54 protein-coding genes and 2 pseudogenes (2 of these 56 running past the window's edge) are annotated in these 55,726 nt (G+C 71.2%); 39 read left to right on the plus strand and 17 right to left on the minus strand.

Annotated elements, in window-relative coordinates; genetic code table 11:
- From infC to ACIBN2_RS24170, 10 genes and pseudogenes are all read left to right on the plus strand, one after another.
- Positions 1-235: pseudogene (gene infC, locus ACIBN2_RS24125) on the plus strand (translation initiation factor IF-3) (it extends 462 nt beyond the left edge of the window).
- 112 nt (positions 236-347) lie between these two features.
- On the plus strand, positions 348-542 hold the full coding sequence (gene rpmI / locus ACIBN2_RS24130) for a 50S ribosomal protein L35 (RefSeq protein ID WP_007829094.1): 195 nt from the start codon (positions 348-350) through the stop codon (positions 540-542).
- A 100-nt stretch (positions 543-642) separates the two neighbouring features.
- A complete protein-coding gene (gene rplT, locus ACIBN2_RS24135; RefSeq protein ID WP_004933571.1) occupies positions 643-1,026 on the plus strand; it encodes a 50S ribosomal protein L20 in 384 nt (127 codons plus the stop codon).
- Between the two features lie 95 nt (positions 1,027-1,121).
- Entirely contained in the window at positions 1,122-1,970 is an 849-nt protein-coding gene (locus tag ACIBN2_RS24140; protein WP_399137097.1) for a TrmH family RNA methyltransferase, read from the plus strand.
- 54 nt (positions 1,971-2,024) lie between these two features.
- Positions 2,025-3,152 (plus strand): ATP-binding protein, encoded by a 1,128-nt coding sequence (locus ACIBN2_RS24145; RefSeq protein WP_399137099.1) that lies wholly within the window; start codon positions 2,025-2,027, stop codon positions 3,150-3,152.
- A gap of 135 nt (positions 3,153-3,287) precedes the next feature.
- Entirely contained in the window at positions 3,288-4,412 is a 1,125-nt protein-coding gene (pheS, locus tag ACIBN2_RS24150; protein WP_399137101.1) for a phenylalanine--tRNA ligase subunit alpha, read from the plus strand.
- Complete coding sequence (gene pheT / locus ACIBN2_RS24155; RefSeq protein WP_399137103.1) at positions 4,412-6,925, plus strand: phenylalanine--tRNA ligase subunit beta; 2,514 nt, start codon at positions 4,412-4,414, stop codon at positions 6,923-6,925. The genes pheS and pheT overlap by 1 nt, the downstream gene beginning before the upstream one ends.
- Positions 6,926-7,193: 268 nt before the next feature.
- On the plus strand, positions 7,194-8,288 hold the full coding sequence (locus tag ACIBN2_RS24160) for a PP2C family protein-serine/threonine phosphatase (protein WP_399137105.1): 1,095 nt from the start codon (positions 7,194-7,196) through the stop codon (positions 8,286-8,288).
- 279 nt (positions 8,289-8,567) lie between these two features.
- Positions 8,568-9,908 carry a transcriptional regulator gene (locus tag ACIBN2_RS24165; RefSeq protein WP_399137106.1) on the plus strand — a complete coding sequence of 447 codons (1,341 nt, stop codon included), beginning with the start codon at positions 8,568-8,570 and terminating at the stop codon, positions 9,906-9,908.
- Positions 9,909-9,983: 75 nt separating this feature from the next.
- The gene (locus ACIBN2_RS24170) at positions 9,984-10,529 is read left to right on the plus strand and encodes an NUDIX hydrolase (RefSeq protein ID WP_399137108.1); all 546 of its coding nucleotides are present in this window, start codon (positions 9,984-9,986) and stop codon (positions 10,527-10,529) included.
- Positions 10,530-10,552: 23 nt separating this feature from the next.
- Here the strand turns inward: ACIBN2_RS24170 and ACIBN2_RS24175 are convergent, their stop codons facing one another.
- Both ACIBN2_RS24175 and ACIBN2_RS24180 read right to left on the minus strand, forming a co-directional pair.
- On the minus strand, positions 10,553-10,810 hold the full coding sequence (locus ACIBN2_RS24175; RefSeq protein ID WP_393865123.1) for a hypothetical protein: 258 nt from the start codon (positions 10,808-10,810) through the stop codon (positions 10,553-10,555).
- A 228-nt stretch (positions 10,811-11,038) separates the two neighbouring features.
- Positions 11,039-11,914, minus strand: coding sequence for a 3-hydroxybutyryl-CoA dehydrogenase (locus tag ACIBN2_RS24180; RefSeq protein ID WP_399137110.1), 876 nt, complete (start codon positions 11,912-11,914; stop codon positions 11,039-11,041).
- A gap of 175 nt (positions 11,915-12,089) precedes the next feature.
- Here ACIBN2_RS24180 and ACIBN2_RS24185 point away from each other — a divergent pair, with 175 nt between their 5' ends.
- A complete protein-coding gene (locus ACIBN2_RS24185; protein ID WP_399137112.1) occupies positions 12,090-13,313 on the plus strand; it encodes a glycoside hydrolase family 10 protein in 1,224 nt (407 codons plus the stop codon).
- Between the two features lies 1 nt (position 13,314).
- On the opposite strand, the gene ACIBN2_RS24190 is transcribed toward ACIBN2_RS24185, so the two are convergent.
- Positions 13,315-13,509, minus strand: a complete 195-nt coding sequence (locus tag ACIBN2_RS24190; RefSeq protein WP_393865126.1) for a DUF1918 domain-containing protein — start codon at positions 13,507-13,509, stop codon at positions 13,315-13,317.
- Between the two features lie 92 nt (positions 13,510-13,601).
- Positions 13,602-14,540: a DMT family transporter gene (locus ACIBN2_RS24195; protein ID WP_399137113.1), complete on the minus strand. Its 939-nt coding sequence runs from the start codon at positions 14,538-14,540 to the stop codon at positions 13,602-13,604.
- Between ACIBN2_RS24195 and ACIBN2_RS24200 the strand changes: the two genes are divergently transcribed.
- The 3 genes from ACIBN2_RS24200 (at position 14,539) to ACIBN2_RS24210 (ending at position 17,388) form a co-directional block, all read left to right on the plus strand.
- The gene (locus tag ACIBN2_RS24200) at positions 14,539-15,975 is read left to right on the plus strand and encodes a PLP-dependent aminotransferase family protein (protein WP_399137114.1); all 1,437 of its coding nucleotides are present in this window, start codon (positions 14,539-14,541) and stop codon (positions 15,973-15,975) included. The two genes, ACIBN2_RS24195 and ACIBN2_RS24200, sit on opposite strands and share 2 nt — an antisense overlap.
- Before the next feature lie 264 nt (positions 15,976-16,239).
- Positions 16,240-16,674: a GNAT family N-acetyltransferase gene (locus ACIBN2_RS24205; protein ID WP_399137116.1), complete on the plus strand. Its 435-nt coding sequence runs from the start codon at positions 16,240-16,242 to the stop codon at positions 16,672-16,674.
- Positions 16,675-16,794: 120 nt separating this feature from the next.
- Positions 16,795-17,388 (plus strand): histidine phosphatase family protein, encoded by a 594-nt coding sequence (locus tag ACIBN2_RS24210; RefSeq protein WP_399137118.1) that lies wholly within the window; start codon positions 16,795-16,797, stop codon positions 17,386-17,388.
- 3 nt (positions 17,389-17,391) lie between these two features.
- Here ACIBN2_RS24210 and ACIBN2_RS24215 read toward each other — a convergent pair whose 3' ends face one another.
- Both ACIBN2_RS24215 and ACIBN2_RS24220 read right to left on the minus strand, forming a co-directional pair.
- The gene (locus ACIBN2_RS24215) at positions 17,392-17,880 is read right to left on the minus strand and encodes a DUF6314 family protein (RefSeq protein WP_399137120.1); all 489 of its coding nucleotides are present in this window, start codon (positions 17,878-17,880) and stop codon (positions 17,392-17,394) included.
- A 2-nt stretch (positions 17,881-17,882) separates the two neighbouring features.
- On the minus strand, positions 17,883-18,134 hold the full coding sequence (locus tag ACIBN2_RS24220) for a hypothetical protein (RefSeq protein WP_399137121.1): 252 nt from the start codon (positions 18,132-18,134) through the stop codon (positions 17,883-17,885).
- Positions 18,135-18,271: 137 nt separating this feature from the next.
- On the opposite strand from ACIBN2_RS24220, the gene ACIBN2_RS24225 reads away from it, so the two are divergent.
- The 9 genes from ACIBN2_RS24225 (at position 18,272) to ACIBN2_RS24265 (ending at position 29,912) form a co-directional block, all read left to right on the plus strand.
- Entirely contained in the window at positions 18,272-20,779 is a 2,508-nt protein-coding gene (locus ACIBN2_RS24225; RefSeq protein ID WP_399137123.1) for an alpha-L-arabinofuranosidase C-terminal domain-containing protein, read from the plus strand.
- A 224-nt stretch (positions 20,780-21,003) separates the two neighbouring features.
- Positions 21,004-23,664: a YfhO family protein gene (locus ACIBN2_RS24230; protein ID WP_399137125.1), complete on the plus strand. Its 2,661-nt coding sequence runs from the start codon at positions 21,004-21,006 to the stop codon at positions 23,662-23,664.
- 24 nt (positions 23,665-23,688) lie between these two features.
- Positions 23,689-24,639, plus strand: a complete 951-nt coding sequence (locus tag ACIBN2_RS24235) for a glycosyltransferase family 2 protein (protein WP_399137127.1) — start codon at positions 23,689-23,691, stop codon at positions 24,637-24,639.
- Positions 24,639-25,034 (plus strand): GtrA family protein, encoded by a 396-nt coding sequence (locus ACIBN2_RS24240; RefSeq protein ID WP_399137129.1) that lies wholly within the window; start codon positions 24,639-24,641, stop codon positions 25,032-25,034. The genes ACIBN2_RS24235 and ACIBN2_RS24240 overlap by 1 nt, the downstream gene beginning before the upstream one ends.
- A 44-nt stretch (positions 25,035-25,078) precedes the next feature.
- Positions 25,079-26,119, plus strand: coding sequence for an N-acetyl-gamma-glutamyl-phosphate reductase (gene argC / locus ACIBN2_RS24245; protein ID WP_399137130.1), 1,041 nt, complete (start codon positions 25,079-25,081; stop codon positions 26,117-26,119).
- Positions 26,116-27,267 (plus strand): bifunctional glutamate N-acetyltransferase/amino-acid acetyltransferase ArgJ, encoded by a 1,152-nt coding sequence (gene argJ / locus ACIBN2_RS24250; RefSeq protein WP_399137132.1) that lies wholly within the window; start codon positions 26,116-26,118, stop codon positions 27,265-27,267. The genes argC and argJ overlap by 4 nt, the downstream gene beginning before the upstream one ends.
- Positions 27,264-28,172, plus strand: coding sequence for an acetylglutamate kinase (gene argB, locus ACIBN2_RS24255; protein WP_399137134.1), 909 nt, complete (start codon positions 27,264-27,266; stop codon positions 28,170-28,172). The genes argJ and argB overlap by 4 nt, the downstream gene beginning before the upstream one ends.
- Positions 28,169-29,365, plus strand: coding sequence for an acetylornithine transaminase (locus tag ACIBN2_RS24260; RefSeq protein ID WP_399137136.1), 1,197 nt, complete (start codon positions 28,169-28,171; stop codon positions 29,363-29,365). Before argB ends, ACIBN2_RS24260 begins: the two co-directional genes overlap by 4 nt.
- 7 nt (positions 29,366-29,372) lie before the next feature.
- Positions 29,373-29,912: an arginine repressor gene (locus ACIBN2_RS24265; protein ID WP_393865141.1), complete on the plus strand. Its 540-nt coding sequence runs from the start codon at positions 29,373-29,375 to the stop codon at positions 29,910-29,912.
- A gap of 102 nt (positions 29,913-30,014) precedes the next feature.
- Here the strand turns inward: ACIBN2_RS24265 and ACIBN2_RS24270 are convergent, their stop codons facing one another.
- From ACIBN2_RS24270 to ACIBN2_RS24290, 5 genes are all read right to left on the minus strand, one after another.
- Positions 30,015-30,755, minus strand: a complete 741-nt coding sequence (locus ACIBN2_RS24270; RefSeq protein WP_399137462.1) for an FAD:protein FMN transferase — start codon at positions 30,753-30,755, stop codon at positions 30,015-30,017.
- Between the two features lie 55 nt (positions 30,756-30,810).
- Positions 30,811-31,656 (minus strand): FMN-binding protein, encoded by an 846-nt coding sequence (locus ACIBN2_RS24275; RefSeq protein ID WP_399137138.1) that lies wholly within the window; start codon positions 31,654-31,656, stop codon positions 30,811-30,813.
- A 29-nt stretch (positions 31,657-31,685) separates the two neighbouring features.
- Positions 31,686-33,068 (minus strand): ferric reductase-like transmembrane domain-containing protein, encoded by a 1,383-nt coding sequence (locus ACIBN2_RS24280; RefSeq protein WP_399137139.1) that lies wholly within the window; start codon positions 33,066-33,068, stop codon positions 31,686-31,688.
- A 76-nt stretch (positions 33,069-33,144) separates the two neighbouring features.
- Complete coding sequence (locus tag ACIBN2_RS24285; protein WP_399137141.1) at positions 33,145-33,606, minus strand: FMN-binding protein; 462 nt, start codon at positions 33,604-33,606, stop codon at positions 33,145-33,147.
- A gap of 19 nt (positions 33,607-33,625) precedes the next feature.
- Entirely contained in the window at positions 33,626-34,978 is a 1,353-nt protein-coding gene (locus ACIBN2_RS24290; RefSeq protein WP_399137143.1) for a ferric reductase-like transmembrane domain-containing protein, read from the minus strand.
- 149 nt (positions 34,979-35,127) lie between these two features.
- Here ACIBN2_RS24290 and ACIBN2_RS24295 point away from each other — a divergent pair, with 149 nt between their 5' ends.
- Both ACIBN2_RS24295 and ACIBN2_RS24300 read left to right on the plus strand, forming a co-directional pair.
- Positions 35,128-35,868, plus strand: a complete 741-nt coding sequence (locus ACIBN2_RS24295) for a response regulator transcription factor (RefSeq protein WP_399137145.1) — start codon at positions 35,128-35,130, stop codon at positions 35,866-35,868.
- A complete protein-coding gene (locus ACIBN2_RS24300) occupies positions 35,865-37,325 on the plus strand; it encodes a sensor histidine kinase (protein WP_399137146.1) in 1,461 nt (486 codons plus the stop codon). Before ACIBN2_RS24295 ends, ACIBN2_RS24300 begins: the two co-directional genes overlap by 4 nt.
- Here ACIBN2_RS24300 and ACIBN2_RS24305 read toward each other — a convergent pair.
- The 3 genes from ACIBN2_RS24305 to ACIBN2_RS24315 all read right to left on the minus strand — a co-directional run bounded on the left by ACIBN2_RS24305 (position 37,312) and on the right by ACIBN2_RS24315 (position 39,622).
- Positions 37,312-38,031 carry a L,D-transpeptidase gene (locus ACIBN2_RS24305; protein WP_399137147.1) on the minus strand — a complete coding sequence of 240 codons (720 nt, stop codon included), beginning with the start codon at positions 38,029-38,031 and terminating at the stop codon, positions 37,312-37,314. The genes ACIBN2_RS24300 and ACIBN2_RS24305 overlap by 14 nt on opposite strands.
- Before the next feature lie 3 nt (positions 38,032-38,034).
- Entirely contained in the window at positions 38,035-38,622 is a 588-nt protein-coding gene (locus ACIBN2_RS24310) for a pyridoxamine 5'-phosphate oxidase family protein (RefSeq protein WP_399137149.1), read from the minus strand.
- 121 nt (positions 38,623-38,743) lie between these two features.
- Positions 38,744-39,622: a hypothetical protein gene (locus ACIBN2_RS24315; RefSeq protein WP_399137151.1), complete on the minus strand. Its 879-nt coding sequence runs from the start codon at positions 39,620-39,622 to the stop codon at positions 38,744-38,746.
- Between the two features lie 191 nt (positions 39,623-39,813).
- Between ACIBN2_RS24315 and ACIBN2_RS24320 the strand changes: the two genes are divergently transcribed.
- The 5 genes from ACIBN2_RS24320 (at position 39,814) to ACIBN2_RS24340 (ending at position 45,800) form a co-directional block, all read left to right on the plus strand.
- The gene (locus ACIBN2_RS24320) at positions 39,814-41,043 is read left to right on the plus strand and encodes an argininosuccinate synthase (RefSeq protein WP_399137153.1); all 1,230 of its coding nucleotides are present in this window, start codon (positions 39,814-39,816) and stop codon (positions 41,041-41,043) included.
- 43 nt (positions 41,044-41,086) lie between these two features.
- Positions 41,087-42,517, plus strand: coding sequence for an argininosuccinate lyase (gene argH / locus ACIBN2_RS24325; protein WP_399137155.1), 1,431 nt, complete (start codon positions 41,087-41,089; stop codon positions 42,515-42,517).
- Positions 42,518-42,688: 171 nt separating this feature from the next.
- Positions 42,689-43,660: an aldo/keto reductase gene (locus ACIBN2_RS24330; RefSeq protein WP_399137156.1), complete on the plus strand. Its 972-nt coding sequence runs from the start codon at positions 42,689-42,691 to the stop codon at positions 43,658-43,660.
- An 80-nt stretch (positions 43,661-43,740) separates the two neighbouring features.
- Positions 43,741-44,292: a TetR/AcrR family transcriptional regulator gene (locus tag ACIBN2_RS24335; RefSeq protein WP_399137158.1), complete on the plus strand. Its 552-nt coding sequence runs from the start codon at positions 43,741-43,743 to the stop codon at positions 44,290-44,292.
- On the plus strand, positions 44,289-45,800 hold the full coding sequence (locus ACIBN2_RS24340) for an MFS transporter (protein WP_399137160.1): 1,512 nt from the start codon (positions 44,289-44,291) through the stop codon (positions 45,798-45,800). Before ACIBN2_RS24335 ends, ACIBN2_RS24340 begins: the two co-directional genes overlap by 4 nt.
- 84 nt (positions 45,801-45,884) lie before the next feature.
- On the opposite strand, the gene ACIBN2_RS24345 is transcribed toward ACIBN2_RS24340, so the two are convergent.
- Entirely contained in the window at positions 45,885-46,556 is a 672-nt protein-coding gene (locus ACIBN2_RS24345; protein ID WP_399137162.1) for a lysophospholipid acyltransferase family protein, read from the minus strand.
- 325 nt (positions 46,557-46,881) lie between these two features.
- Here ACIBN2_RS24345 and ACIBN2_RS24350 point away from each other — a divergent pair, with 325 nt between their 5' ends.
- The 3 genes from ACIBN2_RS24350 (at position 46,882) to ACIBN2_RS24360 (ending at position 49,162) form a co-directional block, all read left to right on the plus strand.
- Positions 46,882-48,039, plus strand: coding sequence for a glycerophosphodiester phosphodiesterase (locus ACIBN2_RS24350; RefSeq protein WP_399137163.1), 1,158 nt, complete (start codon positions 46,882-46,884; stop codon positions 48,037-48,039).
- 74 nt (positions 48,040-48,113) lie between these two features.
- Positions 48,114-48,620: an RNA polymerase sigma factor gene (locus tag ACIBN2_RS24355; protein ID WP_399137165.1), complete on the plus strand. Its 507-nt coding sequence runs from the start codon at positions 48,114-48,116 to the stop codon at positions 48,618-48,620.
- Between the two features lie 44 nt (positions 48,621-48,664).
- On the plus strand, positions 48,665-49,162 hold the full coding sequence (locus ACIBN2_RS24360) for a GNAT family N-acetyltransferase (protein ID WP_399137167.1): 498 nt from the start codon (positions 48,665-48,667) through the stop codon (positions 49,160-49,162).
- Here the strand turns inward: ACIBN2_RS24360 and ACIBN2_RS24365 are convergent.
- A complete protein-coding gene (locus ACIBN2_RS24365; protein WP_399137169.1) occupies positions 49,152-49,604 on the minus strand; it encodes a hypothetical protein in 453 nt (150 codons plus the stop codon). The two genes, ACIBN2_RS24360 and ACIBN2_RS24365, sit on opposite strands and share 11 nt — an antisense overlap.
- Complete coding sequence (locus ACIBN2_RS24370) at positions 49,585-49,944, minus strand: hypothetical protein (RefSeq protein WP_399137171.1); 360 nt, start codon at positions 49,942-49,944, stop codon at positions 49,585-49,587. Before ACIBN2_RS24370 ends, ACIBN2_RS24365 begins: the two co-directional genes overlap by 20 nt.
- A gap of 69 nt (positions 49,945-50,013) precedes the next feature.
- Between ACIBN2_RS24370 and ACIBN2_RS24375 the strand changes: the two are divergent.
- The 6 genes and pseudogenes from ACIBN2_RS24375 to cbiE all read left to right on the plus strand — a co-directional run.
- Positions 50,014-50,693: pseudogene (locus ACIBN2_RS24375) on the plus strand (HAD-IA family hydrolase).
- Between the two features lie 318 nt (positions 50,694-51,011).
- Positions 51,012-52,055 (plus strand): methionine ABC transporter ATP-binding protein, encoded by a 1,044-nt coding sequence (locus ACIBN2_RS24380; protein ID WP_399137173.1) that lies wholly within the window; start codon positions 51,012-51,014, stop codon positions 52,053-52,055.
- A 20-nt stretch (positions 52,056-52,075) separates the two neighbouring features.
- Complete coding sequence (locus tag ACIBN2_RS24385) at positions 52,076-52,798, plus strand: methionine ABC transporter permease (RefSeq protein ID WP_399137464.1); 723 nt, start codon at positions 52,076-52,078, stop codon at positions 52,796-52,798.
- Between the two features lie 77 nt (positions 52,799-52,875).
- Positions 52,876-53,712: a MetQ/NlpA family ABC transporter substrate-binding protein gene (locus ACIBN2_RS24390; RefSeq protein WP_399137175.1), complete on the plus strand. Its 837-nt coding sequence runs from the start codon at positions 52,876-52,878 to the stop codon at positions 53,710-53,712.
- 162 nt (positions 53,713-53,874) lie between these two features.
- A complete protein-coding gene (locus ACIBN2_RS24395; protein WP_399137177.1) occupies positions 53,875-54,513 on the plus strand; it encodes a GNAT family N-acetyltransferase in 639 nt (212 codons plus the stop codon).
- A gap of 126 nt (positions 54,514-54,639) precedes the next feature.
- Positions 54,640-55,726 carry the 5' portion of a precorrin-6y C5,15-methyltransferase (decarboxylating) subunit CbiE gene (gene cbiE / locus ACIBN2_RS24400; protein ID WP_399137179.1) on the plus strand. It continues 125 nt past the right edge of the window, so only the first 1,087 of its 1,212 coding nucleotides appear in the window; its start codon is at positions 54,640-54,642; its stop codon lies beyond the right edge, outside the window.

Here is a 55,726-nt window from a genome sequence, read left to right on the forward strand (position 1 = left end):
CCTCGGTTTCGTCGAGTCGAACCCGAAGCAGGACGGCCGCAACATGATCATGGTTCTCGGTCCGCACAAGAAGAAGACCGAGGCGATGGCCGAGGCCCGCCAGGCGCAGGAAGCCCGCAAGGCAGACGCGAAGGCCAACCCCGGCAAGTCGCAGAACGCCGCGGAGACCGAGATCGACGAGGACACTGCCGAGGAGGCTGCCGAGGCTCCTGCCGAGGCTTCCGCCGAAGCGTGACCCCCGGGGGACGCGAGTCCCCAGGACTCAACCGATACAAGAGCGACGTTCCACCGTGCCCGGTTTCCGTGACCGGGCACCGGAACGCCACCGACGAGGAGATAACGGCGCTATGCCGAAGAACAAGTCGCACAGCGGTGCCAGCAAGCGCTTCAAGGTCACCGGCTCCGGCAAGGTGCTCCGTGAGCGCGCCGGCAAGCGCCACCTGCTCGAGCACAAGTCGTCGCGCCTGACGCGCCGCCTCACCGGCAACGCCGAGATGGCCCCGGGCGACGCCAAGAAGATCAAGAAGCTTCTCGGCAAGTGACGTGAACGGCGCCCGCACGGAGCGCCGTACGTCTGGACCGGGACCCAATCGTTTCCGGGCCGTGTGAGTCCAACCGCGGCCCCGCTACAAGGAGTTAAAAGTGGCACGCGTCAAGCGGGCAGTCAACGCCCACAAGAAGCGCCGGGCGATCCTCGAGCAGGCCTCCGGCTACCGCGGTCAGCGTTCGCGCCTGTACCGCAAGGCCAAGGAGCAGGTCACCCACTCGCTGGTCTACAACTACAACGACCGCAAGAAGCGCAAGGGTGACTTCCGCCAGCTGTGGATCCAGCGCATCAACGCCGCTGCCCGCGCCAACGGCATCACGTACAACCGCTTCATCCAGGGCCTGAAGGCCGCCAACGTCGAGGTCGACCGCAAGATCCTCGCCGAGCTGGCCGTCAACGACGCCACCGCGTTCGCCGCGCTGGTCGAGGTCGCCCAGAAGGCGCTGCCCGCCGACGTCAACGCCCCGAAGGCGGCCTGACGCCGACGCCGGCCAGAGCCGACGTGACATGAGGGACCCGCAGGCTGAGCAAGCCTGCGGGTCCGCTGTTTCCTGAGCTGCCAAAGGTGAACCCCATGCCCTCCGCCACCCCCGAGCTGATCTCCCCCCGTTCCCCCCGCGTCTCCGCCGCCCGGCGGCTGGCCCGGCGGAACTTCCGGGGCAAGGAGCGGCTCTTCCTCGCGGAGGGGCCGCAGGCCGTGCGGGAGGCGGCCGGGCACCGGGACACGCTCGTGGAGCTGTTCGCCACCGTCGAGGCCGCGGAGCGGTACGCCGACATCATCGGTGAGGCCCGTGCCGCCGGGGCTCGGATGCATCTCGCCGACGAGCAGGTCATCGCCGACATCTCGACGACCGTCACCCCGCAGGGGCTCGTCGGGATCTGCCGGTTCCTGGACACCCCGTTCGCGCAGATCCTCGCCGCCCGGCCCAAGCTCGTCGCCGTACTGGCCAATGTGCGCGACCCCGGGAACGCCGGGACCGTGCTCAGGTGCGCCGACGCCGCCGGGGCCGAGGCCGTCGTGCTGACCGACGCCTCCGTCGATCTCTACAACCCCAAGGCCGTACGGGCCTCCGTGGGCTCGCTGTTCCACCTGCCGGTGGCCGTCGGCGTCCCCGTGGAGGAGGCGGTCGCCGGGCTCAAGGGCACCGGCGTCCGGGTCCTCGCCGCGGACGGCGCCGGGACCGACGACCTCGACGACGAGCTCGACAAGGGCACCATGGGCGGGCCGACCGCCTGGGTGTTCGGGAACGAGGCGTGGGGGCTCCCGGAGGAGACCCGCGCACTCGCGGACGCCGTGGTGCGCGTTCCGATCCACGGGAAGGCCGAAAGCCTGAACCTCGCCACCGCGGCCGCCGTATGTCTCTATGCGTCGGCCCGTGCACAGCGCGCCTCCGGAGGGTGCCGCTCCGTCACCGAGAGCTAGTAGGGTGACCAGCCCGGGGGGCCACCTGCGCCGTCTGAGAGGTGGGGTACGGGGATGAGTGTCGGCACGAGCAGGGCACGCGACGCGCGTCGCACGCCCGCGCCCCGGCACGGCGACCTCGCCGAGTTCGGCGTCGACCCCGACGAGCTGCCCGACGGCCTCGTCGTCGCCGACGAGCACGGCCGCGTCATCTGCTTCAACGCCGCCGCGGAACGCATCACCGAGGTCCCCGCCGCCGACGCCCTCGGCCGGCAGCTGGAGAAGGCGCTGCCGCTGGAGGATCTGGAGGGGCGCCGCTGGTGGCAGCTGACCGACCCCTACGGCGGCCTGGCCATCCGGGTCCGCCAGCCCGAGCGGAACCTGCTGCTGCCCGGCGGCCGGGAGGTCCTCGTCTCGGCCCGCTACGTCCGCGCCGAGCCCACCGGCCCGGTCCGCCGCGTCGTGGTCTCCCTGCGCGACACCGAGGCCCGCCGCCGCACCGAGCGCAGCCACGCCGAGCTGATCGCGACGGTGGCCCACGAACTGCGCTCGCCCCTCACCTCGGTGAAGGGATTCACCGCCACGCTCCTCGCCAAGTGGGAACGCTTCACCGACGACCAGAAGCGGCTGATGCTGGAGACCGTCGACGCGGACGCCGACCGGGTCACCCGGCTGATAGCGGAGCTGCTGGACATCTCGCGGATCGACTCCGGGCGGCTGGAGGTCAGGCGCCAGCCCGTCGACATCGGCGCGGCCGTCGGCCGGCACATCCAGGCCTATGTCGCAGCCGGACAGCCCGCCGACCGGTTCCTGCTGCGTCTCGAGCAGCCCCTGCCCGCGCTGTGGGCCGACCCCGACAAGGTCGACCAGGTGCTCAGCAACCTGCTGGAAAATGCCGTGCGGCACGGCGAGGGAACCGTCACGATTGACATCACGGCCACGGCGTCCCCGCGTGAAGGGGAGGACGCCGGTACGTCGGTCACGGTGAGCGACGAGGGGCCCGGCATCCCGGAGGAGTCCATGAACCGCGTCTTCACCCGCTTCTGGCGGGGCAGCAAGCGCGGCGGCACGGGCCTCGGGCTCTACATCGTCAAGGGCATCGTCGAGGCCCATGGCGGCACCATCACGGTCGGCCGCGCCCCCGGGGGCGGAGCCGAGTTCCGATTTACGTTGCCCGTGGCAGCCCCGGCGTATCTCGCCTAGCGGCCCACGGGCGCATTCGCATACTCCGACCCCGTTAGACTCGGCCCTTGGCACCTTTGCGTCCATAACCGGAGACGAGGCGTCTTCAGGTCGAGACGGGGCACGTCAGCCAGCCAATCGGAAGCACGGGAAGAGATGTCGGCACCGAATAAGTCGTACGACCCGGTCGAGGTCGAGGCGTTGAAACCGGAAGAGATCGAGCGCATGCGGGACGAGGCGCTCGCCGCCTTCGGCGCCGCGGACTCCCTCGACGCGCTCCAGGAGGCCAAGGTCGCCCACACCGGCGGCGCCTCGCCGCTGGCCCTCGCCAACCGCGAGATCGGCGCTCTGCCCCCGCATGCCAAGGCCGCCGCCGGCAAGCTGGTCGGCCAGGCCCGCGGCGCCGTGAACAAGGCGCTCGCGGCCCGCCAGGCCGAGCTGGAGGCCGAGCGCGACGCGCGCGTGCTGGTCGAGGAGGCCGTGGACGTCACGCTGCCCTACGACCGTGTGCCGGCCGGCGCCCGCCACCCGCTGACCACGCTCTCGGAGCGCATCGAGGACGTCTTCGTGGCCATGGGCTACGAGGTCGCCGAGGGCCCCGAGGTCGAGACGGAGTGGTTCAACTTCGACGCGCTGAACATCGGCCCGGACCACCCGGCCCGCGGCGAGCACGACACGTTCTTCGTGCAGGGCCCCGAAGGCGGCACCGAGTCCGGTGTCGTGCTGCGCACCCACACCTCGCCGGTCCAGATCCGTTCGCTGCTCGACCGTGAGCTGCCGGTCTACGTGATCTGCCCCGGCCGCGTGTACCGCACCGACGAGCTCGACGCCACGCACACGCCCGTCTTCCACCAGGTCGAGCTGCTCGCCGTGGACGAGGGCCTGACCATGGCCGACCTCAAGGGCACCCTCGACCACATGGTCCAGGCGCTGTTCGGCGGCGAGGGCATGAAGACCCGGCTGCGGCCGAACTTCTTCCCGTTCACCGAGCCGTCCGCCGAGATGGACATGGTGTGCTACGTCTGCCGCGGCGAGTCCGTCGGCAACCCCGACCGGCCCTGCCGCACCTGCTCCAGCGAGGGCTGGATCGAGCTCGGCGGCTGCGGCATGGTCAACCCGCGGGTGCTCACGGCCTGCGGCGTGGACCCGGAGAAGTACAGCGGCTTCGCCTTCGGGTTCGGCATCGAGCGGATGCTGATGTTCCGCCACAACGTCGAGGACATGCGAGACATGGTCGAGGGCGACGTCCGGTTCACCCGGCCGTTCGGGATGGAGATCTGATGCGGGTCCCGCTTTCTTGGCTGCGGGAGTACGTCGACCTGCCGGCGACGGAAACCGGCCGCGACGTCCAGGAGAAGCTCGTCTCGGCCGGGCTCGAGGTCGAGACCGTCGAGCACCTCGGCGCCGACCTCAAGGGCCCGCTCGTCGTCGGCCGGGTGCTGACCATCGAGGAGCTGGAGGGCTTCAAGAAGCCGATCCGCTTCTGCACCGTCGACGTCGGCCAGGCCAACGGCACCGGTGAGCCCCAGGAGATCGTCTGCGGCGCCCGCAACTTCGCCGTCGGCGACAAGGTCGTCGTGGTCCTGCCCGGCGCCACCCTGCCGGGCGGCTTCTCGATCTCCGCCCGCAAGACGTACGGCAAGACGTCCCACGGCATGATCTGCTCCAGCGACGAGCTGGGCATGGGCGACGACGGCACCAAGGGCATCATCGTGCTGCCGCCGGAGATCGAGGTCGGCAAGGACGCCGTCGAGCTGCTGGAGCTGGTCGACGAGGTCCTGGACATCGCCGTCACCGCCAACCGCGGCGACTGCCTGTCCATCCGCGGCGTCGCCCGCGAGACCGCCATCGCCTACGGCCTGCCGCTGCGCGACCCGGCGCTGATCGACGTGCCCGGCCCGAACGCCTTCGGCTACCCGGTCCAGGTCTCCGACCCCGTCGGCTGCGACCGCTTCACCGCCCGCACGGTGACGGGTCTCAGTCCCGAGGCGCGCTCCCCGATCTGGCTCCGGCGCCGGCTCCAGAAGGTCGGCATGCGCCCGATCTCGCTGGCCGTCGACGTCACCAACTACGTGATGATGGAGCTCGGCCAGCCGCTGCACGCCTACGACCGCTCCCTGGTCCAGGGCACCATCGGCGTCCGCAGGGCGGAGCCCGGCGAGAAGCTCGTCACCCTCGACGGCACCGAGCGCAAGCTCGACGCCGAGGACCTGGTGATCACCGACGACCGCGGTCCCATCGGCCTCGCCGGTGTCATGGGCGGCGCCAACACCGAGATCGCCGACCACGACGACCTGGAGAACGCCACCAGCGATGTGGTGATCGAGGCCGCGCACTTCAACGCGGTGTCCATCGCGCGCACGGCCCGCCGGCACAAGCTGTCCTCCGAGGCGTCCCGCCGCTTCGAGCGCGGTGTCGACCCGCAGGCCGCGGCGGCCGCCGCGCAGCGCACCGTCGACCTGCTGGTGCTGCTCGCCGGCGGCAGCGCCGAGGCCGGTGTCACCGAGGTCATCGCTCCCTCCGCGCCGCACACCATCACCGTCGCGGCCGACCACCCGGACAAGGTGGCGGGCGTCGACTACGGCCGCGAGACCGTCGTACGGCGGCTCCAGGAGATCGGCTGCGACGTCTACGGGCAGGACGAGCTGATCGTCACCGTGCCGTCCTGGCGGCCCGATCTCATGGAGATCAACGACCTCGCGGAGGAGGTCATCCGCCTGGAGGGCTACGAGAACCTGCCCTCCACGCTGCCCAAGCCGCCGTCGGGCCGCGGCCTCACGCACCGCCAGCGACTGCACCGCCGCATCGGCCGCGCGCTGGCCGGGGCGGGCTACGTCGAGGCGCCGAACTACCCGTTCATCGGCGAGCAGGTCTTCGACCAGCTGCTGCTGGAGGCCGACGACCCGGCCCGCCGCGTCGTGAAGCTGACCAACCCGCTCAACGACGAGGAGCCCGCGCTCCGTACGTCGCTGCTGCCGGGCCTGTTCGGCGCGCTGCGCCGCAACAACGGGCGTGGCTCGCACGACCTGGCGCTCTTCGAGACCGGCCTGGTCTTCCGGCCGCGCGAGGAGCAGCGGGTCGCCGTGGCCCTGCCGGTCGACCGGCGGCCCACCGACGCGGAGATCGCCGAACTGGACGCCACGCTGCCCGAGCAGCCGCGCCACGCCGCCGTCGTCCTCGCGGGCGCCCGCGAGCAGGCCGGCTGGTGGGGCAAGGGCCGCCCCGCGGACTGGGCCGACGCCGTCGAGGCCGCCCGGGCCGTCGCCCGCGAGGCCGGTGCCGAACTGACCGTCCGAGGCGGGCAGTACGGGCCGTGGCACCCGGGACGCACCGCCGAGCTGATGGTCGTCGTGGACGGTGCGGAGAAGGTCGTCGGTCACGCTGGTGAGCTGCACCCGCGCGTGATCAAGGCGCTCGGCCTGCCCGAGCGGACCTGTGCGATGGAGATCGACCTGGACGTGCTGGAGGCGGTCGGCAACGACACCCCGCAGGCGCCCGCCATCTCCACGTTCCCGGTGGCCACGCAGGACGTCGCCCTGGTCGTCGACAAGTTCGTGCCGCACAACGAGGTCGAGGCCGCGCTGCGTGAGGGCGCGGGCGAACTCCTCGAAAGCATCCGGCTGTTCGACGTCTACGAGAACGACGACCAGCTCGGTGAGGGCCGGAAGTCGCTGGCGTACGCGCTGCGCTTCCGCGCGGGTGACCGCACGCTGACGGTGGACGAGGCTTCGGCGGCACGGGATGCGGCGGTTGCCCTGGCGGGCGAGCGTACGGGAGCTGTTCTTCGGGGGTAGCCCAGCGGGTGGGGGACTGCGGTTCGTCGGCGGCTGCGGGTTCGTCGTGGCCTGTCGCGCAGTTCCCCGCGCCCCTGAAAAACGCTGCAGTTACCCCGTGAATATGCCCCCCACCTGCATAAATGCGGGTGGCCTGTGGGTGCTCACTCATTCGGGTGACAATCTCGGATGATCTGGCCCCGTCGGGCCATGCGATCGACAGAATCGGACCGGTCCTCAGGGGCCGGTCCGTCTGTGCTGTCGGGGCCTAAATGGGGGGCCAATCGGCATGATCCGCATCAAGCCCGGGGTTCGCCGCGGCGCGGGGAGGCGGCCGCTGCGCCGGGTGCTCGCGCTGGGACTGCCCACCGTATGGGGCGCCATGGCGATCTCCTACAAACTCACCTGTCCGCTGGCCCAGCAGAACGGCCTGGGCGCGCGTGCCGTCACCAGCGCCGTTTTCTTCGCCGTCGGAACAGGGCTGATCCTGCACGTCCGGCACGCGCTGCTGCGTGAGTTGAGGGAGGCCCGCCGGATCGCGGGCGTCGCGCAGAGCGCGCTGCTGCGCCCCCTGCCGCCGCGGATCGCGGGGCTGAACGTCGCCGCCGCTCAGGTCTCCGCCGACCGCGGCGCGGTCATCGGCGGTGATCTGTACGAGGCCATCGCGACCGAGCACGGCGTGCGGGTCGTGATGGGCGATGTGCGCGGGCACGGTCTCGCCGCCGTCAGCACGGTCGCCGCCCTGCTCGGCAGCTTCCGCGAGGCGGTGCACGACGAGCGCGAACTCGGTTCCGTGCTACGGCGGCTGGAGCGCGCCCTGGCCCGGCATCTGCGCGAGCGGGCGCGCAGCGAGCACCCCTCGGCCGGAGCGGAGCCGGACAACCCGGTCGCCGAGGAGTTCGTCACCGTACTGCTGCTGGAGATCGGGCCCGACGGAGAGACGCGCCTTCTCAACTGCGGGCACCCCTGGCCCTATCTGCTCGGCGAGGGACGGGCGGAGCCCGTGGTCCGAGCGGATCCCCTCCCTCCGCTCGGACCGTTCCCGCTCCCGCCCGAACTGGACGTGCAGCACTGCGGCCGTCTGCTGCCCGGCGAGACCCTGCTTCTCCACACGGACGGAGTGGAGGACGCGAGGGACGGCCGTGGCCGGTTCTTTCCCTTGGGCGAGGTCTTGGCCCGATACGTGCGCGACACCCCCGGGGCCGTCCCCCAGGCGGTCCTCGGATCGGTCTTCACCGCACTGCTCCGCCACACGGCGGGAGCTCCGGCGGACGACATGGCCTTGCTGGCACTGAGAAACGACCGCTGCCTGCAACGCGCCACAGGGGCGCGGGGAACTGCGCGACCGGCCACGGCACATCCGCAGCCGACAACGCACCTGTGACGCAACGGTGCTCAGTCGCCCGGCCAAGCCGCCGGCAGGCCGTCCGCCCCGCCACGGAGTGTCGGGCAGGCAGCTGGGCGGACGGCGCAAGATCGGGCCGCCGCACTGTACGAGGGGGAGCCGGCGGCCCGGCCGGCCTCTTTGCGAGGCATTTCAGTCAACCGGTCGGAAACTCTCCGCGACAGCGCGCGCACGCTGCGGATTCGAGCACTCCGTTCACACCCCGTGTGAAGCCGTTCGCACTAGTCTGAGCGGCACCGAGCGATCCGGGGGGCATATATGCAGCCCAACACTCTGCTCGACGCGATCCTGGACGAGGCCGGGATCTCGCATGCGGGGCTGGCCGCACACGTCAATCAGGCGGGGCGGGCCCGCGGTCTCGCACTCCGCTACGAACACACCGCCGTGGCGCGGTGGTTGAAGGGGCAGCGGCCGCGCGGTCAGGTGCCCGACCTGATCTGCGAGGTGCTCGCGAGCCGGCTGCACCGCCCCGTCACGCTCGACGACATCGGCCTCGGCGTGCCCGGCGAACCGTCGGCACCGCACGGCACCTCCCTCTCCGGCTTCGTCGAGCGGGCGACCGCGCTGTGGCGCTCCGACGAGCAGCAGCGCCCGCACATCCTGGGCGCGCCCGCGGTGACCGGCACGCCCGCGGTCATGCCCGTGTGGGAGTGGGAGAACCCGCCCGAGGACGTCGACGTCTCGCGCGGCGGCCGGCACCGGGTCACCCCCGCCGACCTGGAGATGCTGCGCGCCGCCCGCACCCACTACGAGCAGATGTACCGCAAGGCCGGCGGCATAGCGACCCGCACCAGGATCGTCGGCTTCCTCAACGCCGAGGCCGCCCCGCTGCTGCGCGGCAGCTACACCGATGCCACGGGGCGTCAACTGCACCGGGCGACGGGCGGGTTGGTGGCGATCGCGGGCATCTGCGCCTACGACTCCGACGCGCACGGCCTCGCCCAGCGCTACTTCCACCAGGCGCTGCGGCTGGCGAAGGCCAGCGGCGACCGCGGACTCGGGGCGTATGTGATCGCGCTGCTGGTCAACCAGTCCCTGTTCATGCGGGAGCACCGGCAGGCCGTCGCGTTCGCGGAGGCCGCGCTGCGTGCCGCCGGCAAGCACATCACCCCGGCGCTCGCCTGCGACCTGTACGCGATGCAGGCCAAGGCGTACGCGCACCTGGGCGACGGCACGACCGCGCTGTCCTGCATCCGGCGGGCCGAACAGGCCGCCGAACGCATCCGGCGCGGATACGAGCCCGACGAAACCGGCTATGTGCAGCCGGGGTTGGTCAACGTGCAGGTGGCTGAGGCGCTGCTCAGCCTCGGTGAACTCGTGGCCGCGGGGGAACACGCGGCGGCCGCCGTCGACAACCCGGCGCACGACCGCGGCCGGGTGCACCGGCTCGCCATGCTCAGCACGATCGAACTGCGCCGGGGCAACGCCGACAAGGCCGTGGCCACCGCGGTGCAGATGGCCGAACAGGCGCGCGGAATGGAGTCGCAGCGACTGCGCGACAGACTCCGGGCGGTACGCGACCACCTGGTACGCAACGGCTGCGCGGGCACCGCGGAGGCCGCCGAACTCATCGACGGCGCACTGCGCGTACCGCTGTAGACCGGTTCCTCAGCGCCGCCGAGCCACAGTCCCTGCTGCGATATTGCCACTTACTCGACGGAAGGTGGCAGAACCGTGCAGTGGACGAAACAGAACGAACAAACTGTGTACGCGAACCGCTGGTTCAAGGTCAATCTCGCGGATGTCGAGCTGCCGGACGGCCGGCATCTCGATCACTTTCTGATACGGCTGCGGCCCGTGGCCGTGGCGACCGTGGTGAACGAGGCCAACGAAGTCCTCCTCCTGTGGCGCCACCGCTTCATCACCGACAGCTGGGGGTGGGAACTCGCGGCGGGTGTGGTCGAGGACGGCGAGGACATCGCCGTCGCGGCCGCCAGGGAACTCGAGGAGGAGACCGGCTGGCGGCCGGGACCTCTGCAGCACCTCATGAGCGTGGAGCCGTCCAACGGCCTCACCGACGCCCGGCACCACATCTACTGGGCCGACGAGGGCGAATACGTCGGGCATCCCGTGGACGACTTCGAGTCGGACCGCCGGGAATGGGTCCCCCTCAAGCTCGTCCCCGACATGATCGCCCGCGGGGAGGTCCCGGCCGCCAACATGGCGGCCGCGTTACTGTACTTGCACCACCTCAGGCTCGGGCAGGATGCCCAGCCCTGATCGCCCCACGTCCTGGTCCGGTGTCAGTGGCCCAGGGCCTGCCATATCGTCGCCACGAGCGCGCCCACCGCGGTCAGCGCCGCGATCGCGGGCAGCGGCCAGCGGGCGTGCTCCAGCGCGATGATCCGTGCGCTCAGGTCGTCCATCTCCTTGTCGGTCTCCTCGGTCCGGTGGTTGAGCAGGTTGAGCCCTCCCTCGACGCGTGCGTACGCGACGTCGAGGCGGCGGCGTAACTCTGCGAGTTCCCCTTGGACCACGGGATGCTCGGGGTCGGCGGTCACGAGTCCGCTCCTTTCCGTAGTCGGCACATCCCTTGCATGCGCATGAGGAGTCAACTCGCCTGGTGGACGCGTGGGGAGCGTGTGCGAGCGGCATATGCGGGCCCGCCGCGCACACGGTGTGTGAATGGCGCGAGCCCGGCACCTCGAAAGGTGCCGGGCTCGTGTTCGTCGCACTGTGTAGTCAGCACCCTGGAACGGGCACTGTGCAACCGGCCCCAGGTCGCGGGGTCAGCGGTAGCTGTAGAAGCCCGAGCCGGACTTCCGGCCGAGCCGGCCCGCGTCGACCATGCGCTGGAGCAGCGGGGGAGCGGCGTACAGCGGCTCCTTGTACTCCTCGTACATCGAGTACGCGACGGAGGCGACCGTGTCCAGGCCGATCAGGTCGGACAGCTTCAGCGGGCCCATCGGGTGGGCGCAGCCGAGCTCCATGCCGTTGTCGATGTCCTCGCGGCTGGCGATGCCCGACTCGAACATCCGGATCGCGGAGAGGAGGTAGGGGATCAGCAGCGCGTTGACCACGAAGCCGGAGCGGTCCTGGGCCCGGATGGCGTGCTTGCCGAGCACCTTCTCGGTGAACAGCTGGGCGCGGCCGAGGGTGCCCTCGGAGGTGGTGAGTGCCGGGATCAGCTCGACCAGCTTCTGCACCGGCGCCGGGTTGAAGAAGTGGATGCCGACGACCTGGTCGGGACGCGAGGTGGCGACCGCGAGCTTGACCAGCGGGATCGAGGAGGTGTTGGAGGCCAGGATCGCGTCCGGCCGGGTCACGACCTGATCGAGGACCTGGAAGATCTCCGTCTTGACCTGCTCGTTCTCGACGACGGCCTCGATCACCAGGTCGCGGTCGGCGAACTCGCCGAGATCGGTGGTGAAGCTGAGCAGCCCCTGCGTGGCGTCGAGCTCCTCCTCGGTGATCTTGCCGCGCTCGGCCGCCTTGCTCAGGGAGTTGAACAGCCGGGTCCGGCCGATCTCCAGGGCCTCGCCGGTGGTCTCGGCGACCTTGACCTCCAGTCCGGAACGGGCGCACACCTCGGCGATGCCGGCCCCCATCTGGCCGCAGCCCACAACTCCGACGCGCGCAATGTCTCCCGCCGGGATGTCAGTCACATCGTCCCCTTCGCTGGTCTACGGGTGGGCGGCAGGTCTCCGCTGGTTCGGCCCCTGCTCCGATCGTGCACGTTACTCCCAAGTATCGATGATCGATCGTGCGGGTACGGGCATCCTGGGCGACGGAAACGATCCGTAACCGTACGGATCCGTACTGTATGGGGGTGCCCCGAAGATGGGTCGAGTGTCACGCAGGGCGTTCACGCTGGCCGCGCTCGCCACGCTGGCGGCGGCGCCGGACGCGGGTGCCGTACCGCGGCGCCGGAACGCGGTCACCGAGATGCGGGGCGTGTGGGTGGCCACCGTGGCCAACCGGGACTGGCCCTCCCGTCCGGGCCTGACGGCTGCCGAGCAGCGCGCGGAGCTGGCCGGGCTCCTCGACCTGGCGGTGCGCAACCGCCTCAACGCCGTGATGTTGCAGGTGCGTCCGACGGCGGACGCGCTGTGGCCCTCGCCGTACGAGCCCTGGTCGGAGTTCCTCACCGGGACCCAGGGCCGCGATCCCGGCTGGAACCCCCTGCAGACGGCGGTCCAGGAGGCCCACGCCCGCGGCCTGGAGCTGCACGCCTGGTTCAACCCGTACCGCGTCGCCACCCACACGGACCTGACGAGGCTCGCCGCCTCCCACCCGGCGCGCAGGCACCCCGACTGGGTGGTGCCGTACGGCGGGAAGCTCTACTACAACCCGGGGCTGCCCGAGGTCCGCGCCTTCGTCCAGGACGCGATGCTCGACGCGGTCCGCAAGTACCCCGTCGACGCCGTGCACTTCGACGACTACTTCTATCCGTATCCGGTGGCCGGCCAGACCTTCGACGACGACGAGGCCTACGACCTCTACGGCGGCGGCTTCTCGAGCAAGGCCGACTGGCGCCGCGACAACATCGACAAGCTGGTGCTCGAGATGGCCGCACGCATCAGGCGGACCCGGCCCGGCACGCAGTTCGGCATCAGCCCGTTCGCGGTCTGGCGCAACGCCGCGACCGACCCGCTCGGTTCCGACACCCGGGCGGGCGTGCAGACCTACGACGACCTGCACGCGGACACCCGCAGGTGGGTGCGCGAGCACTGGATCGACTACATCTGCCCGCAGGTCTACTGGAACATCGGGTTCGCCGCCGCGGACTACGCCGCGCTCGTGCCCTGGTGGGCGGAGGTCGCGCGGGGCACGGGCACCCGTCTGTACGTGGGGGAGGCCCTGTACCGGGCCGGCGACCCGGCGCAGGGCGCGGCGTGGCAGGACCCCACGGAGCTCTCCGGGCATCTCACCCTGGCCCAGAACTACCCGCAGGTGCGCGGGCACGTCTACTTCGCCGCCAAGGACGTGGCGGCGGACCGTATCGGGGCGATGGCACGGGTCGTCGCCGACCACTACCGCCGGCCGGCGAGGCCCCCGCGCTGATCTACATCTGCGTTTCCTTGTGCCGGATCTCGGTGTCGGGGCCGGGGGAGCACACGCCCACGTGCCCGTCCTCGAAGCGGACGCGGAACGGCGGACTGCCCTCCGGTCCCAGGACTTCGACGATCTCGCCGACCTTGTCGTGCTGTCCGACCACCCTGCCGTGCTGGACAAGCTGGTCGCCCACGGTTGCCTGCATGTGTAGGGCCTCCTCACCGATGTGCGGGAGCAGCGGTCCGTGGCCGAGTCTACGGCGCGGGGCCCGGGTTGGGACCGGTGCGTGCGTGCCGCTCAGCCCCGCGCCCGCTGGGTGACGGCGATGCATACGAGGACCGCCGCGGCCGTCAGCGGAGCGGCGGCCGTCAGGTGCTCACCCAGCAGCAGCACGGACCACACCAGTGTGAGCAGCGGCTGCGCCAACTGCAACTGGCTGGCCTTGGGGATGCCGATCGCGGCCATGCCCCGGTACCAGACGACCAGGCCGAGGAACTGCGAGCCCGCCGCGACCCAGAGCAGCCCGGTCACGCTGTGCGCGGTCAGCCGCACGGGCTCGTACGACAACGCGAGCGCCGCGGCCGGCACGCTCAGCGGCAGGCACAGCACCAGCGCCCAGCCGATGACCTGCCAGCCCGGCATGACGCGGGCCAGCCGGCCGCCCTCGGTGTATCCGGCGGCGCACACCAGCAGCGCGGCGAACAGATAGAGGTCGGCGGTGGTCAGCGCGCCGCCGCTCTGCTGCACCGTGAAGGCGACGACCGCGGCCGCGCCCGCGAGGGCCGCCGTCCAGAAGGTGCGGGAGGGGCGGTGGCCCGTGCGCAGGGCGGAGAACAGGGCGGTCGTGAGCGGCAGGAGGCCGACCACGACGGCCGCGTGCGCGGTGGTGGACGTCCGGAGCGCGAGGGTGGTCAGCAGCGGGAAGCCGGCCACGACCCCGGCGGCGACGACCGCGAGTCCGGCCCAGTGGTCGCGGTCCGGCAGCCGCACCCTCGTGACGAGCAGACAGGCGCCCGCGATGAGCGCGGCCAGCACACTGCGGACGGCCACCAGCGACCAGGGCCCGAAGCCTTCGAGCCCCCAGGCGGTGGCGGGGAAGGTGAGGGAGAAGGCGGTGACGCCGAGGACGGCCTGGAGCGTGCCGCCGGCGGCCGACGTCTCCGGCGTCTTGGGCGTCTTCGGCGGAGTGACGACCGCTATCCGCCCCGAAGCGGTAGCGCTATTCTGTGCTGTCATGCAACAGCGTAGCAGCGTGGGTGAGCTGGCGGGTCAGCTCCGACGGGAGCTGGACCGCTACTCTCCTGGTGGAAAGCTCCCGTCGAGTCGTTCCCTTGTCGAGCGGTTCCGGGTCAGCCCGGTGACCGTTTCGCGGGCCCTGGCCCAACTGGCCGCCGAGGGCCTGGTGGTGACCCGGCCGGGCGCGGGCGCCTTCCGTGCCGAGCCACGTGCCGAGTCCGCAGCGGCCGGTGACACCTCCTGGCAGGAGGTCGCGCTGAGCGCGGACGGGGCCGCCGACCTCGTCCCGCGTACGGTCGACGCGTCCGGCGTGGTGGTGTCGCTCGCCGCGCCGGCGCCCGGGGTCGTCGAGTTCAACGGCGGCTATCTGCATCCGTCCCTGCAGCCGGAGCGGGCCATGGCGGCCGCGCTGGCCCGGGCCGGACGCCGCCCCGGAGCCTGGGGCCGGCCGCCGATGGAGGGCCTGCCGGAGCTGCGCGAGTGGTTCGCCCGCGGCATCGGCGGCGGGGTCACCGCGGCCGAGGTGCTGATCACCACGGGCGGTCAGTCCGCCCTGACCACGGCCCTGCGCGCCCTGGCACCTCCGGGCGCCCCGGTACTCGTCGAATCCCCGACCTATCCGGGCATGCTGGCGATCGCGCGCTCCGCGGGCCTGCGCCCCGTGCCCGTCCCCGTGGACCCGGACGGCGTCAGGCCGTCCCTGCTCGCCGACGCGTTCCGCGCCACCGGCGCGCGGGTCTTCGTCTGCCAGCCCCTGTTCCAGAACCCGACGGGCGCGGTCCTCGCCGCGGACCGCCGCGCCGAGGTGCTGCGCATCGCCCGCGAGGCCGGTGCGTTCGTCGTCGAGGACGACTTCGTACGGCGGCTCGTGCACGAGGACGCGGGCCCGCTGCCGAGCCCGCTCGTGGCCGACGACCCCGACGGCGTCGTGGTCCACGTCGGCTCCCTGACCAAGGCGACCTCGCCCAGTTTCCGGGTGAGCGCGCTCGCCGCCCGCGGGCCGGTGCTGGAGCGGCTGCGCGCCATCCAGATCGTCGACACCTTCTTCGTCCCCCGGCCGTTGCAGGAAGCGGCCGTCGAACTCGTCGGCTCCCCGGCATGGCCCCGCCATCTCCGTTCCATCGCAACGGAGTTGAAGACCCGCCGCGACACGATGACGGCGGCTCTGCGCCTGCGGCTGCCCGAAGTGGCCCTCCCGCACATCCCCTCGGGCGGCTACCACCTCTGGCTCCGCCTCCCCGACGGCACCGACGAACTCGCCCTCACCTCCGCCGCCTTGCGCGCGGGCGTCGCCATCACCCCCGGCCGCCCCTACTTCAGCGCCGAACCCCCGGCCCCACACGCGCGGTTGAGCTTCGCGGCGGTCGCGGGGACGGGGGAGATCACTGAGGGGGTGCGGCGGCTGCGGACGGCCTTCGAGGAGGTTCGTGCATAATGCCGCGCGTGACTTCAGCGACGGATCGCCCCAGGTGGTGGTACGGGCTTCGCGGCTTCGCGTTCTTCCTGGCGGGCGGCGGACTCGGCTTCTTCGCATACGCGGTGATCTCGCAGCGGCCGGGCGGGGCACCGTGGGGGTGGCTGCTGGCCGGAGCCGTGGTCTGCGGGGTGGTCAGCGCGATGGCCCGGCGCGGTGGCCATGGGGGTGGGGCTGCGGGAAAACCGTTCGACGTTCCACCTCCCGACCTGCGAACCTCCCGCCATGAGCGACACGGTGAGCCTTCCTGAGGGGTACGAGATCTCGACCGATGCCGACCGGATCGACCTCGACCGGGTGCACCGGTGGCTGTCCACCGACGCGTACTGGGCGATGGGGCGGCCACGGGAGAAGCAGGAGCGGGCGGTCGCCGGATCGCTCAACTTCGGGGTGTACGACACGATTTCGGGGGATCAGGTGGCGTACGCCCGGGTCATCACCGACCAGGCGACCTTCGCGTGGCTGTGCGACGTCTACGTCGACCGTTCCGTGCGGGGCAAGAACATCGGGACGGCCCTGGTGGGCGCCGTACGCGATCATCTGGAGCCGTACAAGCTGCGGCGCATCCTGCTCGCCACGCACGACGCCCACGGCGTGTACGAGAAGCTCGGGTTCCGGGAGCTGGCGAGGCCCGACCAGTGGATGGCGCTGGTGTTCTGAGCGGGCGGATTGCGCCGGTTGTCCGCCAGGTCCTGACCTCGAAGTAAGCCTCCGGCCACCGTGGGTGACTCGTGGTCGCGCGCCCTTGACCTGCGCACTTCTGCGACACACCATCGCCCCATGCAACTCAGGGTCACGTTCGTCGCCGCCGCGCGCAGCTCCCCCCTGCTCGCCGAGCACTTCCAGGACGACCGCCCGCTCGACCAGGCCGGCTGGGACGAGGTGCAGCGCGCCGCCCATGACCTGATCCCGCTCGCGGCGGCCGACCTGCGCTACTGCTCGCCGACGCCGCGCAGCCGCGCGACCGGCGACGCCCTCGGCTACGCACCTCTGGTGCAGCTCGCTCTGCGCGACTGCGACATGGGCCGCTGGCGCGGTCTCACGCTCGGCGAGGCGATGGCCCGCGAGCCCGAGGCCGTCGACGCCTGGCTCGCCGACCCGAGGGCCACCCCGCACGGCGGCGAGTCGCTGCTGACCTTCATCACCCGGGTCGGCAACTGGCTCGACACCCGCCCCTTCGAGGACGGCGGCCGCATCGTCGCCGTGGCCGAGCCGTCCGTGGTCCGCGCGGCCCTCGTCTACGCCCTCAAGGCCCCGCCCTCCACCTACTGGAACCTCGACGTGCGCCCCCTGTCCACCACCACGGTCACCGGCCACGCGGGCCGCTGGAACCTCCGCTTCGACGCACGCTCAGCCCAGGCGTCCCGCGCCTAGAGGTCACATCTCCCGTACGGATGCGGGAGGTTGGGCGTCCTCGGTCTCTGGAACTCCCCGCACGTACTCGGTGGCCAGCACAAGATCCTTGGCCGGTCCGCCCACCCGCCACACCGTCCGCCAGTGATCCGCGTCCCGGACCGTGAACTCGCCGCGGTAGAAGTCCGCCGCACACGGATGGTCCGCGACATACCGGCCGGACGTCAGGTCCAGATCGTGAAAAGGGCGGCCGTCGGCGAAACGGACGTCCGCCGAGCCCGGTGAACTCCCCGGCAGGAAGCGGAGAGTGCGCTCGGCGGGGCGGGCGACGCCCTGCCAGGTGAACGTCCCGGACTCCTCGTGCAGCAGCCCGCCGTCCTCGAGCGGGCTGAAGACCGTCGTCCCCGCGAAGTGCCCCTCGGCCCCACTCGCCAGATCCCGCACGGTCCGGTCGACGCGCCAGCGTCCGGCCAGATGGGCGAGTACGTCCGGCACGGGCCACAACTCGGCCATCGTCAGCGCTTCCTGCGGCGACGGCGCAGACCGTCGGGGGAGTCGCTGGGAGCCTTGCGGTCGGCCTGGGCCCGGATCTCCTGGTGCGCCGCGTGGCTGGTGGTGCGGAAAGCCTCCTCGTACGCGGCCAGCGCCCCGCTCAGACCGCCGCCCGCCGTCCCGCGACGGCGGATCCGGCGCGCCAGCCCCGTGAACGCCAGCATGACGACGGCCAGGAACGCGGTCAGCAGGAGGTAGGGCACAAGCGCATGCATGGCCTCGACCTTACGCCCGGCACCGCCCGCCCCATTGACGTGCTCACGCCCCTTACCTATGTTTCCGTTCGAAGTGCTGACCGCTGTCTGATATCTCGAACGATCGTCATGATCCATTCCCAGAGCCGCGGAGTACCATGTCACATTCCACCCGTCGCGCCCGGCTGAGACTCGGCCTCGGGGCAAGCGCCTGCCTCCTTGCCGCCGGCCTTCTTCCGGCCCCCGCCCACGCAGCCGACGCAGCAGATGCCACCGATGTCACCGACTACGCGATCAACGTCGACCCCACCGCCAAGGGCGCGAAGATCGACGACACGATGTACGGCGTCTTCTTCGAGGACATCAACCGCGCCGCCGACGGCGGCCTGTACGCCGAGCTCGTGCAGAACCGGTCCTTCGAGTACTCCACCGCGGACAACACCTCGTACACGCCCCTCACCGCGTGGACGGTCGACGGTACGGCGCAGGTCGTGGACGACGACGGCCGGCTGAACGCCCGTAACCGCAACTACCTCTCCCTGGGCGCCGGTTCGGCGGTCACGAACATCGGATACAACACCGGCTTCCGGGTCGAGCAGGGCAAGGCGTACGACTTCTCCGTGTGGGCCCGCGCCGCGAGCGGCACCACGCTCACCGTCTCCCTGGGGGACGCCGACGGCACTCTGGCCACCGCCCGCCGGGTGGCCGTGGGCAAGGGCGGCTGGGCGCGGTACAAGGCGACCTTCACCGCCACCCGCACCAGCTCGAACGGCCGCCTCACCGTGGGCTCTTCGGCCGCCGCCGCGCTCGACATGGTCTCCCTCTTCCCGCGCGACACCTACAAGCACGAGCCGAACGGCCTGCGCAAGGACCTCGCCGAGAAGATCGCCGCCCTGCACCCGGGCTTCGTACGCTTCCCCGGCGGCTGCCTGGTCAACACCGGCTCCATGCAGGACTACAGCGCGGCCTCCGGCTACCAGCGCAAGCGCTCCTACCAGTGGAAGGACACCGTCGGCCCGGTCGAGACCCGTGCGACGAACTCCAACTTCTGGGGCTACAACCAGAGTTACGGACTCGGCTACTACGAGTACTTCCGCTTCGCCGAGGACGTCGGCGCCATGCCGCTGCCGGTGGTCCCGGCCCTGGTCACCGGCTGCGGCCAGAACAAGGCCGTCGACGACGACGCGCTGCTGAAGCGGCACATCCAGGACACCCTCGACCTCATCGAGTTCGCCAACGGGCCGGTGACGTCCAAGTGGGGCAAGGTGCGCGCGCGGATGGGCCACCCCAAGCCCTTCCACCTCACGCACATCGAGGTCGGCAACGAGGAGAACCTGCCGAACGAGTTCTTCACCCGCTTCAAGCAGTTCCGCGCCGCCATCGACGCCAAGTACCCGTACATGACGGTGATCTCCAACGCGGGCCCGGACGACTCCGGTTCGACCTTCGACACGGCCTGGCAGCTCAACAAGGACGCCAAGGTCGACATGGTCGACGAGCACTACTACAACAGCCCGCAGTGGTTCCTGCAGAACAACGACCGCTACGACTCCTACGACCGAGGCGGACCCAAGGTCTTCCTGGGCGAGTACGCCTCCGGCGGCAACGCCTTCAAGAACGGTCTCGCCGAGGCTGCGTACATGACCGGCCTGGAGCGCAACGCGGACGTCGTGAAACTCGCCTCGTACGCACCGCTGTTCGCCAACGAGGACTACGTGCAGTGGCGTCCGGACATGGTCTGGTTCAACAACCACGCCTCCTGGAGCTCGGCCGACTACGAGGTCCAGAAGCTGTTCATGAACAACGTCGGCGACCGGGTCGTGCCCTCGACCGCCACCGGCACGCCGTCACTGCTCGCCCCCATCACCGGCGCCGTCGGCCTGTCGACCTGGGCCACCAGTGCCGCGTACGACGACGTGAAGGTGACGGACGCCGACGGGAACCCGCTGCTGGCCGACGACTTCTCCGGTGACGCCTCGAAGTGGACGCACACCGGCGGCGGCAGCTGGAGCGTCCAGGACGGGCAGTACGTGCAGACGGACACCGCCGCCGAGAACACCATGGTCTCGGCCGGTGACGCCACATGGCACGACTACGACCTGCGGGTGAAGGCCACCAAGAAGTCCGGCAAGGAAGGCTTCCTCGTCGCCTTCGGCGTCAAGGACACCGGCAACTACTACTGGTGGAACCTGGGCGGCTGGGGCAACACCCAGTCCGCCGTCGAACAGGCCGTGGACGGCGGCAAGTCGACGCTGATCGCCAAGGCGGGGTCGGTCGAGACGGGCCGTGCGTACGACATCGACGTCAAGGTGCGGGGCCGCAAGGTGACGCTGTACCTCGACGGCCAGGAGTGGGGCAGCTTCACCGACGACAAGCCGGCCGAGCCGTTCCGCCAGGTCGTCACCAGGGACGCGCGGACCGGTGACCTGATCGTCAAGGTGGTCAACGCCCAGTCCTCGGCGGCCCGCACGGCCGTCGACCTCGGCGGCGCGAAGGTCGCGCCGAAGGCGCGGGTGACGACGCTGTCCGGCGCGCCGGACGCCGTGAACACCGAGACGAGCACGCCCGTCGCACCGGCGGTGTCCACCTTCTCGGGGGTCGCCGGCACGTTCACGTACACCTTCCCGGCGAACTCGGTCACCTTCCTGCGGATCAGGCAGAAGTAGGGCCCGGTGTGGGCTGCCGCCCGACCGGCGGCAGCCCACCACATGCGCTGAAATTCACGCTCAAACAATGCACTGGGAAAGTCCCGTTTCCCTGCCGTTCATTCCTCTGTAAATCCCCGCCCGTATTCGGAATTGACGCCACCACTTTTCATGGTCGGCACAACCAATCCGAAAGACGGACCGTCTGAAAGGTCGAATCGATAAACCGCGGGGAGTAACAGGCAATGGAACGCTCGACACTGTCCGCGGCCGTTTCGGGTGACCATTTCGCACCGAGGAAGGCCGCGGCACTGCTCGCGGCCGTCATCACCGCCACCGCGCTCTGCGTCGCCGACACGGCCGCCCGCAGCTATCCGTTCGGCCCGAACACGCGCAGCGTCAACGACCTCGGCAACCAGTACGTGCCGTTCCACGCCCACCTGTGGGACCTGCTGCACGGACGGGCCGACGGGGGCTTCCTCGTCAACTGGCGGTCCGGGTACGGCTCCAGCTTCCTGCCGGACTTCGGCACGTATCTGAGCAGCCCGTTCGCGCTGCTCGTCGGCGTCTTCCCGCGGGACGGGATCGACCTCGCGGTGTACGTGGTCACCGTGCTGAAGACGGCCTGCGCGGCCGCCGCGATGGCCTGGCTGCTGCTGAGCCTGCGCCGCGGGCGCTGGTGGGGCGCCGGGCTGCTCGGCGCCTCGTACGCCCTGTGCGGCTGGAGCGTCGCGGTCGGCTCGTACAACCCGATGTGGCTCGACGGCCTGATCGCGCTGCCGCTGCTGTGCCTGGCCGGGGAGTGGACGCGGCAGGGCCGGCGTCCCCTGCTCGGCGTACTGGTGGTCGCCCTCGTCTGGATCGCCAACTTCTACACCGCCTACATGGCCACCCTCGCCGCCGGTCTGGTGCTGCTGCTCAGGCTGTGGCTCGCCCGTGCCACCCGCCGTCAGCGGCTGGTGGCCGCGGGCCGCGCAGCCGTCACCGTCCTGCTCGGCGTGGGCCTCGCCGCCCCGCTGCTGACCGTCGTGTACCTCGGTACCAAGCACGCCTACCCGGGCCGGCTCGTGCGGTTCCGGCCGGTGCCGACGGAGGACCTGCTGGCCCGGCTGCTGCCCACGACGTACAGCTTCAGCAGTCCGGCGGTCTACGCCGGGACCGCCGCGCTCGTCCTCGCCCTCGCCCTGCCCTTCCACCGGAGGGTGCCCCGCCGCGTGCGCACGGGCTGGACGCTCCTGACCGTCGCGGTCGCGCTGTCGCTCCAGTGGGGTCCGACCCAGCTGGTCTGGCACGCCTTCGCCACCCCGCAGGGCAGCGCGTACCGCGAGGCTTTCGTGCTGTGCGCGCTGCTGGTGATCGCCGCCTGGCACGCGCTGTCCTACGGACCGCCGGACCCGCGGGCCCTGGGCGCGGCGAGCGTGCTACTGGTGCTGATCACCGCCGTCGCGAGCCGGAGCGCCCTGGTGCACCCCGTCACCTGGGCGGTGTTCGTGCTCGCGGTCGCCGGCGCGCTCGGCGGCCTGGCGATCCTGCGGTACACGGACGGCGGCCGGGGCGCCGACGGGCGCCTGCGGGCGGACGGCGGACGCCGCGTCGTGATGGCGGGCCTCGCCCTCGCCCTGCTCTTCGGCGGGCAGTTCGGCGAGGCGATGGCCACCTCCGCCGTCGCCACCCGGCTGCGGCTCGGGCACATGGACGACTACGCGCCCTGGGGCGCACGGCAGGAGGCCCAGGCGAAGGTGATCGCGCGGGCCGACGGCTGGCCCCGGTACCGCACCGACCCGGGCCGTGAACAGACCGTCGGCAACGACCCGTTGACGGTCGGCGGCCAGGGCGCCCAGTACTACAGCAGCCTCACCTCGGACGTCCTCAGCCGTACGCTCACCGCCCTCGGCGGCGGCTGGAACTCCCGCGGCCGCAGCCTGCAGAGCCTCGACAACGCCGCCACCGACGCGATCTTCTCCGTCGGCGCACGGGTGCACTCCCCGCCGGACCCGCACCAGAACTGGTTCGACCAGGACGGCAGCGGGCCCACCGTGACCCGGCAGGACGTGCCGCCCCTGGTCACCCTGCGCCCCTCGGGAGCGCCCGCCGCCGGCTGGGGCCCGTCGCCGTACCGCAACCAGGAACTCCTGCTGGGCGCCCGCGTCTACACCGTCCCCCGCATCACCGTGCGGACCAGCAAGGGGCTGCCGCCGAGCCCCGACCCCAGACACCCCGGGCTGCTCGTCGGTGTGCCCGACCCCGGAACCACGCGGCAGCCGACCGTCACGGCCACCTGCCCGGCCGGCAGCGAGGTCTATCTGTGGGCGCCGCACTTCTGGGGCACCGCGCAGCTCGCCGACGGCGGTCCCACCGGGCGTTTCCGGTCGGACGTCCGTGTCACCAAGATCGCCGCCATGCAGCGGCTGGGCACGGTCCCGGCCTCGGGGCGGGTGCACATCGATCTGACCCCGAACGGCACCGGCACCGTCCCGGACGGCGCGGTCGGCTGCCTGGACACCGCCCGGCTGCACACCGCCGTCGCCCGTCTCAAGGCCACCGGGGCCACCCGGGTGACCGTCTCCGGCGACTCCGTCAGCGCCCAACTGCCCCAGGGCAGCAAGGGAGTCGCCGTCGTCGCGGCGCCCCGGATCGCCGGCTGGCGCTGCGCGGCCGGCGACGCCGACGCCCGGCCGGCGGGGGAGTACCACGGCCTGATCGCCGTGCCCGTCGACGGCTCCGCCACCACTGTCACCTGCACCTTCCACCCGCCCGGGCTGCGGCTCGGCACGGCCGTCGGGGCCGCCTCGCTGCTGACCCTGGCCCTGCTCAGCGGCCTCGCCGCCGTCCGCCGACGGCGCCGCGCCGCACCGCCGCCCACCACGACCACCCGGCCGCGCGAACCGGTCACCGGCGCTCTCTGACCGCGTCCTTGGGGGAGAACAACCATGCTCATATCGATCGTCGCACCCTGCTACAACGAGGAAGACGTCATCGAGCTCTTCCACGACCAGGTCCAGCGGGTCGCGGACCAACTGCTGCCGCTGGGCCACGACATGGAGTTCGTGTACGTCGACGACGGCAGCCGCGACCGCACGCTCGCGGCTCTGGAGCGGCTCGCCGGCCGGGACGCGCGCGTGCGGTACGTCTCCTTCAGCCGCAACTTCGGCAAGGAGGCGGCCCTGCTCGCCGGACTGCGCCACGCCTCCGGGGACTCCGTGGTCGTCATGGACTCGGACCTGCAGCATCCGCCCGAACTGATCGCGCGCATGCTGGAGTTGAGGGAGGACGGCTACGACCAGGTCATCGCCAGGCGCACCAGGACCGGCGACCGGATGACCCGCACCCTCACCGCCCGCCTCTACTACCGGCTCGTCAACCGCCTCGTCGACGTCGAACTCGTCGACGGTGTAGGCGACTTCAGGATGCTGTCGCGCCGCGTGGTGGACGCGATCGTGGACCTGAGCGAGTACAACCGCTTCTCCAAGGGCCTGTTCGCCTGGGTCGGCTTCCCGAGCACCACCTTCGAGTACGAGAACGCCGCCCGCGGGGCCGGCCGCAGCTCCTGGAGCTTCCGCGGCCTGCTCAACTACGGACTCGACGGGCTGCTCTCCTTCAACAACCGGCCGCTGCGCGCCGCCCTGCATCTGGGCATGGTCCTGCTGACGATCGCCGGCCTGTACACCGCGTGGATCGTCGGCGCCGCGCTCGTCAACGGGGTCCAGACCCCCGGCTACGTCACGATCATCACCGCCGTCACCGGTGTCGCCGGAGTACAGATGATCATGCTCGGGGTCATCGGGGAGTACACCGGCCGCATCTACTACGAGGTCAAACGGCGCCCGCACTTCCTGGTGAAGGCGACCAACGTGGACCGGGCGAAGGACCTCATTCCCTGATGGCCGGGCAGACGAACAGGCAGCTGTTCACCTTCGCCGTGATCGGTGTCCTCAACACCGGCACGTATTACGCCGCCTACCTCCCGCTCCTCACCCGAATGCCTTATCTCGTCGCCCATATTCTCGCGACCGCGATCAGCATGACCGGTTCCTTTTTCCTCAATGCGCGATTCACCTACCGCACACGCCCGACGCTGCGGAAATTCCTGCTGTTCCCCCTGACCAACGCGGCGAATTTCCTCATCACGACGGCGGGTGTCTACGTGCTGGTCGACCTGCTGCACTTCAGTAGCCGCTGGGCCCCCCTGCTCGCCTCCCTCGGGGCGATCCCGGTGACGTTCGTCGTGTCCCGAAGGATCATGCTCCCGAAGGCCGACCAAGCGCAGATTGCATAAACGTGCAGCGAAACGTATAGTCATGCCATCCAGAGGAGGGTGACATGACGGTACGTGTGGCAGTGGCCGGAGCGAGCGGATACGCGGGCGGAGAGCTCCTGCGTCTGCTCCTGGCGCACCCGGAGACCGAGATCGGGGCGCTGACCGGCAACTCCAACGCGGGTCAGCGGCTCGGCGCGCTCCAGCCGCACCTGCTGCCGCTGGCCGACCGGGTGCTCCAGGAGACCACCCCCGAGGTCCTCGCCGGGCAGGGCCGTCGGCATGATGTGGTCTTCCTCGCCCTGCCCCACGGCCAGTCCGCCGCCGTCGCCGAGCAGCTCGGCCCGGACGTGCTCGTGGTCGACATGGGCGCCGACTTCCGGCTCAAGGACGCGGCCGACTGGGAGCGGTTCTACGGCTCCGCACACGCCGGGACCTGGCCGTACGGCCTCCCCGAACTGCCGGGCGCCCGCGCCGCGCTGGAGGGGGCCAGGCGCATCGCGGTGCCCGGTTGCTACCCGACCGCCGCCACCCTGGCCCTCTTCCCGGCGTACGCCGCCGGGCTCGCGCGGAACGAGGCCGTGATCGTCGCCGCCTCCGGCACCTCCGGCGCCGGCAAGGCGCCCAAGCCGCACCTGCTGGGCAGCGAGGTCATGGGGTCCATGACGCCGTACGGCGTCGGCGGCGGTCACCGGCACACGCCCGAGATGATCCAGAACCTCAGCGGGGTGGCCGGTGAGAGCGTGACCGTCTCCTTCACGCCGACCCTCGCGCCGATGCCCCGCGGCATCCTCGCCACCTGCAGCGCGAAGGCCGTCGCGGGCGTGACGGCGGAGTCCGTGCGCGCCGCCTACGAGAAGGCCTACGCCGACGAGCCCTTCGTCCACCTGCTCCCCGAGGGCCAGTGGCCCGCCACGGCGTCCGTCTACGGTTCCAACGCCGTTCAGGTGCAGGTCGCGTACGACGAGGCGGCGGGCCGCATCATCGCGATCAGCGCCATCGACAACCTCACCAAGGGCACCGCGGGCGGTGCCGTCCAGAGCATGAACCTCGCCATCGGGCTCGACGAGTCCACCGGGCTGACGACGATCGGAGTTGCGCCGTGAGCGTGACGGCAGCAAAGGGATTCACGGCCGCGGGCATCGCCGCCGGGATCAAGGAGAGCGGCAACCCGGACCTGGCCCTCGTGGTCAACACCGGGCCCCGCCGCGCCGCCGCCGGCGTCTTCACCTCCAACCGTGTGAAGGCCGCGCCGGTGCTGTGGTCCGAGCAGGTCCTCAAGGGCGGCCAGGTCTCCGCGGTCGTCCTCAACTCCGGTGGCGCCAACGCCTGTACGGGCCCCAAGGGCTTCCAGGACACGCACGCGACCGCCGAGAAGGCCGCCGAGGTCCTCGGCCGCGCCCCGATCGAGGTCGCCGTCTGCTCCACCGGACTCATCGGCGTGCTGCTCCCGATGGACAAGCTGCTCCCGGGAGTCGAGACCGCCGCCGCCCAACTCTCCGAGCACGGCGGTGAGAAGGCCGCCATCGCGATCAAGACCACCGACACCGTCCACAAGACGTCCGTCGTGACGAAGGACGGCTGGACCGTCGGCGGCATGGCCAAGGGCGCGGGCATGCTCGCCCCCGGCCTCGCCACCATGCTGGTCGTCCTCACCACGGACGCGGCCGTGGGGAGCGACGTACTGGACCGGGCGCTGCGGGCCGCCACCAAGGTCACCTTCGACCGGGTCGACTCCGACGGCTGCATGTCCACCAACGACACCGTGTTGCTGCTGGCCTCCGGCGCCTCCGAAGTGACGCCCGGGTACGCGGAGTTCGCGGACGCCGTACGGCAGGTCTGCGACGACCTCGGCCAGCAGCTGATCCGGGACGCCGAGGGCGCCAGCAAGGACATCAAGGTCGAGGTGGTGGGCGCCGCGAGCGAGGACGACGCCGTCGAGGTCGGCCGCTCCATCGCCCGCAACAACCTCCTCAAGTGCGCGATCCACGGCGAGGACCCCAACTGGGGCCGCGTGCTCTCCGCCATCGGCACGACCCGGGCCGCCTTCGAGCCCGACCGGCTGAACGTCGCGATCAACGGCGTCTGGGTCTGCAAGAACGGCGGCGTCGGCGAGGACCGGGACAGGGTCGACATGCGCTATCGAGAGGTGCACATCGTCGCCGACCTCGCCGCCGGGTCCGAGACCGCCACGATCTGGACCAACGACCTCACCGCCGACTACGTCCACGAGAACAGCGCCTACTCCTCATGAGCATCACGCGAAAGCACACCGCGCTCCCCAAGGCCCAGATCCTCATCGAGGCGCTGCCCTGGCTGGTCAAGCACAACGGAAAGACGGTCGTCATCAAGTTCGGCGGCAACGCCATGATCGACGAGGACCTGAAGGCCGCGTTCGCCCAGGACGTCGTCTTCCTGCACCACGCCGGCCTCAAGCCGGTCGTCGTGCACGGCGGCGGCCCACAGATCAGCGCCGCCCTCGACAAGCACGGCATCGTCAGCGAGTTCAAGGCCGGCCTGCGGGTCACCACCGAGGACGCCATGGACGTCGTACGGATGGTGCTGGCCGGGCAGGTGCAGCGCGAGCTGGTCAACCTGCTCAACGAACACGGGCCGCTGGCCGTGGGCTTGACGGGCGAGGACGCGCACACCATCAGTGCCACCAAGCACCAGCCCGAGATCGACGGCGAGTTGGTCGACATCGGGCGGGTGGGCGAGATCACCGCGATCGACACGGGCGCGATCGAGGCCCTGCTCGCCGACGGCCGGATCCCGGTCGTCTCCTCCATCGCCCGCAGTCAGGACGACGGACATGTCTACAACGTCAATGCTGATACGGCGGCTGCGGCACTCGCTGCTGCGCTGGGCGCCGAGACGCTCATGGTCCTCACGGACGTCGAGGGCCTTTACGAGGACTGGCCCGACAGTGACGAGGTGATCAGCCGCCTCACCGCTTCCCAGCTGGAGAAGCTGCTGCCGGACCTGAGTTCCGGCATGGTGCCGAAGATGGAGGGCTGCCTGAACGCCGTGCGGGGCGGCGTCCACACCGCCCGCGTCATCGACGGCCGGGTCCAGCACTCGATCCTGCTGGAGATCTTCACCGACGAGGGCATCGGCACGATGGTCGTGCCCGACGAGCAGACGGGGGACGCCGTATGACCGCCAATCAGGAGTTCGCCCAGCGGTGGCAGGGCGCGCTCATGAACAACTACGGCACCCCGCTGCTGCCCCTGGTACGCGGCGCGGGCACCAAGGTGTGGGACGCCGACGGCAAGGAGTACCTCGACTTCGTCGGCGGCATCGCGGTCAACGCGCTCGGCCACGCCCACCCGGCGATCGTGGCGGCGGTGAGCGGGCAGATCGCCTCCCTCGGCCACATCTCCAACTTCTTCATGGCGGACCCGACGGTCACGCTCGCCGAGCGGCTGCTCCGGCTCTTCGGCCGCGAGGGCCGGGTCTTCTTCTGCAACTCCGGCGCCGAGGCGAACGAGGCCGCCTTCAAGATCGGCCGGCTCACCGGGCGGACGCACGTCGTGGCCACCCAGGACGCCTTCCACGGCCGCACGATGGGCGCCCTCGCGATGACCGGGCAGCAGGGCAAGCGGGAGCCGTTCCTGCCGCTGCCGGGCGAGGTCACGCATGTGCCGTTCGGTGACGCGCAGGCCCTCGCGGCCGCCGTCACCGAGGAGACCGCGCTGGTCATCCTGGAGCCGGTCCAGGGCGAGATCGGCGTCGTCCCGCCGCCGCCCGGCTACCTCAAGGCCGCCCGCGCGATCACCGCCGCGACCGGTGCGCTGCTCGTCCTCGACGAGGTGCAGACCGGTGTCGGCCGTACCGGGCACTGGTTCGAGTACCAGGCGCACGACGGCGTCCTGCCGGACGTCGTCACCCTCGCCAAGGGCCTCGGCGGCGGATTGCCGCTCGGCGCGACCGTCGCCTTCGGCCGGGCCGCCGAGCTGCTGCGGCCCGGGCATCACGGCACGACGTTCGGCGGCAACCCGGTCGCCTGCGCCGCCGGACTCGCCGTGCTCGACACCATCGAGAACGAGGGGCTGCTGGAGAACGTCAAGCGGCAGAGCGAGAAGTTGCGCGACGGGATCGAGTCCCTGGGCAACCCGTTGATCTCCCATGTCAGGGGGGCGGGCCTCCTCCTGGGTATCGTGCTCACCGAGCCCCTCGCGCCCCAGGTGCGCCAGGCGGCTCAGGAGGCCGGATTCCTGGTGAACGCGCCCGCGCCCGACGTCGTACGGCTGATGCCGCCGCTCAATCTCGGCGACGACGAGGTGGACACGTTCCTCCGGGCGCTGCCCGGCGTCCTGAACCAAGCACACGGGGACGGATCCAGAGAATGAGACGACGATGAGCCAGGCGCAGGACGACGCACAGCACGCCGGGCCTGCCGTGCCGCAGACCCGCACCGCACGCCACCGCCGGATCGTGGACATCCTCAACCGGCAACCGGTGCGCTCCCAGAGCCAGTTGGCGAAGCTGCTCGCCGACGACGGGCTGACCGTCACACAGGCGACGCTCTCCCGGGACCTGGACGAGCTCAACGCGGTGAAGATCCGCAACAACGACGGCGACCTCATCTACGCCGTCCCCAGCGAGGGCGGCTTCCGCACCCCGCGGGCCCCGCTCGGCGAGTCGGCGAAGGAGGAGCGGATGCGGCGGCTCTCCCAGGAGCTGCTGATCTCCGCGGAGGCCTCGGCGAACCTGGTGGTGCTGCGGACGCCCCCGGGTGCCGCGCAGTTCCTGGCGTCGGCCATCGACCAGGCCGAGCTCCAGGACATCCTCGGCACCATCGCGGGCGACGACACGCTGCTGCTCATCAGCCGGGAGCCCACCGGCGGCCAGGCGCTCGCGGAGCACCTGCTGCGGCTCGCGCAGAACGGCCACTGACACCGACGAGTCCGGGGCGCACGGTCACACCGTGCGCCCCGGACTCGCATGGGGGTTCCTCGCCGCCGGATCGCCACCCGGCAGGTCCTGTCCCGGCGGGCCTCAGCCCAGGCGGGCCGCCAGCCCTCCCGTGCAGCGGACCTCGTCACCCGCCGTGATCAGCAGCGCCTCCACGTCCGGGAGGGACTCCAGCCAGCGCAGCCCGTCCCGCGAACCCATCGCGAACGCGGCCGTCGCCCAGCAGTCCGCCCAGGTCAGCTCGGGGGCCACCACGGTCACCGCCACCAGGTCGGTCACCGCGGAGCGGCCGGTGCGCGGGTCGACGATGTGGGCGCCCCGCTCGGCGGTGCCGGACGTGGCCACCGCCAGCTCGTCGGCGCCCGCCGCGGACACCACCGCCGCGAGACCGCCCGGGCGCAGCGGGTCGGCCACCCCGACCCGCCAGGGCCGGTGGGGTTCGGGCGAGCCGAGCAGCTGCACGTCCCCGCCGCCGTTCATGCTCACACCGCACACCCCGGGCGTCGCCGCGAGGAGCCGCGCCGCGTGCTCGGCGGCCCAGCCCTTGACGATGCCGGTCGGATCCAGCCGCCCCTCGTAGCGCATGCTGAACCAGCCGTCGCTCACCCGCTCGGCCTCGGCGCCCAGTTCCAGCACCTCGGCGACCTCGGGATCGCAGTCCTCGACGGTCAGTTCACCCCGGGAAAGACGGGAGAGCTGACTGTCGTCGCGGTACATGCTGAACACCTCGTTGACCCGGTGCAGTCGGGCGACCGCCTCCTCCAGCGCCGCCTGCACCGCACCGGGTTCCCCGCCGCGGACGTCGAAGGAGAAGACGGTCCCCATGACCTCCTCCGCATGACGCACCGCGGCGGGAGCTTCTGCCGATTCGGCCACCGTCTCAGCCACCGGCCTGATCCAGTGCCGACTGGAGCGACTGCTTGTACCCGGTGCTCGTGTACGTGGCACCGGACACCGAGTCGATCTTCGCGCTGCCCGCCGCCACCGCCTCCTGGTTGAGCTTGGGCACGGACAGGGCGGTCTTCTGGTCGCTGAGGCCGCCCTTGGGCGCCTGCACCGCGTCGGCCTTGGTGATCTTGCCGTTGGCGACGGTGATACGGACCTGGACGGGCCCGTAGTCGGTCTGGACGAGCTTGCCCGTGACGGTCTTGGCCTGGGCGGCGCCGCCGGAAGCCTGCGAAGAGCCGCTCCCGGAGCCGCCGGTGGACCCGCTGCCGGCGCTGCCGGAGGACCCGCCGCTCTTCGAGGATCCGCCGCTCTTCGAGGACCCGGCGCTCGCCTTCATCTTGTCGATCGCCGACTGCAGCGACTTCTTGTAGCCGGTGCTCGTGTACGTCGCACCGGACACCGAGTCGATCCGCGCGCTCTGCGCGGCGACCGCCTCCTGGTTGAGCTTGGGCACGGACAGGGCGGTCTTCTGGTCGCTGGTGCCGCCCTTGGGCGCCTGGACGGCGTCGGCCTTGGTGATCTTGCCGTTGGCGACGGTCAGGCGCACCTGGACATTGCCGTACTGCGTCTGGACCACGTTGCCGTCGACGGTGCCGGACCCGGCCGCGGCGGAACCGCCCTGCGGCGACTCCTGTGCGGCCGCGGTCTGCTGCGGTGCCGCGCCGGCCGCCGCGGCGCTGGGGTCGGACGCCGGTTTCAGCGACAGCAGCAGTACGACGCCCGACACGGTGGCCGCGGTGGCCAGCACGACACGTCGGATGGGGTGACTCTTCCTCATCGCTTCTCAGGCTCCTGAAGTCCCGTCGCTCACATCTCGAACGACTCGTGATGGATGCGGCGGGCGGGCACTCCCGCGCCGCGCAGTGCTTCGTAGACGGACTGGGCGAACCCGGCCGGGCCGCACATGAACACGTCATGGTTGTCGATGTCGGGCAGTTTCTGCCGCAGCCGCTCCGCCGAGATGTCGGGGCGTTCCCCGTCCGGGCTGTTGACCGCGTACATCAGGCGGGCGCCGCGGTCGTCGGCGATGGCGGCGAGCTCGTCCCAGAGCGCAAGGTCCTGCGTGGTGTTGGCCCGGTAGAGCAGCGTGATGTCGCCGGACGCGCCGGGCAGCGTCTCGAACAGCGCCCGCATGGGGGTGATCCCGACGCCGCCGGCGACCAGCAGCACCTTGCCGCGGCTGCGCCGCTGGGCGGTCATCGCGCCGTACGGGCCCTCGGCCCACACCTTGGTGCCGGGCCTCAGCTCGCGCAGCCGGGCGCTGTGGTCGCCGATCGCCTTCACGGTGATCCGCAGCATGTCGGGGCGGGGCGCCGCCGACAGCGAGTACGGGTGGGAGCTGAACCGCATGCCCGGCGCCATGAACCGCCACCGGAAGAACTGCCCCGCCTCGGCCCCCATTCGGTGCAGCTTCCGCCCGCTGATCAGCACGGACACGATGCCGGGTGTCTCCTCGACGACCGCCTCGACCCGCATGCGGTGCCGCATGTTGAGCCGGATCGGGGTGAGGATGCGGTACCAGATCACCAGCGCGGTGACGACGCCGTAGAGGGCATACCAGAAGGTCTTCGCCATCGGCTCGACCGCGAAGTCGTTGCCGGTGGTGATCTGGTGCCAGAAGGTCAGGAACACCGCCCCGTACGTCAGCAGATGGACGTGGTACCAGGTGTCGTACCCCATCCGGCGGCGGACCGGGCCGATCGAGGTCAGCCCGATGAGCACGAACAGACCCGTGCCGATGGCCGCCTTGCCCATGTCCGGCAGCTGGTTGATGGAGTCGATCGTCTGCTGCACGATGTCGCCGAGCGACTTGCCGGCCTGGAGCGCGTAGCCCCACATGGTGAGGAAGACGTGCGCGGTGATGAGGCTGAGCGTGTAGCGGCCGCTCATCGAGTGCCAGCGCGCCACCCGGTCGGAGCCGACGCGCCGCTCCAGCGCGGGCACGCGCGCCATCTGCAGCACCACGAGCGCCATCATGTAGCCGGCGAGCAGACCGGTGATCCGGCCCGCGTTGAGGATCTTTCCGTTCTCGTCGGCGATGGACGGCGTGTTGTGCCACCACAGCCACAGCACACCGACCGCGCCGGCACCTACGGCCAGCAGCAGGACGGTCGCCGGGGAGCGGCGCGGACGGATGCGGCGCATCGTCTGGCGGCGGGCGGCGCGGCCGCCTGCGAGCGTGGTGGTCACTGTTCCTCCGGGGCGGGGGCAAGGGGGGTGGGCGTGGTCCCTTGGCCCTGAGATACGTGCCACGACGCCCGTGCGTTCAGCCGCGTGCCGAGTCCAGTGCCGACTGAAGTGACTGGCGGTAACCGTCACTTGTGTACGTGGCGCCCGACACGGTGTCGATGTTCGCGCTCTGGGCCTGGAGGGCCTCGCTGCGCAGCCGCGGCAGGGCGAAGCTGTTGATCTCCTGGTCCCGGGGGTTGTCCGTCGGGTAGCTGACGGCGGTCACCTCGGTCAGCTTCCCGTTCTTGACGGTGATACGGACCTGGACGGGACCCCAGCGGGTCTGGACCGTGTCGCCGGTGACGGTCTTCGTGCCGGTGACGGAGCCCCCGGACGTGCCCGTGCCCGTGCTCGAACTGCTGGAGGGCGCGGGCACAGCCAGGCCCACAGCCGGTGTCGAGTGCGGCTTCAGCGACAGCAGCAGCACCATCCCGGAGACGGTGGCGGCACTCGCCAGCACGATCCGGCGCAGCGGGCGGTTCTTCTTCAACGCGTGCACTTCTACGGCCTCGCAGCTCTCAGAGTTCGAACGACTCGTGGTGGATACGGCGGTCCGGGACCCCGGCGGCGCGCAGCGCCTCGTACAGCTCGCGGGCGAACCCGTGCGGCCCGCAGATGTACACGTCGTGGCCGGCCAGGTCCGGGAAGGTCGCGCGCAGGGACCGGGCGGTGAGGCTGGGGCGCCGCCCGTCCGCCCCGTTCAGGGCGTAGAGCACCTTGGCGCCGCGCCAGCGCGCGATGGCCTCCAACTCCCCGCCCAGGGCGAGGTCCTCGGCCGTGCGCGCCCGGTAGAGCAGCGTGACCTCGCCGGGCAGCGTCTCGAACAGGGCCCGCAGCGGGGTGATGCCGACGCCGCCCGCGATCAGCAGCGACTTCGGGGCGGTCTGCCGGTCCGCGGTCAGCGAGCCGTACGGGCCCTCCGCCCACACGCGCGTGCCGGGCCGCAGCAGGGAGATGGCCGCGCTGTGGTCGCCGAGCGCCTTGACCGTGATCCGCAGCAGGTCCTGCCGCGGCGGTGCCGACAGGGAGTACGGCGTCGATGTCCAGCCCAGGCCCTCGCCGAAGAACCGCCAGCGGAAGAACTGACCGGCCTGCACGTCGAGTTCGTCCAGCCGGTGGCCGCGTACGACGACCGAGAACACGCCCGGCGCCTCCCTGTGCACCGACTCGACCCGCAGCCGGTGCCGCAGGTTCAGCCGCACCGGCTCCAGGGCCCGGAACCACACCACCAGGGCCGCGACACCGAAGTAGAGCGCGTACCAGGCGGCCGTGGCGACGGCGTGGCCGTTGAACTCGTTGCCCAGCGTCAGCTGGTGGAAGAAGGCGAGGAAGACGGCGAGGTAGGTGAGCAGGTGGACGTAGTACCAGAACTCGTGGCTGATGCGGCGGCGCGCGGCCCGGGCCGAGGTGATGCCGACCGCGAACAGGATCAGCGTGCCGAAGGTCGCCTTCAGCATGTCGGGGTAGTCCAGGACCACCGTGACGGTCTCGTGCCAGAGCGAGGCGCGGTCCTGGGCGGCGTACCCGAGGAGGATCAGCACGATGTGCGCCACCAGCAGGCAGACGGTGTAACGGCCGGCCATCGCGTGCCAGCGGGCCACCCGGTCGGAGCCGATGCGCCGCTCCAGCAGCGGCACCCGCGCCATCAGGCCGACCAGCACCGCGCAGGCGTACCCGCACAGCAGGCCCGCGAGCCGCCCCGCCCCGGTCAGCCAGCCGGCCGCGCCGACCACCGACGTGGTGTCCGCCCACCACAGGGTGACCACGGCGGCCGCGCCGGCCCACAGCAGCGCCAGCACGGCTCCCGCGGGGGAGCGGCGCGCCGCCGGCGCCACGGCCGGTGCCGCGCGTCGCTCGTACACGGTGGTCATATGTGCGTCCTTTCGCCTGTTCCGGACGCAACTGTGCCGGGCGAACCTCTCAGCGACCTCTGAACCGGACCCTTCCGAGTCGACTCAGAGGAAACTCAGAGCGTCGACCGTCGCCCACCGCCCTCGCGAGGGGCGATGCTGATAGGGCGATGAACACCACCCGCTCCGGCCGCCCCGCCCTGACCCGCCCCGACGGCACGCCCCTGCGCGTCCTCGTCGTCGACGACGACCCGGACCTCGCGGAGGTGCTCTGCGGCGCCCTGCGCTACGAGGGCTGGCGCGTGCACACGGCCGGCGACGGAGCCTCCGCCCTCACCGAGGCGAGGGAGCTGATGCCGGACGCGGTCGTCCTGGACGTGATGCTCCCGGACACCGACGGCTTCTCCGTGCTGCGCTCCCTGCACACCGTGAAACCGGACGTCTGCGTACTGTTCCTGACCGCACGGGACGCGGTGGAGGACCGGATCGCGGGCATCACCGCGGGCGGCGACGACTACGTCACCAAGCCCTTCAGCCTGGAGGAGGTCGTCGCCCGGGTCCGCGGACTGCTGCGCCGCGCCGGCATGGCCCGGCAGCAGGAGGAGGGGCCCCTGCTGATCGTGGGCGACCTCGTCATGGACGAGGAGGCCCGCGAGGTGACCCGGGCGGGCGTGCTGATCGAGCTGTCCCCGACCGAGTTCGAGCTGCTCCGCTTCCTGATGCGCAACCCCCGCCGGGTCCTCAGCAAGACGCAGATCCTCGACCGGGTGTGGTCCTACGACTTCGGCGGCCGCGCCCACGTGGTCGAGCTGTACATCTCGTATCTGCGCAAGAAGGTGGACGCGGGCCGGGAGCCGATGATCCACACGGTGCGCGGCGCCGGGTACGTCCTCAAGCCGGTGAGTCCATGAGCCTCCTGCGGCGCCTGCCGCGCCCGCGCACGCTGCGGGCCCGGCTCACCGTCGGCCTGGTGGTGCTGCTGGCGATCAGCTGTGCCGCGGTCGGTCTCGCCGCCGTGTTCGAGCTGAACGGCTTCCTCACCAGTCGGCTCGACCAGCAGGTGGCCCAGACCGGGCCCCGGTTCGCGGCGAGCCTGGAACACGGCGGCCCGCTGCCCGACGACCACGACGGCGACGAGCGCGGCGACGACCGCCGACAGGCCCTCGGCACCCTCGGCGCGCGGGTGGCCGACGGCACCGTCACCAACGCGGCGGTCGTGCGCCGCGCCGGCGTGGTGAACATCCTGGGCTCCCTCACCGACCGGGACAAGGAGCAGCTGCTCGCGGTCCCGGCCGACGGCAGGGGCCACAGCGTCGAACTCTCCGCCGTGGACGGCTACCGGGTGCTCGCCCGCCAGGGCCTCGACGGCGACATCCTGCTCACCGGGCTGCCCCTGGAGCCGGTGCAAGCCGCCGTCCACCGTCTCGAACTGGTCGCCGGGATCGTCTTCGGCGCCGCCCTCACGCTCACCGGCGTCGCGGGCGCGCTGTGGGTGCGCCTGTCGCTCAGGCCGCTCAGCCGGGTCGCGGCGACCGCCACGCGGGTCAGCGAACTCCCGCTGGCCAGCGGCGAGGTGGCCCTGCCGCCGCGCGCCCCGGAGTCCGATCCGCGCAGCGAGGTGGGCCGGGTCGCCGGGGCCTTCAACCGGATGCTGGGCCATGTCGAGGACGCGCTGACGAAACGGCACGCGAGCGAGGAGCGGCTGCGCAGCTTCGCCGCCGACGCCAGCCACGAGCTGCGCACGCCGGTCGCCACCGTGCGGGGGCACGCGGAGCTCGCCCTGCTGCACCCGGGCCCCGTGCCGCCGCAGATCACCCACGCCCTGGAACGCATCGCCGCCGAGTCGGGCCGCATGGGCGCGATGGTCGACGACCTGCTGCTGCTGGCCCGCCTGGACGCCGGACGCCCCCTCGAACGTCTCGCCGTCGACCTGACCCGGCTGGTCCTCGACGCCGTCTCCGACGCCCGGGCCACGGGCCCCGACCACCGCTGGGCCCTGGAACTGCCGGAGGAACCGGTCACCGTCACCGGCGACGAGCACCGCCTCCACCAGGTGCTGGCCAACCTGCTGGCCAACGCACGCGCGCACACACCGGCCGGCACCAAGGTCACGGTGTCCCTGGAGACCGAGGGCACCACGGCCGTCCTGACGGTGCACGACGACGGCCCGGGCGTCCCCGAGGACATCCGGCCCGGCGTCTTCGAGCGCTTCACCCGGGTCGACCGCCGCCGCTCCGACGCCCCCGGCGCCGGAGCGGGTCTCGGCCTGTCGATCGTGGCGGCCGTGGTGGAGGCCCACGCGGGGAGTGTCGCGCTGGAGAGCCGGCCGGGTTCGACCACGTTCACCGTGCGGCTCAGTACCGCGTGATCGCCGTACGTCCGCCCGTCGTCCCGATCGCGATGTGCGGGCCGCGTCCCGGGCGCGCCCAGGTGAGGATCCGCCGCATCGCATCGGCCGGCACGGACACACAACCGGCCGTCGCCCCACGCCCGTTGACGTGCAGGAAGATCCCGGCTCCGCGACCGCGCACCCGCGAGTGGTAGTTGAAGCCGATGAGGAGCGCGTACGCGTACTGCGTCGGGTACGCGACCAGGTGCTCCGACTCGGACGCCCGGCAGTCGGCCGGACGCGGCTCGGTCCAGCGGTTGTAGGAGTGCGAGGCGTTGTCCTCGCACCACCACGAACTCTGCCGCACCGGACGGTACGTGTAGACCGTCCCGGTGGGTGCGGCCTTGACGCCGAAGGCGAAGGGCAGGTCGTACAGACCGGTGGGCGTGGTGCTGGTGTTCTGCTTGCGGGACGCGCCCTCGACCAGTCCCTTGGCCCCGAACCGGGCGGCCGCAGAACCGGCCTTCACCCAGCTCCGGCCCCGCCGGTCCCACCAGGTGACCGTGCCGGTCGTCGAGCGTGTCCCGGCCGCCACGGCGGTGATCAGCTGCGTGCCGCCCCCGCTGTCGGTCATGCGCGCGGGCAGCGGCGGGCTCGCGGCGGGAGCGGCCGGCGCGGCCGGCGCGGCGCCGATCAGCAGGGCGGAGGCGGACACCAGGGCAGCCGCGGCCAGAGCGGTTCGCATGGCTCAGACCGTAGACGGCGGCAGCGGCAACGGCAGCCCGGGTAGGCCGTCCAGGCTCGTGGCGACGTGCTCCTTCCGGGCGAAGTACTCGCCGAGCGAGACGTCGTCCTCGCGCGCGAAGCGCCTGGCGTGCAGGTCGCGGTCCTCGTCGTACGTCATGAAGGGCACCGCGTAACCGCAGGTGTCGCGGATGAGGTCCGCCGTCACGACGACGATCGCGCGCAGCCCGTGCCGGAAGCCGTCGATGTCCGGGAAACGGGTGAGCAGTTCCTTGAAGCGCGGGTCGTCACGGAAGACCGGCTCGCCGTGGCCGTGCACGCGCACGATGTTCGGCGGCCCCTGGAAGGCGCACCACATCAGCGTGATGCGGCCGTTCTCCCGCAGATGCGCGATCGTCTCCGCGTTGGACCCGGCGAAGTCCAGGTAGGCCACGGTGTGTTCGTCGAGCACCGCGAAGGAGCCCTTGAGGCCCTTGGGGGAGAGGTTGACCGTGCCGTCGCCGGACAGGGGCGCGGTCGCGGTGAAGAAGAGGGGCTGCTCCTCGATGAAGGTCCGCAGCCTGCCGTCGATGCCCTCGTATGTTTTTCCCACGCTTCATGATTATGCGCGCAGGTCTTTCGTTTGTCTAAGGAATTGCGTCGTCCGCGGGGCGGCCTCCTGCCGTGGCCACCCCGGCCGGCGCTGAATCGGGGCGGCCACAGCGCCTGTCACCTCACTTGGTGAGCGTGCAGGCGGCCAGGGAGTCGAGGCCGGCGGGCTTATCGGCGGTGCGGCCGATGGCGGTCGCGATGCGGTCGACGGTCGACTTCCGCTTGTCGGCGAGCGGGCCGAGGATGGCGTTCTGCACGAAGTTGGGTCCGCCCTGGCCGACGGTGGCCGCGAGGCGCTTGTTGGCCTCGTCGACCTGGGTGTTGAGCAGGGCGAGGTTGCGGTCGACCTCCGCCTGGGCGGACGCGGGGATCGCCGGGAGCTGCGAGGCGACGTCCGGGCAGGTGATGGTGCCGGCGCCGGTGTTCGCGGCCGCCCCCGGGGCGTCATCGGCGCCGTCCGAGGCCGTCGCGCTCGGTGCGGCACTGGCCTGCTCGCCCGTCCCGGCCGCGTCGCCTCCGCCCGCCTGGCCGCCCGTGCCGGCGGCGGAACCGCCGGCGTCGAGAGTGCACGGCGCGAGCGCGTCCAGGCCGGTGGGCTTCGCGGCGGTACGGCCGATCGCGGTGGCGATGCGGTTGACGGTGGCGATCCGCTTGTCCTCCAGCGGGCCGAGGATGGCGTTCTGCACGAAGTTGGGTCCGCCCTGGCCGACGGTGGCCGCGAGGCGCTTGTTCGCCTCGTCGACCTGGGTGTTGAGCAGGGCGAGGTTGCGGTCGACCTCTGCCTTCGCGGAGGCCGGGATCGCCGGGAGCTTCGAGGCGACGTCCGGGCACGTGATCGTGCCGGGGGACGCGGCCAGGGTCCGGGCGCCGTTCCCGTCGGCCTTGGACGGCGTACCGGCGAGGGCGGTGCCGGCGATCACCGCGCCGGACAGCGCCACCGCGGCGGCGCCGCCGATGACCGCCACGCGACGCTTCTTGTACTTCGGAAGAGCCCTGGACATGCGGAGCCTCACTCGGGTCTGGAGTGACGGGGTGTCACTGCTGTGGCCGGTGTGTACAAACGCGGCGCCTGCGTTCTTGCGAGAGGTACGAGAAAGCGGTTGCTGGTGTTCAAGCGCCTTCGAGATTGACGAATCATGCAGAGCTCTGCATACTCATGCATGTCAGTGAATTGCGGTACGAGGAGAAACCCGTGACCGAGCGCGTCGTACTCGCCTACTCAGGCGGTCTGGACACCTCCGTCGCCATCGGCTGGATCGCCGAGGAGACGGGCGCCGAGGTCATCGCTGTCGCGGTCGACGTCGGCCAGGGCGGCGAGGACCTGGACGTCATCCGCAAGCGCGCCCTCGCCTGCGGCGCCGTGGCGGCCGAAGTGGCCGACGCCAAGGACGAGTTCGCCGAGGGGTACTGCCTCCCGGCGATCAAGGCCAACGCCCTCTACATGGACCGCTATCCGCTGGTCTCCGCGCTCTCCCGGCCGACGATCGTCCAGCACCTCGTCGCCGCCGCGGAGAAGCACGGCGCCACCACCGTCGCCCACGGCTGCACCGGCAAGGGCAACGACCAGGTCCGCTTCGAGGCCGGCATCGCCGCCCTCGCCCCCGGCCTCACGTGCATCGCCCCGGTCCGCGACTACGCGATGACCCGCGACAAGGCGATCGCCTTCTGCGAGGACAGGCAGCTCCCGATCGCGACGACCAGGAAGTCCCCGTACTCCATCGACCAGAACGTCTTCGGGCGCGCCGTCGAGACGGGCTTCCTGGAGGACATCTGGAACGCGCCGATCGAGGACGTCTACGAGTACACCTCGAACCCGGCCGCGCCGCGCGAGGCCGACGAGGTCGTCATCACCTTCGAGCAGGGCGCACCGGTCGCGATCGACGGCAGCCCCGTCACCGTCCTGCAGGCCATCCAGCAGCTCAACGAGCGCGCCGGCGCCCAGGGCGTCGGCCGGATCGACATGGTCGAGGACCGGCTCGTGGGCATCAAGTCCCGCGAGGTGTACGAGGCCCCGGGCGCGATCGCGCTGATCACGGCCCACCAGGAGCTGGAGAACGTCACGGTCGAACGCGAACTCGCCCGCTACAAGCGGCAGGTGGAACAGCGCTGGGGCGAACTCGTCTACGACGGCCAGTGGTTCTCCCCGCTCAAGCGGGCCCTGGACGGCTTCATCAGCGAGGCCAACCAGCACGTGAGCGGGGACATCCGGATGACGCTGCACGGCGGCCGCGCGGTCGTCACCGGCCGGCGCTCCGGGACGTCGCTCTACGACTTCGGCCTCGCCACGTACGACACCGGCGACACCTTCGACCAGTCCGCCGCCAAGGGCTTCATCGACATCTACAGTCTGTCGTCGAGGATCGCGGCGCAGCGCCAATCGTGGTCGCAGCCCGACGCGAGCCGGCCCAAGACCCTCGCCTGACATCCTGGTCAGACACCGACAATCCTCCCTAGGAGCAACGCAAGTGAGCAGCAACAGCGGTGACGTACGGCTCTGGGGCGGCCGTTTCGCCGACGGTCCCGCCGAGGCCCTGGCGAAACTGTCCGCGTCCGTCCACTTCGACTGGCGGCTCGCGCCGTACGACATCGCCGGTTCCCGAGCCCACGCGCGCGTGCTGCACAGGGCGGGCCTGCTCACGGACGACGAGCTCCAGCGCATGATCGCCGGCCTTGACCAGCTCGAAGCCGATGTCGCCGACGGCTCCTTCGTGGGCACGATCGCCGACGAGGACGTCCACACCGCCCTGGAGCGGGGCCTGCTGGAGCGCCTCGGCCCCGACCTCGGTGGCAAGCTGCGCGCGGGCCGGTCGAGGAACGACCAGGTGGCGACCCTGTTCCGGATGTACCTGCGCGACCACGCCCGCACCGTCGGCGGCCTGATCGCCGAGCTCCAGGACGCGCTGATCGGCCTCGCCGAGGCTCACCCGGACGTGGCGATGCCCGGCCGCACCCACCTCCAGCACGCCCAGCCGGTGCTGTTCGCCCATCACGTCCTCGCCCATGTGCAGTCCCTCTCCCGGGACGCCGAGCGACTGCGCCAGTGGGACGAGCGCACCGCGGTGTCGCCGTACGGCTCGGGCGCCCTCGCGGGCTCCTCGCTCGGCCTGGACCCGGAGGCGGTCGCCAGGGACCTCGGCTTCGAGCGCGGCAGCTCCGGGAACTCCATCGACGGCACGGCCTCCCGCGACTTCGCCGCCGAGTTCGCCTTCGTCACCGCGATGATCGGCGTGAACCTCTCCCGCATCGCCGAGGAGGTCATCATCTGGAACACGAAGGAGTTCTCCTTCGTGACGCTGCACGACGCCTTCTCCACGGGCTCGTCGATCATGCCGCAGAAGAAGAACCCGGACATCGCGGAGCTGGCCCGGGGCAAGTCGGGCCGCCTCATCGGCAACCTGACCGGCCTGATGGCCACGCTCAAGGCCCTCCCGCTCGCGTACAACCGCGACCTCCAGGAGGACAAGGAGCCGGTCTTCGACTCCATCGACCAGCTGGAGGTGCTGCTCCCGGCCTTCACCGGCATGATGGCGACGCTCACCGTGCACCGCGAGCGCATGGAGGAGCTGGCCCCGGCCGGCTTCTCCCTCGCCACCGACATCGCCGAGTGGCTGGTCAAGCAGGGCGTTCCGTTCCGAGTCGCCCACGAGGTCGCGGGCGAGTGCGTCAAGGCCGCCGAGGCCGAGGGCAAGGAACTGGCGGACCTCACGGACGACCAGTTCGCCAAGATCTCCGCCCACCTCACCCCCGAGGTCCGCACCGTCCTGAACGTCCCGGGCGCCCTGGCCTCCCGCAACGGCCGCGGCGGCACGGCCCCGAGCGCGGTCGCGATCCAGCTGGCCGAGGTGAAGTCGGACGTGGCGGCCCAGCACGCCTGGGCGACGGCCAGGAAGGGCTGAGCGGCAGGGTTCGTCCTGGCCTCGCGGGGAACTGACGCGACGAGCCACGACGAACCCGCACCCGCCGAGGAGCCGGACTCGCCCGGGCTCCGAGGCGCCCCGCCATTGCCGAAGGTCATCGCGGGTACGTTGGTCGGAAGCCGTACCGGACCCGACCCGACGGAGCCCGCGATGCCCTTCGCCCGACTGGCAACAGCGACCACCCCCACCTGCCACATCGGCCTCGGCCTTGCCGCGATCGGCCGCCCCGGCTACATCAACCTGGGCCGCACCGAAGACCTCGGGGAGGACCGCAGCGTCGAGACACTGCGCACCCGCACCCACGAACTCCTCGACGCCGCCTACGTGCAGGGCGTCCGCTACTTCGACGTGGCCCGCTCCTACGGCCGCTCGGAGGAGTTCCTCGCCGACTGGCTGAACGCCCGCCCGAGCTTCGACGACATCGTCGTCGGCAGCAAGTGGGGCTACACCTACACCGCGAGCTGGACCACGGACGCCGAGCAGCACGAGGTCAAGGAACACACCCTCCCGACGTACGAGCGCCAGCGCGCCGAGACCGCCGAACTGCTCGGCGACCATCTGGACCTCTACCAGATCCACTCGGTGACCCCGGACAGCCCGGCCCTGACCGACAAGGAACTCCACGCCAGGCTCGCGGAGGCCGCCGCCCAGGGCACGACCATCGGCTTCTCCACCAGCGGTCCGGCCCAGGCGGACGCCATCCGCGCGGCCCTCGCCGTGACGGTCGACGGCGAGCCCCTCTTCCGCACCGTCCAGTCGACGTACAACGTCCTGGAGACCTCGGCCGCCCACGCCCTCGCCGAGGCGCACGACGCCGGGCTCACGGTGATCGTCAAGGAGGGCATGGCCAACGGCCGCCTCGCGGACGCCCACGCTCCCGACGTCCTGAAGGCCGTGGCGGCGGAGACGTCTCTGGGCTGCGACGCCGTGGCCCTCGCCCTGATCCTGCGCCGCCCCTGGGCCGGCGTCGTCCTCTCCGGCGCCGCCACGGTCAACCAGCTCTCCTCCAACCTGCACGCGGCGGTCGTGGACCTGGACGACGACCAGCTGGAACGGCTCGCGACGCTGGCGGAGGAGCCGGCGGCGTACTGGGAGCGGCGCAGCCGCCTGCCCTGGCACTGAGCAGACCGAGACGGTCGACTCGCTGAGACGCGCGCGCCCAGGATGAGACATCAGTGTCTCATGTGGGCTATGGTTCTCTCATGCCTGTCGACCGTGATCACGTACTGCGCACCGCCGCGGCCCTGCTGACCCGCAAGGCCACCGCGACCATGGACGAGGTCGCCAAGGCGTCCGGGATCAGCCGCGCCACGCTGCACCGGCAGTTCGCCGGACGCGACGCGCTCGTACGGGCGCTGGAGTCGCTCGGCATCGCCGAGTGCGAGGCGGCGCTCGACACGGCCCGGATCGAGGAGGGGCCGGCCGCCGACGCCGTGCGCCGGCTGGTACGCGAGATCGAGCCGTCCGCCGGCCTGCTGGCCTTCCTCTACACCGAGAACCAGCTGTTCGAGGGCGCGGAGCAGAACGCGGGCTGGGCCAGGATCGACGACCGTGTCGCTGCCCTGTTCCGGCGCGGACAGGCAGCCGGCGAGTTCCGCATCGACCTCAGCCCGGCCTGGCTGACCGAGGCGCTGTACGGCCTGCTGGCCTCGGCCGCCTGGGCCGTGGCCGAAGGCCGCGTGGCCCCCAAGGACTTCACCCACATGATCGTCGAGCTGCTGCTCGGCGGCGCGCTACGGAGAGAGGAATCATGACCAGCACCCTGCAGCCGGCGACCCCGACCGAGGCGGTGAAGCGCCCGGGCCGCTGGCTCGCGCTCTCCGTCCTCGTGCTCGCCGTGCTGCTGGTGGCCGTCGACGCGACCGTCCTCGGTCTCGCGACCCCCTACATCAGCGAGGACCTGAGGCCCTCCGGCACCCAGCTCCTCTGGATCGGCGACGTCTACTCCTTCGTCATCGCCGGACTGCTCGTCACCATGGGCAGCCTCGGCGACCGCATCGGGCGCAAGCGGATCCTGCTCGGCGGCGCCACCGCGTTCGGCGCGATATCGGTCCTCAACGCCTATGCGTCGACACCGGAGTCGTTGATCCTGGCCCGCGCCCTGCTCGGCGTCGCGGGCGCGACCCTCATGCCCGCCACCCTCGCCCTGATCCGCAACCTCTTCCACGACCCGCGCGAGCGCAGCCTCGCGGTCGGCATCTGGGGCGCGACGGCCTCCGCGGGCACGGCCGTCGGCCCGATCGTCGGCGGCTTCCTGCTGGAGCACTTCTGGTGGGGCTCGGTCTTCCTGATCAACCTGCCCGTGATGGCGGTCCTGGTCCTCGTCGGCATCAGGCTGCTGCCCGAGTCGAAGAACCCGAACCCCGGCCCCTGGGACCTGATCAGCGTCGTACTGTCGCTGGTCGGCATGATCGCCGTCGTCTACGCGGTCAAGGAGGCGGCGACGCACGGCTTCTCGTGGGACGCGCTGGGTGCGGGCCTGCTGGCCGGGCCGGCCCTGTACTGGTTCGTCCGCCGCCAACTGACGCTCCCCGCACCGCTGCTGGACATGCGGCTGTTCCGCAACCGCGGCTTCAGCGGCGCCGTCCTGGCCGACCTGCTGACCATCCTCGGCCTCTCGGGCCTGGTCTTCTTCCTCTCCCAGTACCTGCAACTCGTCCAGGGCAGGCGCCCGTTCGAGGCGGGCCTGGCCGAACTGCCCGCAGCCGTGGGCGCGGTGGCGGCGGGCCTGGTCGCGGGCCGTACCGCGCGCCGCTTCTCGGTCCGCGCGGTGGTCTCGGGTGGCCTGGCGGCGGTGGCCCTGGCCCTCGCCTCCCTGACCCTGATCGGCGAGTCGACGGGCTACCCCCTGCTCGGCGCCGCCCTGCTGGTCGTGGGAGTGGGCGCCGGCTTCTCCTTCACGGTGACCGCCGACGTCATCCTGTCCTCCGTACCGAAGGAGCAGGCGGGCGCGGCCTCCGCCGTGTCGGAGACGGCGTACGAACTCGGCGCGGCCCTCGGCATCGCACTCCTCGGCACGATCGTCACGGGCATCTACCGCGGCTTCACGGCCCCGGCAGGCACGCCGGCGGGAGCGCACGAGTCGCTGGGCGGCGCGGTGGAGGCGGCGGCGGGAATGCCGACGGCGGCGGGCCAGGAACTTCTGACCTCGGCCCGGGAGGCATTCGTCGACGGCCTGAGCATGGCGTCAGGGGTGGGCGCGGCGGTCCTGCTGGCGACAGCGGGGGCGGCCTGGTACCTGCTCCGCGGGCAACGCCTTTAGGTCTTGAGTCTTTTGGGGGCGCGGGGAACTGCGCGAGCAACCACACCGTACCCGCGCCCGAAGTCCTGCCGAACCGTCGGAGACCTACGCGGCCTTCGCCTTGGTCGCATACATGTCCACGTACTCCTGCCCCGACAACCGCATGACCTCGGTCATCACGGAGTCGGTCACGGCCCGCAGAACATAGCGGTCCCGGTCCATCCCCTCGTACCGGGAGAACTCCATGGCCTCGCCGAAACGAACCGTCACCTTGGCCGGCCGGGGCAGCCCCGCACCGCCCGGCTGAATCCGATCCGTGCCGATCATGGCGAACGGCACCACAGGCGCCCCCGTCATGAGGGTGAGCCGGGCGATACCCGTGCGCCCCCGGTACAGCCGTCCGTCGGGCGACCGCGTGCCCTCGGGGTAGATACCGAACACCCGGCCCTCGTCCAGCACACGGCGGCCGGTCATGAGGGCTGCGACGCCGCCCTTGCCTCCGTCGCGGTCGACCGGGATCATGCCGACGCCGGTGAAGAACCACGCCATCAGGCGGCCCTTGAGGCCCTTGCCGGTGACGTACTCGTCCTTGCCGATGAAGAAGACCTGACGGTCGCAGACCAGGGGCAGGATCATCGAGTCGATGAACGTCACGTGGTTGCCGGCCAGGATGACCGGACCGTCACCCGGGATGTGCTCGGCGCCTTCCACCTGTGGGCGGAACATCAGGCGCATGATCGGTCCGAGCACTGCCTTGATGAGCGCGAAGCGGGACAACGGGCCCTCCGGTGTCAAGGGATTCGGTATGAGTCTGTGCAGGTGAGGACGATACTCGCGGTCCCCGGTGACTTGCACATCGGGTTCACCCAGCTCTTACGTACTGTTGATGCGCGTTTACCTGGGGTGATCTCCCGGTGCCCGCCGGTAACCGGCCCGACATGATGTGACCGAGATCGCATACGTCCAGGTCAGGCCCTTTCCCGGGGTTCTCATGCGTCATCCCGGGTCACCCGCGTGTTCCGGCCAAGGTCTCCCTTCGGTCATGTCCACGCCCCTACGATCGGCGCGCATCGACACGACCGACGATTCAGGGGAGGCGTTCATGGGATCGCAGGACGACCAGGCGGATGGCACCGGGCGGCGTGCGCTCCTCGGCGCGGCGGTACTGGGCGCGGGCGGAGCCGTCCTCGGCCTGTCCGGTACGGCGAGAGCTGCAGGCCGGGCCGGAGGCGGCGGGCTGAAGAGCCTGCCCAAGCCGACGATCATCGGCCACCGCGGTGCCGCCGGCTACCGCCCCGAGCACACCTTCGGCTCCTACGAGCTGGCCCTCGACCTCGGCGCCGACATCGTCGAGGCCGGGGACCTGTGCCCCACCAAGGACGGCCATCTGGTCTGCCGGCACGAGCCGGAGATCGGCGGCACCACGAACGTCGCCGACCACCCCGAGTTCGCCGGACGGAAGACCACCAAGGTGCTGGACGGCGTCTCCACCACCGGCTGGTTCACCGAGGACTTCACGCTGGCCGAGCTGAAGACGCTGCGAGCGGTCGAGCGCATTCCGGCCAACCGCCCGCACAACACGCTCTACAACGGCCGCTGGGAGATCCCCACCTTCGAGGAAGTCCTGAAATGGCAGGACGAGCAGACCCGTAAGCGCGGCAAGCAGGTCTGGATCTACCCGGAGACCAAGCACCCCACCTACTTCCGCAAGCTGGGCCTCGGCCTCGAGGAGCGGGTCGCCAAGCTGCTGCGCAAGCACGGCAAGGACAGGCGGAACTCGCCGGTCATCCTGCAGTCCTTCGAACCGACCAGCATCCAGCGGCTGAACACGCTCGTGGACAACCCGCTCGTCGTCCTGCTGTCCACCGCGGACAGCCGCCCCTGGGACTTCGTCGAGACGGGCGACCCGCGCACCGTCGCGGACCTGATCACCCCCAAGGGCCTGCGGGAGATCGCCGGTTACGCGCAGGGCATCGGCCCGACCCTCGACCTGGTCATCACGAAGAACGCCGACGGCAGCCTCGGCGACCGGACCACGCTCGTCGCGGACGCGCACAAGGTCGGGCTGATCCTGCACCCGTACACCATGCGCAACGAGAACCCCTTCCTGCCCAAGGAGTTCCGCAGGGGCAGCGACCCCGACGGGTACGGCGACGCCTTCGGCGCCTTCAGGACGTACTTCGCGACCGGCATCGACGGTGTCTTCACCGACAACGCGGACACCGGCGTGCTGGCCCGCGAGGACTTCGTCAACGGCTGAGCCCCCGGCCCCGGTTGGGGTGAACGGCGGCCGCCGGGGCAACCTCCTGCCCGGGCGGCCGCGTCGTGCTGCATATGACGCACGACCTCGTCGCGACCCTGCGCCCGCTGCTCACCGCCGAGGCCTCCGCCGAGGCACATGCCTCGGGGGCCGAGCAGGGCGACCTGGAACAGGCGGTCTGGCTCCGCCTCCTGGAGCACCTCGAGGCGGACGGCCCGCCCCGCGACCCGCACGGCTGGCTGCGCAGCGCCGTCCGCTCCGAGGCGCGCCGCAGCCGTCGTACGACCCACTTCGAGCAGCCCTACGGCATCGAGCCCGTCGAGGACCCGGGCCGCGGCCCCGAACACCTGGCCCTCGCCGCCGCCCGCCGCCGGGCCCTGCGCGAGGCGGTCCGCCGGCTGCCCGGCCGCTGCCCGCGGCTGCTGGAGGCGCTGCTGTCCCCGAAGGACCTGACATACCGGGAAATCGCGGGGGAGTTGGGTATCTCACAGGGAAGTCTCGGCCCGGAACGTTCCAGATGCCTGGGTTGTCTCCGTCGTTTGCTCACGCCGGAGGTTGCGACGCGCGAACCGTGGGGATAGGAGTGTTTACGACCGGCGATCAGGTGAGCGGGAGGCGTGCGCACATGGGCATGAGCGTGACCATCTCGGTGGCGACCGAGCAGGATGCGGAGCAGATCTTCAAGCTCCAGTACCTGTGCTTCCAGAGCGAGGCGGCGCTGTACGGCAACTACCGCATCGACCCGCTCGTGCAGAGCCTCGACTCGCTCCGTCAGGAGGTGGTCGCGGACTGCGTCTATGTCGCGCGGCTCGGCGAGGAGGTCGTCGGCTCGGTGCGCGGCCGGGTCACCGAGGACGGCTCCGCCTCCATCGGCAAGCTCTGCGTCCACCCCCGCCTGCAGGGCCACGGCATCGGCGCGCGGCTGCTGCGCGCGGCCGAGTCGGCGCTCGCGGAGGAGCGCGGCGCGAAGCTGTTCCGCCTGCACACCGGCCACCGCAGCGAGGGCAACCTGCGGCTGTACCGCAAGGTGGGCTACGAGGCGGTGGGCACCTCCCAGGGCAACGACGGGGTACCGATGATCGTCCTGGAGAAGGCGGCGGGGACGTACGCGGCTACGGCGTGACGGGCCGGCGCGACCTGCGCAGCCAGTACAGGGCCGACAGCGGCAGCAGCACGGGGATGAAGACGTACCCCATGCCGTAGTCGGACCAGACCGTCGCGTCCGGGAAGGCCGAGGGGTCGACCACCGTCCAGGTCCCGACGATCAGCACGCCCGCGAGTTCGGCGGCGCAGCACACCTGTGCCGCCTTGCGCGCCGTCTCGCCACCGCGCACCAGTGAGTACGTGATGAATCCGTAGACGACGCCGGCGACCGCGGACAGCGAGTACGCGAGCGGCGCCCGGTCGAACTCGGTCGCGATCTGGTACACGGAGCGCGACACGGCCCCGACGACCATCACGCCGTAGAACCAGACGAGCAGCATGCCCGGCCCGCTGATCAGGCGGGTCCTCGTCGGCTCCTGCTTCTCTTCCGTCACGGCCACCTCAGCCTCCCCAGATGTCATAGAGCCGCACCTCGAGCACGGCCAGCACCACGCCGCCGGCGGCGACCGTCACGGAGCCCCAACGGGTGCGCTCCGCAAGGGACATGAACCCCGCAGCCGGCACGCACGCGAAGGCACCCAGCAGATACGCCACGAAGATCGTCGTGCCCTGATCCGGCTTCTCGCCCCGAGCCAGCTGCACGATCCCGATCACCAGCTGCGCGAGGGCCAGCACCGACACCACGGCCATGCCGATGAAGTGCCAGTCCTTCGTCGGCTGGTCGCGGTAGGCGGCCCAGCCGCACCAGAGGGCGAGCAGCAGCGCGGCAACGCCGGTCACCAGCGTCAGGACATCAAACATGCCGTGACTTTATTACGGCGTAAAAGGCCCGAGGCCGTCGGCCCCGTCCCCCGCCGTAGGGTCGGGAGCATGAAGATCCACGCACAAGCCCTCCTGTTCGACAACGACGGCACCCTCGTCTCCTCGCTCGACTCCGTCCACCGCTGCTGGACCCTCGCCCACGCCTGAAGGGCGTGGGGGGACCCCCATGGCCGCGGAGTACGGCATCACCCCCGAGGAGTTCGCCCGCGTCGAACTGCACGGACGGCCCGCCGCGGAGATAGCAGCCGAGCTGCTGCCCGCGCACGTCGTGCCGGAGGCCGTCGCGCGGATCGAGCAGCTGGAGGTGGAGGACGTGCCGAACGGCGGCGTCCGCCTGCTGCCCGGCACCGGGGACTTCCTGGACTCGCTGCCCACCGACCGCTGGGCCGTCGTCACCTCCGCCACCCGGCGCCCGGCCGAGGCCCGGCTCGCCGCCGTCGGCATCCTGCCCAAGATGCTGGTCGCCGCCGACGACATCACCCGCGGCAAGCCCGACCCCGAGCCCTACCTCCTGGCCCCGCGCGCCCTCGGCGCCGACCCGGCCCACGGCGCCGTCTTCGAGGACGCGCCCGCGGGGCTCACGGCCGGTCGCGCCGCCGGCATGACCACCGTGGCCTTGGCCACAACGCAAGGCCCACGAGCTCGACGCCGACCTGGTGGTCGAGGATCTCTCGGCCCTGTCCGCCCTGGTCACCGACGGGGGAGTGGAGATCTCCGTCCTCCGCTGACGGGTGTCCGCCGCCGTCCATCATGCGGACAGCGGTGGCCGGTAAGGACCGTACGTCTGGTTTACTGATCACATGACCACGACGAGCTGCCGCACTTCTGCGACCGAGGCGACCATGACGCCCGGTACTCGTTGTATGTGTCGAATGTGCGCCTTCTAGAGGGCCCCTGCACCATCCCCTGAGCCTCGCGCCCCGAAGCGAGCCGCCGTGGCATGTCCGTAGGCCGTGTGCCGTACGCGATCCAGATGCCCCGCGCACATCCTCTCTCCGTACCAGGGCACACCCACGCCCGGGTACTCGACAGTGACGGAAACCCCAGTGATCACCACATCGGGCCTGACCAAGGTCTACCGCTCACGCGGCCGTGCGGTCACCGCCCTCGACGGCGTCGATCTGCATGTCCGCGAAGGCGAGGTGTACGGCGTCATCGGCCAGTCCGGTGCCGGCAAGTCCTCGCTCATCCGCTGCGTCAATCTGCTGGAGCGCCCCACCGCCGGCACGGTGACCGTCGCCGGGCAGGACCTCACCGCGCTCGCGGGACGCGGGCCCCGCGCCGGCAAGGAGCTGCGCCGGGCGCGCAGCCGTATCGGCATGGTCTTCCAGCACTTCAACCTGCTGGCCTCACGCACGGTCCAGGACAACGTCGAACTGCCGCTGGAGATCCTCGGCACGTCCGGCCGGGAGCGCTCGCGCAAGGCGCTGGAGCTGCTGGACCTCGTCGGCCTCGCCGACAAGGCGAAGACCCACCCCGCCCAGCTCTCCGGCGGCCAGAAGCAGCGCGTCGGCATCGCCCGCGCGCTGGCCGGCGACCCCAAGGTGCTGCTCTCCGACGAGGCCACCAGCGCCCTCGACCCGGAGACCACCCGCTCCATCCTCCAACTGCTGCGCGACCTGAACCGGCAGCTGGGCCTCACCGTCCTGCTCATCACGCACGAGATGGACGTCGTGAAGTCGATCTGCGACTCGGCGGCGCTGATGGAGAACGGCCGCATCGTCGAGTCCGGGACCGTGAGCGAGCTGCTCGCCACCCCCGGCTCCGAGCTGGCCGGTGCGCTGTTCCCGGTCGGCGGCGAGGCCACCGGCGCGGACCGCACGGTCGTCGACGTCACCTTCCAGGGCGAGGCCGCGACCCAGCCCGTCATCTCGCAGCTCTCGCGCACCTACAACATCGACATATCGATCCTCGGCGCCGCCATCGACACCGTCGGCGGACTCCAGGTCGGCCGGATGCGCATCGAACTGCCCGGCCGCTACGAGGACAACGTCGTGCCGATCGGCTTCCTGCGCGAACAGGGCCTGCAGATCGATGTCGTGGGCGCTTCGGACCAGAAGTCCCTGCTGGTCAAGGAGGCCGTCAAGTGACCTGGACCGATTGGTCTGCGATGCAGCCCCTGCTGTCCCAGGCATCTTGGGACACCCTCTACATGGTCGGCTGGTCCACGCTGATCGCCGTCGTCGGCGGGCTCCCGCTCGGCATCCTGCTCGTCCTCACGGACCGCGGCGGGCTGCTGCAGAACGTCCTCGCCAACAAGGTGATCGGGCAGGTCGTGAACATCGCCCGCTCGATGCCGTTCATCATCCTCATGGTCGCGCTCATGGGCTTCACGCGCTCGATCACCGGGACGACCATCGGCCGTGAGGCCGCCATCGTGCCGCTCGCCGTCGGCGCGATCCCCTTCTTCGCGCGCCTGGTCGAGACGGCTGTCCGCGAAGTGGACGGCGGGCTGGTCGAGGCCGTGCAGTCGATGGGCGGCAACACCTGGACGATCGTCCGCAAGGTCCTGGTGCCCGAGGCCCTGCCCTCGCTGATCGCCAGCACCACGACCACGATCGTCGCCCTCATCGGCTACTCCGCGATGGCCGGCACGGTCGGCGCAGGCGGCCTCGGCGACATCGCCATCCGCTACGGCTACCAGCGCTTCGAGACCGAGCTGATGTGGATCACCGTGGCGATCCTCGCCGTGGTCATCTCGCTCATCCAGTTCGCCGGCGACTTCGCGGCCCGCTCGCTGCACAGCCGCGGCGGCCGTTCCGGCCCGGCGCCCAGGCTGCGCCTGCTGAAGGCCGAGGACCCGGCCGCGGCCGACGTCACCAAGGTCGCCTAGGCCCGTCCGGCACCCCCCTCAGACTCCCCGCACCACCAACCGCGGGGTCGCTCCACCCTTAAGGAAAGGCACTTTTCGTGCGTAACACCGCAAAGCTCACCACCGCCGTCCTCGCCGCCGGAGCCCTCACCTTCGGGCTCACCGCCTGCGGCTCGGGCTCGGAATCCACCGCGAGCTCCTCCGACTACAGCGGCCCGCTGGTCGTCGCCGCGAGCCCCACCCCGCACGCCGAGATCCTGGACTTCGTCAAGAAGAACCTGGCGAAGAAGGCCGGTCTCGACCTGGAGGTCAAGGAGTTCCAGGACTACATCGTCCCGAACACCGCGACCGAGGACGGCTCGGTGGACGCCAACTACTTCCAGAACAAGCCGTACCTCGACGACTTCAACAAGAAGCGCGGCACCCACATCGTGCCCGTCGTCACGGTCCACCTGGAGCCGCTCGGCCTCTACTCCCACAAGGTCAAGAAGGCCGACGCGCTGAAGAGCGGTGCGACGATCGCCGTCCCCAACGACGCGGTCAACGAGGCGCGCGCCCTGAAGCTGCTCGCCGCGAACGGCCTCATCACGCTCAAGGCCGGCGCGGGCACCGAGGCGACCCCGCAGGACATCGCCAAGAACCACAGGAACCTCAAGTTCAAGGAGGTCGAGGCGGCCCAGACCGCGCGCTCCCTGGACGACGTGGACGCCGCGGTCGTCAACGGCAACTACGCCATCTCCGCCGGGATCAAGCCCGCCAAGGAGGCCCTCGTCCTGGAGTCCGCGAAGAACAGCCCCTACGGCAACTTCCTCGCGGTGAAGAAGGGCAACGAGAAGGACCCGCGGGTGAAGAAGCTCGCCAAGCTCCTCACCTCGCCCGAGGTCAAGAAGTTCATCGAGGACAAGTACCAGGGGTCGGTCATCCCGTCCTTCTGAGTCGGGTCATTCTCTGCCCACCTCACGTATACGGCGTATCGCCACGCACAGGGTCCACTCGCTCACCGGGGGTGGACCCCGTCGTGCGCTTCACTGGTTTCATGCTGCATGCTGGGCAGTTCAGCAGGCACTGAAGGTTTTCCGACGGTTACGGAGCGGCGCATGACGAGCACCTTCCCCAACATCTCCATCAGCACGGAGCGGTTGGTGCTGCGTCCCCTCGACGAGGACGACGTGCCCGCACTGGCCGAGATGATGAACGACGAGCAGGTCGGCGCCTGGACGGACGTCCCCCAGCCCTACACCGAGGACCGGGCCCGCGCCTGGATCGACGACCATGCGCCCGCGGAGCGCGTCACCGGCCGCGGACTCGACCTCGCGGTCACCGAGTTCCTCACCCAGCGCCTGGTCGGCGTCGTCCAGCTCGCCAAGACCGACTGGCACGTGCGCTCCACCGAGATGTCGTACATCGTCGCCCCCTGGGCACGCGGCGAGGGCTACGCCTCGGAGGCGGCGCTCGCCACCGCACAATGGCTCCTCAGGGACCAGAAGTTCGAGCGCATCGAGCTGCGCACGGCGGCCGACAACACCGCCTCCCAGCAGGTCGCGCAGAAGATCGGCTGCATCAGCGAGGGCGTCCTGCGAGGCGCCTGCATAGCGCACGTCCGCGCCGACGACGGCACCTGGAGCGACGTACGTACCGACTACATCGTCTGGAGCCTGCTGCCCGAGGACCTCGACGGCGCCGGCGAGCAACTGGCCGACTCCGGTGGTTTCACGACCTTCCCCGACTGGAACTGAACCAAGACCGATCAGGAGCGGACGGGTGCACCGCCGGGCGTTTCCGCCGGCTCCACCAGGTACCCTCACCAAGCCCGCCCGGGCCGCCTCCGACGACCTGCGCAGAACCCCTGGAGACTGACGACGATGGCCGACCGCGTCACGGTGATCGGCTGGGACGGCTCGCCGCTGACCGCCGCCGCCCGCTCGGCTCTGGGCGCCGCCACGCTGGTGGCCGGCGCCGCCCATCACCTGGCGCTCCCCGAAGTGCCGCCGGGCGCCGAGCGCATCCGCCTCGGCAGCGTCGCCCTCGCCGCCCGCCGGATCACCGGCCACCGCGGCACCGCGGTCGTGCTGGCCGACGGCGACCCCGCGTTCTTCGGTGTCGTACGGACGCTGCGCGCACCCGAGTTCGGCCTCGAGGTCGAGGTCGTGCCCGCCGTCTCCTCGGTGGCCGCGGCCTTCGCGCGCGCCGGCATGCCCTGGGACGACGCCCTGGTGGTGGTCGCACACCGGCGCACCCTGCGACGCGCGGTGAATGTGTGCCGCGCCCACACCAAAGTCGCCGTCCTCACCTCACCGGGCGCCGGACCCGCCGAACTCGGCCTGCTCATGGAGGGTGTGCACCGCACCTTCGTCATCTGCGAGGAACTCGGCACCGAACGCGAACAGGTCACCGTCGTCACCTCCGACAAGGCCGCCGACCACACCTGGCGCGACCCGAACGTCGTCATCGTCGTCGGCGGCAATGCCGCCCTGGCGGACGGCCCCGGCTGGATCGCCGGCCGAGACCCGAGCGCCGGACCGCGCGGCTGGACACTGCCCGCCGAGTCCTACGGCGGTCTCGCGGGCGAAGGCGAACTGGAACCGCTGCGCGCGGCCCAACTCGCCCGGCTCGGCCCGCGCGTGGGCGACCTCGTGTGGGACATCGGCTGCGGCAGCGGCGCCTTCGCCACGGAGGCCGCCCGGGCCGGTGCCGGCGTGATCGCCGTCGACAGCGACCCGCGCGCCTGCGAGCGCACCGAGTCCAACGCGCGCACGTTCGGCGTGCAGCTCCAAGTCGTCCAGGGTGCCGCCCCGCACGTCCTGGAGAACCTCCCCGAGCCCGACGTCGTCCGCGTCGGGGGTGGGGGAGCGGCCGTGGTCTCCGCGGTCGCCGACCGCCGCCCGCAGCGCGTCGTCACGCACGCCGCGACCCGCGACGAGGCCGAACTGATCGGCCGGGACCTGACGG

The organism is Streptomyces sp. NPDC050534 (assembly GCF_044457745.1).
GTDB lineage: Bacteria > Actinomycetota > Actinomycetes > Streptomycetales > Streptomycetaceae > Streptomyces.

What these genes read in the sequence shown, in the direction of transcription:
- ACIBN2_RS24190 (WP_393865126.1), bottom strand. Translation starts at nt 13,509, where the DNA reads ATGCAGGCAACCGTGGGCGACCAGCTTGTCCAGCACGGCAGGGTGGTC.
- ACIBN2_RS24340 (WP_399137160.1), top strand. Translation starts at nt 44,289, where the DNA reads ATGACCAGCACCCTGCAGCCGGCGACCCCGACCGAGGCGGTGAAGCGC.
- ACIBN2_RS24220 (WP_399137121.1), bottom strand. Translation starts at nt 18,134, where the DNA reads ATGCATGCGCTTGTGCCCTACCTCCTGCTGACCGCGTTCCTGGCCGTC.
- ACIBN2_RS24360 (WP_399137167.1), top strand. Translation starts at nt 48,665, where the DNA reads ATGGGCATGAGCGTGACCATCTCGGTGGCGACCGAGCAGGATGCGGAG.
- ACIBN2_RS24225 (WP_399137123.1), top strand. Translation starts at nt 18,272, where the DNA reads ATGTCACATTCCACCCGTCGCGCCCGGCTGAGACTCGGCCTCGGGGCA.
- ACIBN2_RS24270 (WP_399137462.1), bottom strand. Translation starts at nt 30,755, where the DNA reads ATGGGGACCGTCTTCTCCTTCGACGTCCGCGGCGGGGAACCCGGTGCG.
- ACIBN2_RS24160 (WP_399137105.1), top strand. Translation starts at nt 7,194, where the DNA reads ATGATCCGCATCAAGCCCGGGGTTCGCCGCGGCGCGGGGAGGCGGCCG.
- ACIBN2_RS24275 (WP_399137138.1), bottom strand. Translation starts at nt 31,656, where the DNA reads ATGAGGAAGAGTCACCCCATCCGACGTGTCGTGCTGGCCACCGCGGCC.
- ACIBN2_RS24140 (WP_399137097.1), top strand. Translation starts at nt 1,122, where the DNA reads ATGCCCTCCGCCACCCCCGAGCTGATCTCCCCCCGTTCCCCCCGCGTC.
- ACIBN2_RS24145 (WP_399137099.1), top strand. Translation starts at nt 2,025, where the DNA reads ATGAGTGTCGGCACGAGCAGGGCACGCGACGCGCGTCGCACGCCCGCG.
- ACIBN2_RS24355 (WP_399137165.1), top strand. Translation starts at nt 48,114, where the DNA reads ATGACGCACGACCTCGTCGCGACCCTGCGCCCGCTGCTCACCGCCGAG.
- ACIBN2_RS24290 (WP_399137143.1), bottom strand. Translation starts at nt 34,978, where the DNA reads ATGACCACCGTGTACGAGCGACGCGCGGCACCGGCCGTGGCGCCGGCG.
- ACIBN2_RS24315 (WP_399137151.1), bottom strand. Translation starts at nt 39,622, where the DNA reads ATGTCCAGGGCTCTTCCGAAGTACAAGAAGCGTCGCGTGGCGGTCATC.
- rpmI (WP_007829094.1), top strand. Translation starts at nt 348, where the DNA reads ATGCCGAAGAACAAGTCGCACAGCGGTGCCAGCAAGCGCTTCAAGGTC.
- ACIBN2_RS24230 (WP_399137125.1), top strand. Translation starts at nt 21,004, where the DNA reads ATGGAACGCTCGACACTGTCCGCGGCCGTTTCGGGTGACCATTTCGCA.
- ACIBN2_RS24195 (WP_399137113.1), bottom strand. Translation starts at nt 14,540, where the DNA reads ATGACAGCACAGAATAGCGCTACCGCTTCGGGGCGGATAGCGGTCGTC.
- ACIBN2_RS24350 (WP_399137163.1), top strand. Translation starts at nt 46,882, where the DNA reads ATGGGATCGCAGGACGACCAGGCGGATGGCACCGGGCGGCGTGCGCTC.
- ACIBN2_RS24385 (WP_399137464.1), top strand. Translation starts at nt 52,076, where the DNA reads ATGCAGCCCCTGCTGTCCCAGGCATCTTGGGACACCCTCTACATGGTC.
- ACIBN2_RS24205 (WP_399137116.1), top strand. Translation starts at nt 16,240, where the DNA reads ATGAGCGACACGGTGAGCCTTCCTGAGGGGTACGAGATCTCGACCGAT.
- ACIBN2_RS24395 (WP_399137177.1), top strand. Translation starts at nt 53,875, where the DNA reads ATGACGAGCACCTTCCCCAACATCTCCATCAGCACGGAGCGGTTGGTG.
- argB (WP_399137134.1), top strand. Translation starts at nt 27,264, where the DNA reads ATGAGCATCACGCGAAAGCACACCGCGCTCCCCAAGGCCCAGATCCTC.
- ACIBN2_RS24200 (WP_399137114.1), top strand. Translation starts at nt 14,539, where the DNA reads ATGCAACAGCGTAGCAGCGTGGGTGAGCTGGCGGGTCAGCTCCGACGG.
- ACIBN2_RS24265 (WP_393865141.1), top strand. Translation starts at nt 29,373, where the DNA reads ATGAGCCAGGCGCAGGACGACGCACAGCACGCCGGGCCTGCCGTGCCG.
- argC (WP_399137130.1), top strand. Translation starts at nt 25,079, where the DNA reads ATGACGGTACGTGTGGCAGTGGCCGGAGCGAGCGGATACGCGGGCGGA.
- pheS (WP_399137101.1), top strand. Translation starts at nt 3,288, where the DNA reads ATGTCGGCACCGAATAAGTCGTACGACCCGGTCGAGGTCGAGGCGTTG.
- pheT (WP_399137103.1), top strand. Translation starts at nt 4,412, where the DNA reads ATGCGGGTCCCGCTTTCTTGGCTGCGGGAGTACGTCGACCTGCCGGCG.
- ACIBN2_RS24260 (WP_399137136.1), top strand. Translation starts at nt 28,169, where the DNA reads ATGACCGCCAATCAGGAGTTCGCCCAGCGGTGGCAGGGCGCGCTCATG.
- ACIBN2_RS24330 (WP_399137156.1), top strand. Translation starts at nt 42,689, where the DNA reads ATGCCCTTCGCCCGACTGGCAACAGCGACCACCCCCACCTGCCACATC.
- ACIBN2_RS24240 (WP_399137129.1), top strand. Translation starts at nt 24,639, where the DNA reads ATGGCCGGGCAGACGAACAGGCAGCTGTTCACCTTCGCCGTGATCGGT.
- ACIBN2_RS24370 (WP_399137171.1), bottom strand. Translation starts at nt 49,944, where the DNA reads ATGTTTGATGTCCTGACGCTGGTGACCGGCGTTGCCGCGCTGCTGCTC.
- ACIBN2_RS24215 (WP_399137120.1), bottom strand. Translation starts at nt 17,880, where the DNA reads ATGGCCGAGTTGTGGCCCGTGCCGGACGTACTCGCCCATCTGGCCGGA.
- ACIBN2_RS24305 (WP_399137147.1), bottom strand. Translation starts at nt 38,031, where the DNA reads ATGCGAACCGCTCTGGCCGCGGCTGCCCTGGTGTCCGCCTCCGCCCTG.
- ACIBN2_RS24365 (WP_399137169.1), bottom strand. Translation starts at nt 49,604, where the DNA reads ATGACATCTGGGGAGGCTGAGGTGGCCGTGACGGAAGAGAAGCAGGAG.
- ACIBN2_RS24235 (WP_399137127.1), top strand. Translation starts at nt 23,689, where the DNA reads ATGCTCATATCGATCGTCGCACCCTGCTACAACGAGGAAGACGTCATC.
- ACIBN2_RS24295 (WP_399137145.1), top strand. Translation starts at nt 35,128, where the DNA reads ATGAACACCACCCGCTCCGGCCGCCCCGCCCTGACCCGCCCCGACGGC.
- ACIBN2_RS24335 (WP_399137158.1), top strand. Translation starts at nt 43,741, where the DNA reads ATGCCTGTCGACCGTGATCACGTACTGCGCACCGCCGCGGCCCTGCTG.
- ACIBN2_RS24210 (WP_399137118.1), top strand. Translation starts at nt 16,795, where the DNA reads ATGCAACTCAGGGTCACGTTCGTCGCCGCCGCGCGCAGCTCCCCCCTG.
- ACIBN2_RS24185 (WP_399137112.1), top strand. Translation starts at nt 12,090, where the DNA reads ATGGGTCGAGTGTCACGCAGGGCGTTCACGCTGGCCGCGCTCGCCACG.
- ACIBN2_RS24165 (WP_399137106.1), top strand. Translation starts at nt 8,568, where the DNA reads ATGCAGCCCAACACTCTGCTCGACGCGATCCTGGACGAGGCCGGGATC.
- ACIBN2_RS24300 (WP_399137146.1), top strand. Translation starts at nt 35,865, where the DNA reads ATGAGCCTCCTGCGGCGCCTGCCGCGCCCGCGCACGCTGCGGGCCCGG.